The 55,528-nt window shown below is 62.2% G+C and carries 55 protein-coding genes (2 of these 55 only partly in view); 32 read left to right on the plus strand and 23 right to left on the minus strand.

Annotation, left to right across the window (positions count from 1 at the left end):
• The 6 genes from gpmI to HH303_RS14675 all read left to right on the plus strand — a co-directional run.
• Positions 1 to 1,225, plus strand: partial view of a 2,3-bisphosphoglycerate-independent phosphoglycerate mutase gene (gene gpmI, locus HH303_RS14650; protein ID WP_169626117.1) — the 3' portion only. It extends 350 nt beyond the left edge of the window; only the last 1,225 of its 1,575 coding nucleotides appear in the window; its start codon lies off the left edge, out of view; the stop codon is at positions 1,223 to 1,225.
• The gene (locus tag HH303_RS14655) at positions 1,212 to 2,576 is read left to right on the plus strand and encodes a murein hydrolase activator EnvC family protein (protein ID WP_169626118.1); all 1,365 of its coding nucleotides are present in this window, start codon (positions 1,212 to 1,214) and stop codon (positions 2,574 to 2,576) included. Before gpmI ends, HH303_RS14655 begins: the two co-directional genes overlap by 14 nt.
• A complete protein-coding gene (locus HH303_RS14660; protein ID WP_169626119.1) occupies positions 2,573 to 3,949 on the plus strand; it encodes a S41 family peptidase in 1,377 nt (458 codons plus the stop codon). Before HH303_RS14655 ends, HH303_RS14660 begins: the two co-directional genes overlap by 4 nt.
• A gap of 42 nt (positions 3,950 to 3,991) precedes the next feature.
• The gene (locus HH303_RS14665; protein ID WP_169626120.1) at positions 3,992 to 5,413 is read left to right on the plus strand and encodes a divergent polysaccharide deacetylase family protein; all 1,422 of its coding nucleotides are present in this window, start codon (positions 3,992 to 3,994) and stop codon (positions 5,411 to 5,413) included.
• 91 nt (positions 5,414 to 5,504) lie between these two features.
• Positions 5,505 to 6,059, plus strand: coding sequence for an RNA pyrophosphohydrolase (locus HH303_RS14670; protein ID WP_319637422.1), 555 nt, complete (start codon positions 5,505 to 5,507; stop codon positions 6,057 to 6,059).
• A gap of 26 nt (positions 6,060 to 6,085) precedes the next feature.
• Entirely contained in the window at positions 6,086 to 6,628 is a 543-nt protein-coding gene (locus HH303_RS14675; RefSeq protein ID WP_169626121.1) for an NADPH-dependent FMN reductase, read from the plus strand.
• On the opposite strand, the gene HH303_RS14680 is transcribed toward HH303_RS14675, so the two are convergent.
• The 7 genes from HH303_RS14680 to HH303_RS14710 form a co-directional block, all read right to left on the minus strand.
• Entirely contained in the window at positions 6,625 to 7,095 is a 471-nt protein-coding gene (locus tag HH303_RS14680) for a GNAT family N-acetyltransferase (protein ID WP_169626122.1), read from the minus strand. The two genes, HH303_RS14675 and HH303_RS14680, sit on opposite strands and share 4 nt — an antisense overlap.
• Complete coding sequence (locus tag HH303_RS14685; protein ID WP_169626123.1) at positions 7,095 to 7,562, minus strand: molybdenum cofactor biosynthesis protein MoaE; 468 nt, start codon at positions 7,560 to 7,562, stop codon at positions 7,095 to 7,097. The genes HH303_RS14680 and HH303_RS14685 overlap by 1 nt, the downstream gene beginning before the upstream one ends.
• A 4-nt stretch (positions 7,563 to 7,566) precedes the next feature.
• Positions 7,567 to 7,818, minus strand: coding sequence for a molybdopterin converting factor subunit 1 (gene moaD, locus HH303_RS14690; RefSeq protein WP_169626124.1), 252 nt, complete (start codon positions 7,816 to 7,818; stop codon positions 7,567 to 7,569).
• Positions 7,819 to 7,924: 106 nt separating this feature from the next.
• Positions 7,925 to 8,164, minus strand: coding sequence for a hypothetical protein (locus HH303_RS14695; RefSeq protein WP_169626125.1), 240 nt, complete (start codon positions 8,162 to 8,164; stop codon positions 7,925 to 7,927).
• Positions 8,165 to 8,170: 6 nt separating this feature from the next.
• Complete coding sequence (gene mobB / locus HH303_RS14700; protein WP_169626126.1) at positions 8,171 to 8,674, minus strand: molybdopterin-guanine dinucleotide biosynthesis protein B; 504 nt, start codon at positions 8,672 to 8,674, stop codon at positions 8,171 to 8,173.
• A 5-nt stretch (positions 8,675 to 8,679) separates the two neighbouring features.
• Positions 8,680 to 9,234, minus strand: coding sequence for a CDP-diacylglycerol--glycerol-3-phosphate 3-phosphatidyltransferase (gene pgsA / locus HH303_RS14705; RefSeq protein ID WP_169626127.1), 555 nt, complete (start codon positions 9,232 to 9,234; stop codon positions 8,680 to 8,682).
• A gap of 81 nt (positions 9,235 to 9,315) precedes the next feature.
• On the minus strand, positions 9,316 to 11,535 hold the full coding sequence (locus tag HH303_RS14710; protein ID WP_169626128.1) for a primosomal protein N': 2,220 nt from the start codon (positions 11,533 to 11,535) through the stop codon (positions 9,316 to 9,318).
• Between the two features lie 159 nt (positions 11,536 to 11,694).
• Here HH303_RS14710 and fsa point away from each other — a divergent pair, with 159 nt between their 5' ends.
• The 8 genes from fsa to ychF all read left to right on the plus strand — a co-directional run bounded on the left by fsa (position 11,695) and on the right by ychF (position 18,528).
• Entirely contained in the window at positions 11,695 to 12,348 is a 654-nt protein-coding gene (fsa, locus tag HH303_RS14715; protein ID WP_169626129.1) for a fructose-6-phosphate aldolase, read from the plus strand.
• 63 nt (positions 12,349 to 12,411) lie between these two features.
• Positions 12,412 to 13,125 (plus strand): DUF484 family protein, encoded by a 714-nt coding sequence (locus HH303_RS14720; protein WP_169626130.1) that lies wholly within the window; start codon positions 12,412 to 12,414, stop codon positions 13,123 to 13,125.
• A 29-nt stretch (positions 13,126 to 13,154) separates the two neighbouring features.
• Positions 13,155 to 14,114 carry a tyrosine recombinase XerC gene (locus HH303_RS14725; protein WP_169626131.1) on the plus strand — a complete coding sequence of 320 codons (960 nt, stop codon included), beginning with the start codon at positions 13,155 to 13,157 and terminating at the stop codon, positions 14,112 to 14,114.
• A 12-nt stretch (positions 14,115 to 14,126) separates the two neighbouring features.
• Positions 14,127 to 14,657 carry a PAS domain-containing protein gene (locus HH303_RS14730; protein ID WP_169626132.1) on the plus strand — a complete coding sequence of 177 codons (531 nt, stop codon included), beginning with the start codon at positions 14,127 to 14,129 and terminating at the stop codon, positions 14,655 to 14,657.
• Between the two features lie 240 nt (positions 14,658 to 14,897).
• Positions 14,898 to 15,833 (plus strand): ribose-phosphate pyrophosphokinase, encoded by a 936-nt coding sequence (locus HH303_RS14735; RefSeq protein ID WP_169626133.1) that lies wholly within the window; start codon positions 14,898 to 14,900, stop codon positions 15,831 to 15,833.
• A gap of 210 nt (positions 15,834 to 16,043) precedes the next feature.
• Positions 16,044 to 16,685, plus strand: coding sequence for a 50S ribosomal protein L25/general stress protein Ctc (locus HH303_RS14740; RefSeq protein ID WP_169626134.1), 642 nt, complete (start codon positions 16,044 to 16,046; stop codon positions 16,683 to 16,685).
• Between the two features lie 27 nt (positions 16,686 to 16,712).
• Positions 16,713 to 17,408: an aminoacyl-tRNA hydrolase gene (gene pth / locus HH303_RS14745; protein WP_169626135.1), complete on the plus strand. Its 696-nt coding sequence runs from the start codon at positions 16,713 to 16,715 to the stop codon at positions 17,406 to 17,408.
• Between the two features lie 19 nt (positions 17,409 to 17,427).
• Positions 17,428 to 18,528 carry a redox-regulated ATPase YchF gene (gene ychF, locus HH303_RS14750; protein ID WP_169626136.1) on the plus strand — a complete coding sequence of 367 codons (1,101 nt, stop codon included), beginning with the start codon at positions 17,428 to 17,430 and terminating at the stop codon, positions 18,526 to 18,528.
• 129 nt (positions 18,529 to 18,657) lie between these two features.
• Here the strand turns inward: ychF and HH303_RS14755 are convergent, their stop codons facing one another.
• Positions 18,658 to 19,881 (minus strand): UbiH/UbiF/VisC/COQ6 family ubiquinone biosynthesis hydroxylase, encoded by a 1,224-nt coding sequence (locus tag HH303_RS14755; protein WP_169626137.1) that lies wholly within the window; start codon positions 19,879 to 19,881, stop codon positions 18,658 to 18,660.
• Between the two features lie 386 nt (positions 19,882 to 20,267).
• On the opposite strand from HH303_RS14755, the gene HH303_RS14760 reads away from it, so the two are divergent.
• From HH303_RS14760 to HH303_RS14780, 5 genes are all read left to right on the plus strand, one after another.
• Complete coding sequence (locus HH303_RS14760) at positions 20,268 to 20,606, plus strand: P-II family nitrogen regulator (protein ID WP_169626138.1); 339 nt, start codon at positions 20,268 to 20,270, stop codon at positions 20,604 to 20,606.
• Between the two features lie 13 nt (positions 20,607 to 20,619).
• The gene (locus HH303_RS14765; protein ID WP_227421837.1) at positions 20,620 to 21,939 is read left to right on the plus strand and encodes an ammonium transporter family protein; all 1,320 of its coding nucleotides are present in this window, start codon (positions 20,620 to 20,622) and stop codon (positions 21,937 to 21,939) included.
• 248 nt (positions 21,940 to 22,187) lie between these two features.
• A complete protein-coding gene (locus tag HH303_RS14770; RefSeq protein WP_169626139.1) occupies positions 22,188 to 23,405 on the plus strand; it encodes an aminotransferase class I/II-fold pyridoxal phosphate-dependent enzyme in 1,218 nt (405 codons plus the stop codon).
• 16 nt (positions 23,406 to 23,421) lie between these two features.
• The gene (locus tag HH303_RS14775) at positions 23,422 to 25,812 is read left to right on the plus strand and encodes a DNA translocase FtsK (protein WP_169626140.1); all 2,391 of its coding nucleotides are present in this window, start codon (positions 23,422 to 23,424) and stop codon (positions 25,810 to 25,812) included.
• Positions 25,757 to 26,503, plus strand: coding sequence for a LolA family protein (locus tag HH303_RS14780; RefSeq protein WP_169626141.1), 747 nt, complete (start codon positions 25,757 to 25,759; stop codon positions 26,501 to 26,503). Before HH303_RS14775 ends, HH303_RS14780 begins: the two co-directional genes overlap by 56 nt.
• A 9-nt stretch (positions 26,504 to 26,512) precedes the next feature.
• On the opposite strand, the gene HH303_RS14785 is transcribed toward HH303_RS14780, so the two are convergent.
• Positions 26,513 to 27,295, minus strand: coding sequence for a DODA-type extradiol aromatic ring-opening family dioxygenase (locus HH303_RS14785; protein ID WP_169626142.1), 783 nt, complete (start codon positions 27,293 to 27,295; stop codon positions 26,513 to 26,515).
• A gap of 457 nt (positions 27,296 to 27,752) precedes the next feature.
• Between HH303_RS14785 and HH303_RS14790 the strand changes: the two genes are divergently transcribed.
• Positions 27,753 to 29,771, plus strand: coding sequence for an aminopeptidase P family protein (locus HH303_RS14790; RefSeq protein WP_169626143.1), 2,019 nt, complete (start codon positions 27,753 to 27,755; stop codon positions 29,769 to 29,771).
• A 9-nt stretch (positions 29,772 to 29,780) separates the two neighbouring features.
• Here HH303_RS14790 and HH303_RS14795 read toward each other — a convergent pair whose 3' ends face one another.
• Together HH303_RS14795 and HH303_RS14800 are read right to left on the minus strand one after the other, a co-directional pair.
• On the minus strand, positions 29,781 to 31,424 hold the full coding sequence (locus tag HH303_RS14795) for a choline dehydrogenase (protein ID WP_169626144.1): 1,644 nt from the start codon (positions 31,422 to 31,424) through the stop codon (positions 29,781 to 29,783).
• A 6-nt stretch (positions 31,425 to 31,430) separates the two neighbouring features.
• Complete coding sequence (locus HH303_RS14800; RefSeq protein WP_169626145.1) at positions 31,431 to 32,603, minus strand: aromatic ring-hydroxylating oxygenase subunit alpha; 1,173 nt, start codon at positions 32,601 to 32,603, stop codon at positions 31,431 to 31,433.
• Positions 32,604 to 32,712: 109 nt separating this feature from the next.
• Between HH303_RS14800 and HH303_RS14805 the strand changes: the two genes are divergently transcribed.
• Positions 32,713 to 33,657, plus strand: coding sequence for a GlxA family transcriptional regulator (locus HH303_RS14805; protein WP_169626146.1), 945 nt, complete (start codon positions 32,713 to 32,715; stop codon positions 33,655 to 33,657).
• Between the two features lie 7 nt (positions 33,658 to 33,664).
• On the opposite strand, the gene HH303_RS14810 is transcribed toward HH303_RS14805, so the two are convergent.
• From HH303_RS14810 to HH303_RS14820, 3 genes are all read right to left on the minus strand, one after another.
• On the minus strand, positions 33,665 to 33,850 hold the full coding sequence (locus tag HH303_RS14810; RefSeq protein ID WP_169626147.1) for a DUF6980 family protein: 186 nt from the start codon (positions 33,848 to 33,850) through the stop codon (positions 33,665 to 33,667).
• Positions 33,851 to 34,442: 592 nt separating this feature from the next.
• Positions 34,443 to 35,714 (minus strand): colicin E3/pyocin S6 family cytotoxin, encoded by a 1,272-nt coding sequence (locus HH303_RS14815; RefSeq protein ID WP_227421838.1) that lies wholly within the window; start codon positions 35,712 to 35,714, stop codon positions 34,443 to 34,445.
• A gap of 263 nt (positions 35,715 to 35,977) precedes the next feature.
• Positions 35,978 to 37,642, minus strand: a complete 1,665-nt coding sequence (locus HH303_RS14820; RefSeq protein ID WP_169626148.1) for an electron transfer flavoprotein-ubiquinone oxidoreductase — start codon at positions 37,640 to 37,642, stop codon at positions 35,978 to 35,980.
• 89 nt (positions 37,643 to 37,731) lie between these two features.
• On the opposite strand from HH303_RS14820, the gene HH303_RS14825 reads away from it, so the two are divergent.
• Positions 37,732 to 38,604 carry a uracil-DNA glycosylase gene (locus HH303_RS14825; protein WP_227421839.1) on the plus strand — a complete coding sequence of 291 codons (873 nt, stop codon included), beginning with the start codon at positions 37,732 to 37,734 and terminating at the stop codon, positions 38,602 to 38,604.
• Positions 38,605 to 38,669: 65 nt separating this feature from the next.
• On the opposite strand, the gene HH303_RS14830 is transcribed toward HH303_RS14825, so the two are convergent.
• Positions 38,670 to 40,241, minus strand: a complete 1,572-nt coding sequence (locus HH303_RS14830) for a BCCT family transporter (protein ID WP_169626149.1) — start codon at positions 40,239 to 40,241, stop codon at positions 38,670 to 38,672.
• Positions 40,242 to 40,685: 444 nt separating this feature from the next.
• Between HH303_RS14830 and HH303_RS14835 the strand changes: the two genes are divergently transcribed.
• Complete coding sequence (locus HH303_RS14835) at positions 40,686 to 42,134, plus strand: dihydrolipoyl dehydrogenase family protein (RefSeq protein WP_169626150.1); 1,449 nt, start codon at positions 40,686 to 40,688, stop codon at positions 42,132 to 42,134.
• Positions 42,135 to 42,140: 6 nt separating this feature from the next.
• On the opposite strand, the gene HH303_RS14840 is transcribed toward HH303_RS14835, so the two are convergent.
• Both HH303_RS14840 and HH303_RS14845 read right to left on the minus strand, forming a co-directional pair.
• Positions 42,141 to 42,749 carry a PAS domain-containing protein gene (locus tag HH303_RS14840; RefSeq protein WP_169626151.1) on the minus strand — a complete coding sequence of 203 codons (609 nt, stop codon included), beginning with the start codon at positions 42,747 to 42,749 and terminating at the stop codon, positions 42,141 to 42,143.
• 208 nt (positions 42,750 to 42,957) lie between these two features.
• On the minus strand, positions 42,958 to 43,899 hold the full coding sequence (locus tag HH303_RS14845) for an AraC family transcriptional regulator (protein WP_169626152.1): 942 nt from the start codon (positions 43,897 to 43,899) through the stop codon (positions 42,958 to 42,960).
• Positions 43,900 to 44,022: 123 nt separating this feature from the next.
• Between HH303_RS14845 and HH303_RS14850 the strand changes: the two genes are divergently transcribed.
• From HH303_RS14850 to HH303_RS14865, 4 genes are all read left to right on the plus strand, one after another.
• Positions 44,023 to 44,967 carry a quinone oxidoreductase family protein gene (locus HH303_RS14850; RefSeq protein WP_169626153.1) on the plus strand — a complete coding sequence of 315 codons (945 nt, stop codon included), beginning with the start codon at positions 44,023 to 44,025 and terminating at the stop codon, positions 44,965 to 44,967.
• A gap of 280 nt (positions 44,968 to 45,247) precedes the next feature.
• Positions 45,248 to 47,677, plus strand: coding sequence for a GcvT family protein (locus tag HH303_RS14855; RefSeq protein WP_169626154.1), 2,430 nt, complete (start codon positions 45,248 to 45,250; stop codon positions 47,675 to 47,677).
• A gap of 68 nt (positions 47,678 to 47,745) precedes the next feature.
• Complete coding sequence (locus HH303_RS14860; RefSeq protein WP_169626155.1) at positions 47,746 to 47,976, plus strand: type II toxin-antitoxin system CcdA family antitoxin; 231 nt, start codon at positions 47,746 to 47,748, stop codon at positions 47,974 to 47,976.
• A 15-nt stretch (positions 47,977 to 47,991) separates the two neighbouring features.
• Positions 47,992 to 48,291 (plus strand): CcdB family protein, encoded by a 300-nt coding sequence (locus HH303_RS14865; RefSeq protein ID WP_169626156.1) that lies wholly within the window; start codon positions 47,992 to 47,994, stop codon positions 48,289 to 48,291.
• A 2-nt stretch (positions 48,292 to 48,293) separates the two neighbouring features.
• Here HH303_RS14865 and HH303_RS14870 read toward each other — a convergent pair whose 3' ends face one another.
• The 3 genes from HH303_RS14870 to HH303_RS14880 are packed head-to-tail and all read right to left on the minus strand — an operon-like array spanning position 48,294 to position 49,789.
• Complete coding sequence (locus HH303_RS14870) at positions 48,294 to 48,743, minus strand: hypothetical protein (RefSeq protein ID WP_169626157.1); 450 nt, start codon at positions 48,741 to 48,743, stop codon at positions 48,294 to 48,296.
• Positions 48,744 to 48,746: 3 nt separating this feature from the next.
• Entirely contained in the window at positions 48,747 to 49,127 is a 381-nt protein-coding gene (locus HH303_RS14875) for a DUF6152 family protein (protein WP_169626158.1), read from the minus strand.
• A 56-nt stretch (positions 49,128 to 49,183) separates the two neighbouring features.
• On the minus strand, positions 49,184 to 49,789 hold the full coding sequence (locus HH303_RS14880) for an MOSC domain-containing protein (RefSeq protein WP_169626159.1): 606 nt from the start codon (positions 49,787 to 49,789) through the stop codon (positions 49,184 to 49,186).
• A 123-nt stretch (positions 49,790 to 49,912) separates the two neighbouring features.
• Between HH303_RS14880 and HH303_RS14885 the strand changes: the two genes are divergently transcribed.
• Together HH303_RS14885 and HH303_RS14890 are read left to right on the plus strand one after the other, a co-directional pair.
• Positions 49,913 to 50,380 (plus strand): YybH family protein, encoded by a 468-nt coding sequence (locus tag HH303_RS14885; protein WP_169626160.1) that lies wholly within the window; start codon positions 49,913 to 49,915, stop codon positions 50,378 to 50,380.
• A complete protein-coding gene (locus HH303_RS14890; protein ID WP_169626161.1) occupies positions 50,377 to 50,937 on the plus strand; it encodes a nucleotidyltransferase family protein in 561 nt (186 codons plus the stop codon). The genes HH303_RS14885 and HH303_RS14890 overlap by 4 nt, the downstream gene beginning before the upstream one ends.
• A gap of 1 nt (position 50,938) precedes the next feature.
• Here HH303_RS14890 and aroQ read toward each other — a convergent pair whose 3' ends face one another.
• The 3 genes from aroQ to HH303_RS14905 are packed head-to-tail and all read right to left on the minus strand — an operon-like array spanning position 50,939 to position 52,985.
• A complete protein-coding gene (gene aroQ, locus HH303_RS14895) occupies positions 50,939 to 51,418 on the minus strand; it encodes a type II 3-dehydroquinate dehydratase (protein WP_169626162.1) in 480 nt (159 codons plus the stop codon).
• A gap of 26 nt (positions 51,419 to 51,444) precedes the next feature.
• On the minus strand, positions 51,445 to 51,912 hold the full coding sequence (locus HH303_RS14900; protein WP_169626163.1) for a GNAT family N-acetyltransferase: 468 nt from the start codon (positions 51,910 to 51,912) through the stop codon (positions 51,445 to 51,447).
• Positions 51,913 to 51,920: 8 nt separating this feature from the next.
• A complete protein-coding gene (locus HH303_RS14905) occupies positions 51,921 to 52,985 on the minus strand; it encodes a threonine aldolase family protein (protein WP_169626164.1) in 1,065 nt (354 codons plus the stop codon).
• Positions 52,986 to 53,087: 102 nt separating this feature from the next.
• Between HH303_RS14905 and HH303_RS14910 the strand changes: the two genes are divergently transcribed.
• The 3 genes from HH303_RS14910 to HH303_RS14920 form a co-directional block, all read left to right on the plus strand.
• Complete coding sequence (locus HH303_RS14910) at positions 53,088 to 53,459, plus strand: VOC family protein (protein WP_169626165.1); 372 nt, start codon at positions 53,088 to 53,090, stop codon at positions 53,457 to 53,459.
• A gap of 84 nt (positions 53,460 to 53,543) precedes the next feature.
• Positions 53,544 to 54,209, plus strand: coding sequence for a ribulose-phosphate 3-epimerase (rpe, locus tag HH303_RS14915; protein WP_169626166.1), 666 nt, complete (start codon positions 53,544 to 53,546; stop codon positions 54,207 to 54,209).
• A 22-nt stretch (positions 54,210 to 54,231) separates the two neighbouring features.
• A protein-coding gene (locus HH303_RS14920; RefSeq protein WP_169626167.1) for a heparinase II/III family protein crosses the window boundary here: on the plus strand, positions 54,232 to 55,528 show its 5' portion. Its footprint extends 377 nt past the window's final position; the window shows 1,297 of its 1,674 coding nt (coding positions 1-1,297); its start codon is at positions 54,232 to 54,234; the stop codon falls past the right edge of the window.

A 55,528-nucleotide genomic window follows, 5' to 3' on the forward strand; every position in this document is an offset into this window, starting at 1 on the left:
CGGCGGCACCGCGCATCTGATGGGCTTGCTGTCCGATGGCGGCGTGCACAGCCACCTGCGGCATATGGCGGCGCTGGCCAATCGCCTTGTCGAATTGGGCGTGCCGGTCGCGGTGCATGGCTTCCTGGACGGTCGCGATACGCCGCCGCGCAGCGCCGACGGTTTCGTCGCCGATTTCGAGGCCGCCGCCCCGAAGGCCCCGATCGCGACCCTATGCGGACGCTATTGGGCGATGGATCGCGACAAGCGATGGGATCGCGTCAAAAAGGCCTATGACCTTCTGGTCGATGGGACGGGTGCGGCCATCGAAAGCGCGTCGGAAGCGGTCGCGGCATCCTATTCGGCAGATATCGGCGACGAATTCGTCGAACCGGCGGCGATCAACGGCTATGCCGGAATGAAGGACGGCGACGGGCTGCTGATGGCGAATTTCCGGGCCGACCGGGCGCGCGAAATCCTGTCCGCCCTGCTGGATCCCGGTTTCGACGGGTTCGACCGGGCGCGGCGTGTTTCCTTCGCGGATGCGCTGGGCATGGTCGAATATTCCCAGGCGCATAAGGCGTTCCTGGATTCGATTTTCCCGCCGGAAGATCTGGTCGATGTGTTGGGCGCCGTCGTGGCGGATGCGGGCCTGAAACAGTTGCGTATCGCGGAAACGGAAAAATACGCACATGTGACCTTCTTCCTGAACGGTGGGCGCGAGGATGTGTTCGACGGTGAGGACCGCATTCTCGTTCAGTCGCCGGATGTGAAGACCTACGACCTGCAGCCGGAAATGTCCGCGCCGGAAGTCACCGACAAGCTGGTCGCCGCGATTGAGGCCGGGACATACGACCTGATCGTCGTGAACTACGCCAATACGGACATGGTCGGTCATACCGGCGATTTCGACGCGGCGGTGCAGGCGGTGCAGGCGGTCGACGGTTGCCTGGGCCGGTTGGAACAAGCGCTGACAAAGGCCGGCGGTCGCATGCTGATCACGGCGGACCACGGCAATGCCGATATGATGGTCGATCCGTCCAGCGGCGGCATCCACACCGCCCATACCTTGAGCAAGGTGCCGCTGATCCTGGTCGGCGCGCAGGCAGGCGAGGTCGAGGGCCTGGGCAACGGGCGGCTTGCGGATATCGCGCCGACTTTGCTGGAATTGATGAAGCTGCCGCAACCGGCGGCGATGACAGGACACAGCCTGTTGCGCCGCGCGGCCCGCCATGCCGCTGAATAAAGCACGGTCCCATTTCTCTGAAATATTGCGGTCCTCGGTTGCCGGGGCCGCGCTCTCGGCAATTTTGTGTTTCAGCCTGCCCCTATGGGCGGCGAATGCCCCGGAAGACGAGGCAGCCCGCATCCAGAGCGAGATCGAGGCAGAGCAGCAGCGCAGCCGCGATCTGGAAGCCCAGGCGCAGACCCTGTCGCACGAATTGGAACAGTTGCGCCAGCAACTGGTTACCGCCGCCCAGGATACGCAGGAACGCGAAAACCTGATCGCGAATATCGAAGTCCAGATCATGGAACTTCAGGCGGAAACGGAACTGCGCCAGGAAACTCTGGCCGAACGCCACCGCCAGTTGACGGGTACGCTGGCCGCGCTGACCGGCTTGTCGGAGGACGCACCCCGCGCTTTTTTCCTGTATCCCGGTCCGCCGCTGGACGCCGTGCGCGGATCGATCCTGCTACAAGCCGCCGCCCCCGCTATCGGACGCAGGGCTGCCGTTCTGCGAGAAGATCTTGCGGCGTTGGACGCCGTGCGGTCCGACCTGAACGCCAAGCTGGCGCAATTGAGTTCCGCCGATCAGGCACTTGCCGGGGATCGAGAACATCTGCAACAGCTCTTGGAAAAGAAGAAGGCCCTATATCAGCGTACGGCGGCGGAATCGCAGGCGGCGAACGAACGCCTGAAACGATTGGGGGAGAAGGCGGAATCGCTGAAAGACCTGATGGCCGCGCTGGAACAGGAACGCATCTCGCGGGAAGCGGAGGAAGCCGAACGCCGGAAAGCGGAAGCGGCGGCACAGGCCGCAGCGGATGCGCAGGCCGAGGCGCAAGAGGCTCCGCCGGAACCTGACAATTCCGCGCAACTGGCCGCCCTGGCCGCGGTGCCGACGCAACGGCCCGAGGGGATCCGCGCCTTTCCGGATTCCGGCGCGATCACCGCGCCTGCCGTCGGTGTCCTGGTGCAGCAGTACGGCCAGGACACAGGGTATGGCCAAACCGCCAAGGGGATCGAGGTTGAAACCCGTGCCAATGCGACCGTTCTGGCGCCCTATGACGGGCATGTCGTCTTCGCCGGACCGTTCCGCGATCTAGGGCTTGTCTTGATCATCGAACATGACGGTGGATATCATACCGTTCTGGCCGGGTTCGCGCGGATCGACGTCGGTGTCGGACACTGGATTCTGGCCGGTGAGCCCATCGGGCAGATGCCGCAGACGCATTTGGTGGACGCGAATGCGTCCGGAAGTCAAAAAACGAGTAGCGGAGGCCGCCCGCGACTCTATATGGAATTGAGGCGCGGAGGCCAGCCGGTCAATCCGCTTCGATGGTTAACCGCCGGCAGCATTAGGATGAACGGATGATCGCGCATTTCTCGAAGACCCTGCTTCTTTCCCGATCCGCGTTGGGGGCGGCTGCAATCGCGGCCGGGTTGGGCCTCACCGCGCTTCCAGCCACGTCCTGGCTGACGGCGCCGGCCTTCGCCCAGGAAAATGACGGCGCCCCGGCGGCGGCGCCATCGGACGCCCCGCCGATGAACGAGCCGGACACGTTCGAGTTGCTCGATCTCTTCGGCGAAGTCTTCAACCGCGTGCGAGAGGAATATGTCGAGGAGATCAGCGATAAGCAGCTGATCGAAGCGGCGATTCGCGGGCTGGTCGGCAGCCTGGACCCGCATTCGACCTATCTGGACGAAGAAAGCTTCGACGCCATGCAAACCCACACGAAGGGGGAGTTCGGCGGTCTGGGCATCGAGGTCAGCCTGGATGAAAGCGGTCTGGTCAAGGTTGTGTCCCCCATCGACGATACCCCGGCGGCGAAGGCGGGTATCCTGGCGGGCGATCTTATTTCCCATCTGGACGGCGATCCGGTGAAGGGCATGACCCTGAACGATGCGGTCGAGCACATGCGCGGGCCGGTCGGGGCGGATATCACCCTGACGATCATCCGCGAAGGCGTGGCCGAACCCTTCGAGGTGGTTTTGACCCGCGATAAGATTCAAATCCAGTCCGTGCGTAGCCGCATGGAAGGCGATATCGGTTATATCCGCATCACCAGCTTCTCCGGCCAGACACAGTCCGGTCTGGAAAAGGCGATCGCGACCATTCAGGAAGAAGGCGGCGACGGGCTGCTGGGCTATATCCTCGACCTGCGCAACAATCCGGGTGGCCTGCTAAATCAGGGCGTTTCGGTGGCTGATACCTTCTTGCAGCACGGGGAAATCGTCTCAACGCGCGGCCGGAACACCGAAAACATCCAGCGCTTCCAGGCGACGCCGGGCGACCTGACGGACGGCATGCCATTGGTCGTGCTGATCAACGGCGGGTCCGCCAGCGCGTCGGAAATCGTCGCGGGCGCATTGCAGGATCAGCACCGTGCGATCATCCTGGGGACGCGCAGCTTCGGGAAAGGGTCGGTGCAGACGATCACGCCGCTGTCGCGCAACGGCGCGGCGCTGAAACTGACGACCCAACGATTCTATACGCCGTCGGGCAAGTCGATCCAGCAGTTGGGAATTTCGCCCGACATCGTCGTCGAACGGGCGCGGGTGGAAGTTCTGGAAGGCGGCTTCGGTCGCAGCGAGAAGGATCTTGCCGGATCGTTGAAGAACGAAAACGGCGAGGTCGAACAGGAAACCCTGTCCGGCACCGATACCCAGATCGAGGATTACCAACTGGCGCGCGCTCTCGACCTCGTGCGCGGAATCGGATTGTATAGGAGCCAGTCTCAAAATTAAGGGACGGTCCCCTTATTATAAAGGGGCGTCCGGAAACGACGCATGAAGATACCGCTTCCCAAGCCCGATCTCGCAGGCCTTGCCGCGAAGGTGAAAGGCATGCTGCCCGGACGGAAGGGCGGCAAGGCGGAAAAGCGCGTTGAGCCGGACGAGGATATTCCGGCCCATTTGCGTCCGACATTCTTCCAGCGCAACGCGCATCTGATGCCGGCCATCGGCACCTATGCCTTCGTCGCCGTCGTGGTGGCGGGGACGGCCGTCTATCTTCTGCTCAACGGCGACAAGATCGAAGAGGAGTTGAAGGCGGGGATTCCGAAGACCGAGGTCTCCCAATTCCAGTTCGTGGACCGTAGCGGCGAGAATGCGGAACCGGCGGCTGAACAAACGGCGGACCAGACGCCAGACCATTCGGCGGAAACGACCGCCGAAAGCGACCATGGCGATACACCCGCCATGGATGCCGCGCCGGAAACTCAGGACGCCCACGCGACCCAGCCGGAACACGCCCCGACCGCCGAAACGGCGGATGCGAATGCCGCGCCGGAAGCCGATGCCCATGGGACGGCGGAAACGGCGGATGCCGGGCACGGGATGGCCACGGATGAAGAACCGCTGCCGCCCGCAACGGATGGCGGGCCGGACGCCTATGCGGGGACTCTGGCCGCCTATCCCGATCCGGGCTTGGTGGAAAGCATCGAGACCGTGGGGGACGTGCCCGTCATCGGTCAGGATGGGCGGGAGCCATGGAAGGTCTATGCCCGCCCGTCCAGCAGTATCGAAACCCGGCCACGCATCGCGGTGGTCGTTACCAATCTGGGTTTGATGACCCGAACGACGGAAACGGCGCTCGCCATGCCGGGCCCGGTGTCTCTGTCCTTTTCTCCCTATTCCGGGAAGCTGGAAGACTGGATCAAGGAAGCGCGCGACGTCGGGCATGAGGTCCTGTTGGACCTGCCGATGGAACCGCGCGACTTCCCGCGCAGCGATGCGGGCCTGCTGTCGCTGATGACCGCGGCGGATACCGATCAGAACATCCTCAACCTCAACCGCGTGATGAGCGAGGGCAGCGGCTATATCGGCCTCGTCAACTATCAGGGCAGCGGTTTCACGGCCAGCCGCGCTTCGGTTCAGCCGATGATGCAGGCGCTGGCGAAGCGCGGGCTCGTCTATCTCGACTCCCTGGAAAACGCGACCAGTGTCGCGCCGGAGGAAGCGGCCCGGTTCAGCGTGCCCCACGCGACGGCGGATCTGCTGATCGATCAAAGCCTGTCGCGTGCCGCCATCCTGGCCCGGTTGTCGCAGGTAGAACTGCTGGCGAAGACCCGGAATTCAGCGATCGTCGTCGTTCAGCCGGTGCCGATGTTGTTGGATCGCGTCGATCGCTGGATGCGCGGGTTGGCGGATAAGGGAATGGTCCTGACCCCGCTTTCGGGCGTGATTTTGTCGCGCATCCGGGGTAGTTGAAGTAATGCGCTGATCCCAAGCGGTCCGATCCGGATGGCGACGGCGCCAGAAAAAGCTATGCCGGGAAAACCGGTCCAAGGGTTGGGAGCGTATGTCGAATTCGGGTCAGTCCGACGAAAAGAAAACAGTACCGACGCGCACCGGCGTCATGTCGATAACGGATTCGGTCGATCCCTATCGCGACGACCCGCGCCCTTACCGGCCCTGTGTCGGCCTGATGGTTTTCAATAAGGACGGCCTGGTCTTCGTCGGCAATCGCATCGACGTCCCCGGCGATCATTGGCAGATGCCCCAAGGCGGGATCGATCCGGGTGAAACGCCGGAACAGGCCGCCTGGCGCGAATTGCGCGAGGAAGTCGGCACCGACAAAGCGGAAATCCTCGGCGAAAGCCGGACATGGTATCCCTATGACCTGCCGCCCGGCCTGTCGCGGCGTATCTGGAAGGGCAAGTATCGCGGTCAGACGCAACGCTGGTTCGCCCTGCGCTTCCTCGGACAGGACACGGAAATCGACCTGACGCTCCACCAGCCGGAATTCAGCGAGTGGCGCTGGGTCAGCTTGACCGATCTGCCGGACATGATCGTACCCTTCAAACGGCCAATCTATGAACGGGTGATTGAGGAGTTTTCCGACCTCGTTTCGTAACGCGTCGGGACGGGAGGGAAATCGGCATGAACTTTCTCGCGGTTTCCGGCAGTACACGAAAGACTTCAACGAATACCGCATTGTTACGGGTGATGGCGAACAGTGCCGGGCCGGATCATAGGGTTACGGTATTCGACACGGTCGGCGACTTGCCCGTATTTTCCCCCGATTTGGAATCCGCTCCGTTGCCACGGTCGGTGCAGGACTTTGCCGAAATGGTTCGGCTGAGCGACGGTCTTATCCTTTCAAGTCCCGAATATGTGCGGTCGATCCCCGGCGGTCTGAAGAACGCGATCGATTGGCTGGTCTCACGGGATGAAATCATCGACAAGCCGATTGCGCTAATGCATGCCTCCCATCGTGGGGACGATATGTTGGACCAGCTCAGACTCGTGCTGTCGACGGTCACGACGCGGTTCACGGACGATCCGTTCCTGCGGGTCGGGCTTATGAAGAAAACACCCGGCGAAATCATGGAAATCATGAACGAGACGGAGAACCGTCAGGCCGTCACCGATTTCCTTCAACGATTTTCAGAATATTGCCGTCAGGCGAGGATGTCGCCTTAAAGTTCCAGCTTCAGGAACGGGCCGACGTGATGGAATCCGTGCCGCTCGTAGAAGCTGCGGGTTCTGGCCCATTGTTCGCCGTCGGGGGAATTGACCTCCAGCACCGTCCAGCCGCGCGTGCCGCCTATGGTGCGGGCTTCCTGGATGAGGCGGTCGCCGACCCCGGCGGATCGGGCATCGGGCACGACGTAAAGCTCCATGATGATCCCCAGCTTGCCCTCGGCATAGATCGCGACGGCTTCGGTCAGGGTCATGACACCGACCGGGCGGCGTTCTGAATCGAAGGCCAGGACGGCAGTGAAGCGATTGTCTTCTTCCAGCAATTCGCGGCAGACGTCGTGAATGCGTTCGGCATCCGGCGCGCCGTGCCACGCGCCGACCTCATGCAGCAGGCGGTGCACCATGATCGCGACCAGGTCGGCGTCGTTTTCGCCCGCGCGGACGATTTCCAGCGGTCCCGTTTCCATCAGACTTCGTTCTCCTCCCGCCAGCGATCGGCGGCATGCTCGTCGCTGTCCCGCGCCTCGACCCAGCGGGTTTCGCCGCCGGGCAGTTCCTCCGCTTTCCAGAACGGCGCTTTTGTCTTCAGCCAGTCCATCAGAAAATTGCAGGCGTCGAAGGCCGCCTGCCGATGGGCGCTGGCGGCGGCGACCATGACGATACGGTCGCCCGGTTCCATCCTACCATAGCGGTGGATGATCAGCGTCGCATCCAACGGCCACCGTCGATGCGCCTCTTCCTCGATTTCCTCCAGCATGCGTTCGGTCATGCCGGGATAATGTTCCAGGGTCATCGCGCCGACGCCGCTGCCGTCGTTCATGTCGCGGACCAGCCCGGTAAAACTGCACAATCCGCCGATGCCGGTATTGCCGTCGGTCAGCGCGGACAGTTCCGCACCGATGTCGAAATCTTCCTGTTGAACGCGGACGGTCATGGTCCTAGCCACCCGTCACCGGCGGGAAGAAGGCGACCTCGTCATTCGCGGCGATGGGCGTGTCGCGCGTGCCGAAGGCCTGATTGACAGCGATCTTCACCGCGCGCGCATCCTTGAAGGCGGCCTCGTATCCCGGGCCGCGCGTCTTCAACCAGTCGACAAGCTGCCCGGCGGTCTCCACGCCGGTCGGCGGGTCCACGGTTTCCTCCCCCATGCCGATCTTCTGCCGCAGCCAGGCGAAATACAGGACTTTCATTGCAACACCTCCACATCGACCGATGCCCGACTCCAGGCAAATGCAGCCTCTGTGTCTCGATATAGGGTATCCGACCCGATACTACCACCTGTCCGAAGGGGGCGGATCACAGATGCCGGCCGCGTTCCAGGATTTCCAAAGTGTATTCCCGATAGGTCATGCCCAATTCGCGGGCACGGCGGCACCGCATCCGGACGACTTCCGGCGGCGGGGTCTTCCAGGCCTTCTTCTGCGCCTTGCGCCAGCAGACGGCCTTCCAGGTATAGCGGGATTGCAGCGGCGGTCCGCCATTGTGGCCGATGCCGGGTGGGATGAGGCGGGGGTCGCGGAAATGATCGTCCGGCATCGGGACCTACCGTTCCCAGCCGATGAAGGACAGGACGAAATCCGCAACGGCGCCGATATCGTCGATGGGCAGCAGGGGGACGCGAACTCCGTCCAAGTTATCGGCATCCGTGGCGACGGCGACGACATTCGGGTCGTCCCTTGCCAAGAGCGGTTGGGCGACCGACGGGCGGAAGACTTCCAGCTTTTTGTGATCGCCGAATTTCCAACCTTCGACCAGGACGACATCGACCGGGGATAGCTTGGCGACCAATTCGTCCAGCGACGGTTCCGCCGCGCCTCGATGTTCGTGCATCAAGGCCCAACGCTGCGGCGAGGAGACAAGCACCTCCATCGCGCCCGCATGGCGGTGTTCGTAGGAATCCTTGCCGGGCGTATCGACGTCGAAATTGTGGTGAGCGTGTTTGACGGTGGAGACGCTGACGCCGCGATGCGTCAGTTCCGGAATCAGTTTGGTGACCAGCGTCGTTTTGCCGGCCCCGCTAAACCCCGCGATACCGAGAAGCTTCATCGCCGTCAGTCCGTCATATGCTTCAAACCGGCCCGCAGATAGTCGAACCCGGTGATGACGGTCAGAAATGCGGCGATCCAGATCAGAACCTCGCCGATCAGCGTGCTGGGAATCATGGCGGGACTTGCTTCCCCGACGATCAGGAAGCCGAGCGCCAGCATCTGGATCGTCGTCTTCCATTTGGCGAGGCTGGACACCGGCACGCCGACGCGCACTTCCGCCAGATATTCGCGCAGTCCCGATACGGTGATTTCGCGGATCAGGATGACGAGGCCGGGCAATACGGCATAACCGCGAAGGTCCCCGACCGCGACCAGCATCAGGATGACCGCCGAAACCAGCAGCTTGTCGGCGATCGGATCCAGGAAGCGGCCCAGCTTCGAAACCTGACCGGTGGCGCGCGCCAGATAGCCGTCGAAAAAGTCGGTAATACCTGCAATGGCGAATAGGCCGAATACCGTCCAATTCGTCCAATTGCCGTCGACATAGAACAGCACAACGATCGGCGCGATGGCGACGATCCGCAACAGGGTGAGGATATTCGGCAGGCTGAACAGCATTCTATGGTTTCCCGATCGGTGCCCGTATTCCTAGCCGCCTTCCCGATGCGGCGCAATGTAGGAGCGAAACTTTTCCGTAGGTTACATAAAGCTATAAGGATCGATGTCTATCTGCACCCGGACCGACGACGGCGGTTTTATCCGCGACATCCAGTCACTGAGAACGCGCTGGATGCTGATGGTTCGGTCGGCCTTCAACAACAAGCGGCGCCGATGGCGGCCGCGTAGAAGCGCAAGCGGCGGCGCGGCGGGACCCAGCACGCGTACATTGTCGAGGCGCGGGGCGCTGCGCGCCAGATCGCCCGCCGTGCGCTCGACATGGCCTTCGTCTTCGCCGGACACGATGATCGCTGCCAGCTTGCCGTAGGGCGGCCAGCCTAGATCGCGGCGCATATCGGCCTCCGCCGCGTAAAAACCGTCGCGGTCGCCGTCGGCAATCGCGCGCAGAACCGTCGCGTTGGGATTGGCGGTTTGCAGCAGGACGCGGCCCTTGTGTCCGGCGCGCCCGGCGCGGCCCGCGACTTGGCTCAACAATTGGAAGGTTCGTTCCGACGCGCGCAGGTCGCCGCCTGCGAGTCCCAGATCGGCGTCGACCACCCCGACAAGAGTCAGCAAGGGGAAGTGATAACCCTTCGCGACGATCTGGGTGCCGATGATCAAATTGACCTCACCGCTCGTCACCCGGTCGACGAAAGCGGCGGCCGCCAACGGGCCTTGCAGCGTATCCGACGTCACGACCTCGATCCGTGCCTCCGGCAGGATTGCCACCGCTTCCTCGAACAGGCGCTCCACGCCGGGACCGCAGGCGACGAGGCTGCCCTCGTCGCCGCAGGAGGGGCATTTCTCCGGCGTCTTCATGGAAAAGCCGCAGTGATGGCATTCCAGCCGCCGCCCGAATCGATGCTCCACCAGCCAGGCGTCGCAATCCGGGCATTCGATGCGATGTCCGCAGGTGCGGCACAGGGTCAGCGGTGCGTATCCCCGGCGGTTCAGGAACAAAAGCGCCTGTTCACCCTTTGCCAGCGTTTCCTCCAACGCGTCCTGCAGGGGCGGGGCGATCCAGCGTTGCCGGGGGGGCGGTGTCTTGCGCAGATCGACCAGGGAAACCTGCGGCAGTTCCGCTTCCCCATGCCGTTCGGGCAAATGGGCCAGCCGGTAGCGCTGCGCCTCCACATTGGCGAGGCTTTCCAGGCTGGGTGTCGCGGAGGCGAGGATGATCGGGCAGTCCGAAATCTGCGCCCGCAATACCGCCATGTCCCGCGCGTGATAGATCACGCCTTCTTCCTGCTTATAGGACCCGTCGTGTTCCTCGTCGACGACGATCAAGCCCAGATCGGGGAAGGGGAGGTGCAGGGCCGACCGTGCGCCGACCAGAATTTGCACGCGGCCTTCCGCCACCGCTTTCCAGGTACGGCGGCGCGTTCCGGGGGACAGGTCGGAATGCCATTCGGCGGGCAAGGTGCCGAAGCGTTCTTCGAACCGCTCCAGCCATTGCGCCGACAGGGCGATTTCGGGCAGCAGGACTAGAACTTTCTTTCCCGCCCCCAGGGCGGCGGCGACGGCTTCGAAATAGACTTCCGTCTTGCCGGAACCCGTGACGCCGTCCAGCAGGGTGACGGAAAATCCGCCCGCCAGGACGGCACGGGACATTTCTTCGGCGATGTTCTGCTGCGCGTCGGACAGGGCCGCGCGCGGGTGATCGGGGTCCGGCGTTTCGAAGAAAATCGAATCCGGCAGACGCATCGGCAGCAGCCCACCCGCATCGGCCAGACCCCGCACGACGCCGGAACTGACGCCCGCTTCCCGCGCCAGATCGGCGGCGGAGCGCGGCGGGTCTTCCTGCGCCAAGGCATAGACGCGGCGGCGGGCGCTGGTCCAGCGCAGATCCTTCGGGGCCGGATCGGCGGCGGTATAGACCGTGCGTTCGGATGCCGGTTCCAATGCCTTGGGCGAACTCATCGCCATGCGCAGAACCTGACCCGGCGGCGCCAGGGTATAGGCGGCCATTCGATCGACGAAGCGCCGCGAAGCTTCCGGCAGGGGCGGGACCGGTACCACACCGGCAACCGGACGCAGCTTGGATTCGGGCACACCATCCGGGTCGGGCTCGTCGTCCCAGACGATGCCGACGATTTGTCGTCCACCCAGCGGCACGGTCACGAAACTGCCGGGGCCGACGTCCATTCCTTCCGGAACGGCATAGTCGTAGGCACTGTCGAGCGGCAGCGGCAATAGCACCTTGACCCGACGGGCCGGAGGGAACAAAGACAGGGGCTGAGACGGCGATACGTCGGACGTCATTCCGACCTCCGTCCCGGGAATCCGGGGGAACGGAAAGTGACGGCCCGTATCGAAAGGCGGTGGACAGCCGCGAATCGGGGCAAAATCCCAAAATGCTTCCGATCCGGTCGCGACCCTTGGTTTAGGGGCGTCCGGCGGAAAGCCAGAAGCGAGGCAGGTATGAAGTTCTTCATCGACACGGCGGATATAAACGAGATTCGCGATCTGGCCTCAACCGGCCTGGTCGACGGTGTGACGACGAACCCGTCCCTGGTCGCCAAGAGCGGCCGGAATTTCCTGGAAGTCGTGGAGGAAATCTGCGGCGTCGTCGACGGCCCGGTTTCCGCCGAATGCGTGGCGACCGATTTCGAAACCATGTTGAAGGAAGGCCGCAAGCTTTCCAAGATCGCCGACAATATCGCGGTCAAGGTGCCGCTGACTCCGGCGGGGCTCAAGACCTGCAAGGCGCTCAGCGACGACGGCGTCATGGTCAACGTCACTCTCTGCTTCTCCGCCGCCCAGGCGCTGTTGGCTGCCAAGGCGGGCGCGACCTTCATTTCGCCCTTCGTCGGGCGTTTGGACGATATCGGTCAGGACGGTATGGACCTGATCGCCGATATCGTCACGATATATCAGAATTACGACTTCGCCACGGAAGTGCTGGTCGCGTCCATCCGTACCCCGATGCATGTCGTTCACGCGGCGAAGCTGGGTGCCGGTGTCGCGACGCTGCCGCCGGGCGTGCTGCGTCAGCTGTTCGGTCATCCGTTGACCGACAAGGGTTTGGCCGCGTTCCTGAAGGATTGGGAAGCGACGGGCCAGTCGATTCTCTAACAGGCTGATCCCGCCACCGTCGAGGGACGGTGCGGCGGACAGCCGTCGAAGGAGGGAATTCCGATGAAGACCTCACCAGGCAGTCAGACCGCCGCCGCGCCGTCCGTCGAAGAGAAGGACGTCGTCGCCTTTCTTAGGGACAATCCCTCCTTTCTGAACGAACATCCTGACCTTCTGTCCGAACTGGACCCGCCGAAACGCGAGGGCGGCAACGGGGTGTTCGATTTCCAGGACGCGATGATCCGTCGCCTGCGGTCTCGTGTCGAGGAAACGGCGGAAGTCGCCCGCGAGTTGATCGACAATAGTCGTGAAAACCTGAACAGTCAGGCCCGCGTCCATGATTGCGTCCTGCGGCTGTTGGAGGCGAAAAGCTTCGAACAGCTGATTTCCCTGGTGCAAACGGATGTCGCGGTAATCCTGGACCTGGATGTCGTGTCCCTGGCCGTGGAAACGGAAAAGGCGACGGACTTCCCGCTGCGCAGCGTCAATCTGGTGCCGCCCGGGACTGTCGACCGCCTGCTCGGCGGGAAGAACCAGGATATCATTCTGCGCGCGCATATTTCGGGCGACCCGGACCTGTTCGACGGGGCGGCCCCCCTGGTGCAGAGCGACGCGTTGGTGCGCCTGCACATCTCCCCCGCCTCGCCGCAGGCGCTATTGGCCTTCGGGCATCGCGATCCGGAAAAATTCCATCCCGGTCAGGCGACGGAACTGATCTGTTTCCTGTCCGCGGTTCTGGCACAGTTGGTCCGCATATGGCTGGACCTGCCGGAATAAGGCGACCCGAATGAGGCAGTCAGGGTGATATGACGGACGATCGCTTCGATCTTTCCCTTCACCCCACGGCCGGACAAGGCGACACGGCCCAGGCCTTTCGCGCGTTCCTGTCCTGGTTGACGGGGGAACGCCGGTACAGCCCGGTCACGGTGAACGCCTATCACCGGGATGTTTCTGGCTTCCTTCTCTATATGTCGGAACATCTGGGGCAGCCGCCCTCGCTATCCGATTTGTCGTCCCTGCAATTGATGGATTTTCGCTCCTGGCTGGCGAAGCTGACCAATGACGAGGTGCAAAGCGTCTCTCGGGCCAGAAAGCTGTCCGCCGTCCGGACCTTTTTCCGGTTCCTGCGCAAACGCGGGCTGGCGGAAAACGACCGGCTGCTGCTGGTCCGCACGCCGAAGGTGCCGCGCGGCGTGCCGAAGCCGCTGACCGTCGGGGATGCCGAAACCCTGATCGACGCGATCGGCGACATGGCGTCCGAACCCTGGGTCGGGAAGCGGGACACGGCACTGCTGACCTTGTTGTATGGCTGCGGTCTGCGTATCGCGGAGGCGTTGTCGCTGAACGAAAAGGACGTGCCGACCGGTGACGGCATGAAAATCCTGGGGAAGGGGAACAAGGAACGCTATGTGCCGGTGCTGCCTGTCGTGCGGGAAGCACTGGTGGATTATCTGGCGGACAGTCCCTTTTCCGGCGATCCGGACGCCCCCCTGTTTCGTGGGGTGCGTGGCGGGCGTCTGGGCGGCGATGTGGCACGTAAGGCGATTCGCGGCCTCCGCGTTGCTCTGGGTTTGCCGGATAGTGCCACGCCGCATGCCCTGCGGCACAGTTTCGCGACCCATCTGCTGGCCGAAGGCGGTGACCTTCGCGCGATCCAGGAATTGCTCGGTCACGCCTCCTTAAGCACTACTCAACGTTACACACAGGTCGACACGGCGCGCCTGATGGCGGAATATCGCAAGGCGCATCCGCGAATGCGGGGATAGAGGTCGTTCTGGATGATCCGTTGGAACAAGGTTGGTATCGGTTCGGGCACCGTCGAAGGGTCGGATGGCTGGTCCTATAGATTGTTCGCCCCGGATTGCGATCCCGCTGAATTTGGAGAGTTAGAGCCGATGGTCGCGCTGTGGCAGCGCGTCCGTGGCGGGGGTCGGTCCTATCCGCGCTGGAAAGACTTCGATTTCGCCGACTTTATCGGTTGGCACCGCTGGATACATCTGATGGAAGTCAGTTGGCCGGATGGGAAGTTCACCCTACGCCATCGGATATGGGGGAGTGGCCTTGCGGATATGAGCCGGATGGATCCGACGGGGCAGTTCGTTATCGAAGGCGTCGTCGGATTCGACGCGGAAGATATCCACTTTTTGCAGCGGATCGTTGAAAAACAGGTTCTCGGCTTCTGGACCGGCCCGTTTTTTTGGATGGATCGCGGCAATGTAAGGCAAGAAATTGCTGTTGCGCCGCTATCGAGCACCGGTGAAACCGTCGATCGCCTGATCAGCTTCACGCATCTGCCTGGTTATCGGTGATCCTCGACAAAGCGTGCCATTTTGCATCGCAGCATCACGGAGTCCGTTTACAGTCCGACCCCCCCTTGGTATATCCCACCCGCGTGGCCGTTCTGTCTCCGGCCCGACCGACCCAATGGGGAAATCGGTGCCGAATTTACGGGGGCAAGCGGGGGTTGTGATCGATAGCGGGGGAGGTCGCGCCCGGGGTCGTACCCGAAAGGCGCGGGTGAGCTCAGCGCATCAAGGATAGATCGTCTCATGAAGATTGTTGCCGGCAATTCCAACAAGCCGCTCGCCGAAGCCATCTCAGCCTGTATCAACGTACCCCTTACCAAAGCATCCATCCGACGGTTCTCCGACATGGAGATTTTCGTCGAAATTCTTGAAAATGTCCGGGGGGAGGATGTCTTCGTCATTCAGTCGACGAACTATCCGACCAACGACAATTTGATGGAGTTGCTGATCATGATGGACGCGCTGCGGCGCAGTTCCGCGCAGCGCATCACAGCGGTTATTCCCTATTATGGCTATGCCCGTCAGGACCGTCGGACCGGTCCTCGGACCCCGATTTCCGCGAAGCTGGTGGCCAATCTGATCGAGACGGCGGGCGCCAACCGCGTTTTGACCGTCGATCTGCATGCCGGTCAGATTCAGGGCTTTTTCGAGGCGCCGACGGACAACCTGTTCGCGCTGCCGGTCCTGCACAAGGACCTGAAGGAAACGCTGAAGGAAGAAGAAAAGCTGTTGGTCGTGTCGCCCGACGTGGGCGGCGTGGTGCGTGCCCGCGCCCTGGCCAAACGCCTGGACTGCGATCTGGCGATCATCGATAAGCGCCGGGAAAAAGCGGGCATTTCCGAAGTCATGAACATTATCGGCGATCCGAAGGACAAGGCCTGTATCCTGATCGACGATATCGTCGATTCGGCCGGGACGCTCTGTAACGCCGCGCAGGCGTTGAAGGACGCCGGGGCGAAGTCGGTTCGCGCCGTCGTCACCCACGGTGTGCTGTCCGGCGGCGCCGTCGCGCGTGTCGCGGCATCGCCCCTGGAAGAACTGGTCATTACCGATTCCATCCAGGCGACGGAGGCGGTCCGCGTCAGCCACAATGTCCGGCAGGTTACGATCGCGCCATTGCTGGCCGAAGCAATCCGGCGTATTTCCGAAGATCAATCGGTTTCCAGTCTGTTCGACTAACGCGGTTGCGACTGTCGCAAAACAGGGCGATTCCGTTTGCCCTGACAGCGATCCAAGTGTAGAAGAAGCCGCTTTTCGGACCCGAGCCCTTGCGGGCGGTCGGGCGAATGGCGCATCTGGTCCGTATCAGGACCCCAGCCGACACCCCTGGAGGTCGGTCGCCGGATCATGGGATCCGGTGAAATCATAGAGACTCGAAGGAGCTAAAAGATGGCTGAAGAAGCGATCTTCCACGCCAAGACTCGCGATCGGGCAGGTAAGGGGGCAGCCCGTGCCGTGCGTCGTGAAGGCCTCGTGCCGGGCGTTGTTTACGGTGACCACAAGGACCCCCAGACCATCGCGGTCGATCCGCGCGTGATCATGAAGCAGCTGGAGCAGGGTGTCCTGTTCAACACGATCTACACGATCGAAGTTGACGGCGGTCAGAACGAAAAGGCGCTGCCGCGCGACGTTCAGTTCCACCCGGTGACCGACGCCCCGTTGCACATCGACTTCATGCGTCTGACCAAGGGCTCCAAGGTACACGTCATGGTGCCGGTGCACTTCCTGAACGAAGACAAGTGCGAAGCGCTGAAGCAAGGCGGCATTTTGGCCGTCACCCGCGATGAAGTCGAACTCGTCGCCCCGGCCGACGCCATTCCGCACGAAGTCGTCTGCGATCTGACCGGCCTGTCGATTGGCGATACGATCCGTATCTCCATGGTTCAGCTGCCGGAGGGCGTGACCCCGGCGATTACGGACCGCGATTTCGTCGTGGCGAACATTGCCTCGCCGGTCGTTTCCGAAGCGGCCGATTCCGATGAGGATGACGCCGACGGCGAAGCCGAAGACGAAGGCGACGGCGAGGAGTAATCCTCGCTGCCTGAAAGGCGGTTGCTTATGCGTCTCGTTGTTGGGCTCGGCAATCCCGGACCGAAATACGAGCGCAACCGGCACAATGTCGGGTTTATGGCGGTGGACGAAATTGTCCGCCGCCATTCCTTTAGTGCCTGGCGCAGCCGCTTTCAGGGCCTGACCGCCGACGGCGACATCGGCGGCGAGAAAGTCCTGGTCCTGAAACCCGCGACCTATATGAACGAAAGCGGCCGGGCGGTCGGGGAGGCTTTGCGCTTCTTCAAGCTCGCCCCCAAGGATGTCGTCGTTCTGTATGACGAGTTGGACCTGCCGCCGACCAAGGTGCGGGTGAAGAAGGGCGGCGGCAACGGCGGTCACAATGGTTTGCGGTCCATCGACGCGCATATCGGGACCGACTATTGGCGCGTTCGGATCGGCATCGGCCATCCCGGCGACAAAACGAAGGTCACGGGTCACGTCCTGGGCGATTTCGCCAAGCAGGAATGGCCGGACTTTGAACGCCTGATCGAGGATATTTCGGATCGGGTCGATCTGCTGATCGCGGGGCGGGAATCGGACTTCATGTCCAAACTCTCCCAAAACAAGCAGCCGGCCCCGAAGAAGGAAAAGGCGGAGTCCGCGAAAGATCAGGCGGACCCCGCCCCTGCCAAAGAAGAAACGCCGCCGGATACCGGGCTCGCCGCGCAGTTGAAGCGTTGGATGTCCGGCGACAAGAACTGATTTCGAGGAGAGAGCCGCCATGGGCTTCAATTGTGGGATTGTCGGTCTGCCGAATGTCGGGAAGTCGACCCTGTTCAACGCGTTGACGGAAACCCAGGCGGCGCAGGCGGCGAATTTTCCGTTCTGCACGATCGAACCCAATGTCGGGCGCGTCGGCGTGCCGGATCCGCGCCTCGACAGGCTGGCGGAACTGGCCGGTTCGCAGAAGATCATTCCGACCCAGTTGGAATTCGTCGATATTGCCGGTCTGGTGAAGGGCGCGTCGAAGGGCGAAGGCCTGGGCAACCAGTTCCTGGGCAATATCCGCGAGGTGGATGCGATCTGCCACGTGCTGCGCTGCTTCGAAAACGGTGACATCACCCATGTCGAAGGCTCCGTCGATCCGCTGCGCGATGCGGAAACGGTGGAAACCGAATTGATGCTGTCCGACATGGAAAGCCTGGAACGCCGCATTCAGCCGCTGCAGAAGAAAGCCAATTCCGGCGACAAGGAAGCGAAGGCGGAGGTCGATTTGATGACCCGCGCGCTGGACTTGCTGCGGGACGGGAAACCGGCCCGTATGGCCGAAATCGCGAAGGACGAGGAAGTTCGCTTCCATCGCCTGAACCTGATCACGGCGAAGCCGGTTCTCTATGTCTGTAATGTCGAGGAAGATTCGGCGGGCACCGGCAATGCGCAGTCGGAACGGGTCTTCGAAAAGGCCAAGGCCGAAGGCGCCCAGGCCGTCGTCATCTCCGCCGCCATCGAAGCGGAAGTCGCCCAGTTGGACTCCGACGAAGAACGCGCGGAATTTCTCGATTCCCTGGGCCTGGAAGAAACCGGCCTGACCCGCGTTATCCGTGCTGGCTATTCTTTGTTGAAGCAGATCACCTTCTTCACCGTCGGGCCGAAGGAAGCCCGCGCCTGGACCGTGTTCCAGGGCGCGAAGGCCCCCCAGGCGGCGGGCGTCATCCATACGGATTTCGAACGTGGTTTCATCGCGGCGGAAACCGTCGCCTTTGACGATTACGTCGCCTGCGGTGGGGAGTCGGGCGCGAAGGAGGCCGGGAAGCTGCGTCTCGAAGGCCGCGACTATCTGGTCAAGGACGGCGACGTCTTCCACTTCCGCTTCAACGTCTGATCCCGGCAGCCCCTCACCCCGACCCTCTCCCAGGGGAGAGGGGTAGCAAAGGGGTGACCTCTCAGGAGTAAGGGGAAGGCGCGAGGAGAAACTCCCTCTCCCCCAGAGGAGAGGGTTGGAGTGAGGGGGCTAAAGCGCCTCGCCCCGTGTCATGCGGGGCAGGGTGCCGACCGTTCCCATTGCGTGACGCATCAGGAATTTCTTCAGCGGCGGCAGTTTGTTGACGGCGGCGAGCCCGATGTCGCGGGCCATCCGCACCGGCGGGATATCGTTGTTGAACAGCCGCAGCAGCCCGTCCGTCACGGCGGCCAGCAGCACATTGTCGAAACGCCGCCATTTCTCATACTGACGCAGGACCGACGCGGAGCCGATATCGAGACCGAGGCGGTGCGCGTCGACGATCGCTTCCGCTAGGGCGGCGACGTCGCGCAGGCCCATATTCAAACCCTGTCCCGCGATCGGATGCATCGCATGCGCCGCGTCGCCGACCAGGGCGAAGCGCGTATCGGTGTAGCGTTCGGCCTGTTGCAGGCTGAGCGGATAGGAGAAACGCGGCCCGGCGAGGTCGACCTCTCCCAACCAGTCGCCGAAGCGCTGTTTCAGTTCCGACAAGAACTGCGCATCGTCCAACGCCATGAACCGCCTTGCCGCGTCGCGGGTTTCCGACCAGACGATGTTGCTGCGGTTTCCGGTCATGGGCAGCATCGCGAACGGCCCGCCCGGCAGGAACAGTTCCACTGCGACGCCCTGATGGTCGCGCTCGTGGCGGACCGTGGCGACAATGGAGGTCTGGTCGTAGTCCCACCCGCTGATCTTGATCCCCGCTTCTTCCCGCCGGGTTGAGAATTTCCCGTCCGCGGCGATGGCAAGCGTCGCCGCGATCGTTCGTCCGTCGTCCAGATGGGCGGTCGCCATGTCGGGGTCCCGGTCCAGCCGCATAACGGATGCCGGGGCGAATTGCGTCAGGCCGTCGGTTTCGGCGGCGGCTTTCTGCAGCGCTTGCCGCGTAACCCGGTTTTCGATGATCCAACCGAAGGGCTCATCCCCCAGATCCGTGTGATCGTAGTGCAGGAACAAGGGCGATACGCCGCGAAGCGGGTGTCCGTCGACGACGCGGATGTCCCAGATCGGCGAGACTTCCCCGTCCATATGCTTCCAGACGCCCGCTTGTTCGAGAATACGTTTGGAGCCGAGCGCGATGGCCGATGCTCGCCCGTCATAGGCGAGGTCAAGAACCGCCTCCGGCGTTTCACGGTCGACCACGGCAACGGTCAGCCCGGACCGAGCCAGGGCCACTGCAAGGCTCAACCCCACCATGCCACCACCGGCGAAAACGACATCAAACCGCGTCATGAAAAATACCCTCTTTAGCCATGCCCGAAGCTTCGCGCCGCGGCCCGGTCAAGTCCAGCCCGAAGCGCGTCGATTGCGTGATTAAAAATTATGCAACAATCGGAAATGGCTAAAAAATAGACAATTTTGTTTGTGCGGCGCAACAGTTCTCAAAGATGATCTTTTTTTAACTATCTGAAAAGCAACGATTTTCATGAAAACGTCAAATTGGCACGCATCTTGTTATATCGGAGGGTGAACCTTGTGCGCTGCAGCAATGCGCGCTGCTGTGACGGCGGCCAAGCGGTGCGGGAGGGGGAGTTACATGCAAACGAGGGTTTCCCCCTTTGTGTGACACGGAATCTGGGACGTCACGACGGGGAATTCACGATGAATGGGGAAAAGCGATGAAATTGATCATGGCCATCATCAAGCCCTTCAAGCTGGACGATGTGCGTGAGGCTTTGACGGCCTTGGGCGTTCAGGGGCTGACGGCGACCGAAGTTAAAGGTTTCGGACGTCAAAAAGGGCAGACCGAAGTTTATCGCGGGGCCGAATACTCCGTGAGCTTCCTGCCGAAGGTCAAAATTGAAGTTGTTGTGCCCGCCGATATGGCGGCCAGCACGGTCGAAGCGATCCAGAAGGCCGGCAACACCGGACGGATTGGCGACGGCAAGATTTTCGTTCTCGACGTCGCGCAGGCCATGCGAATTCGCACCGGCGAAACCGACGCTGACGCGCTATAAGGAGGTGGATTCAATGAGCGTATCGATGATCAAACGCGTCGCGCTTGTCGGTGGGGTTGTTGCCGCCGCGACGCTGGCGGCCGGGCCCGCCATGGCGGAAGTTCCGCTGGAGACCGGCTATATCTTCAACACTCTGTCCTTCCTGCTGCACGGCTTCCTGGTCATGTGGATGGCCGCAGGTTTCGCCATGCTGGAAGCGGGCCTCGTCCGCTCCAAGAACACGGCGACCCAATGCCTGAAGAACATTGCCATCTATTCCATCGCCGGTCTGATGTTCTACATCGTCGGCTACAACCTGATGTATCTCGACGTTTCCGGCTGGATCGGCACGTTCTCCATCTGGGATGCGGGCGAAATTCCGGCCGCTGACGCGCTGGAAGGCGGCGAATATTCCGCCGGTTCCGACTGGTTCTTCCAGATGGTCTTCGTTGCGACCACCGCCTCCATCGTGTCCGGCACGGTTGCCGAACGCGTGAAGCTGTGGCCGTTCTTCCTGTTCACGGTGATCCTGACCGCCATCCTCTACCCGATCCAGGGCTCCTGGAGCTGGGGCGGCGGCTGGCTCAGCGAAGCGGGCTTCCTGGACTTCGCCGGGTCGAGCATCGTTCACTCTGCCGGTGGTTGGGCCGCGCTGGCCGGTGCCATCGTCATCGGTGCGCGTAAGGGCAAATACGGCGCCGACGGCTCCATTCACCCGATGCCGGGTTCCAACCTGCCGCTCGCGACGCTGGGTACCTTCGTCCTGTGGCTCGGCTGGTTCGGCTTCAACGGCGGCTCGCAGCTCGCCATGGGCACGATGGAAGACGTCTCCGCGATCGGCACGATCTACATCAACACCAACCTGGCCGCGGCTGCCGGTGTCGTCGTCGCGATGATCCTGACGCAGATCCTCTACAAGAAGATCGACCTGACCATGGCGCTGAACGGCGCGCTGGCGGGTCTCGTCTCGATCACCGCCGAACCGCTGGCTCCGTCCCCGATGCTCGCCATCTTCGTCGGCGCTGTCGGTGCGGTCCTGGTTGTGATCGTCGTGCCGCTGCTGGACAAGCTGAAAGTTGACGACGTTGTCGGCGCCATTCCGGTCCACTTGGTCTGCGGCATCTGGGGTACGATCGCCGTCGTCCTCTCGAACAGTGACGCGACCTTCGTCGGCCAGCTGACTGGCATCATCGGCATCGGCGTCTTCATGTTCGTCACCAGCCTGATCGTCTGGTTCGTGATGAAGGTGACCATCGGTGTCCGTGCCTCCGAGGAAGACGAAATGATCGGCCTCGATAAAGCGGACCTGGGTATGGAAGCCTATCCGGACTTCGGGGTCACTTCCTCGAAGTAAGACACGACAGTAATTTCAATCCCGCGACTTACCCCGGAGGGTCTCCCCTCCGGGGTCTTTTTTTTGGGCGCGTCGTGGCGGCTTTCTCGGGCGGGTCAGTGGAAGATGTTTGCGCGATTGGATCGCACCCCATATTTAGTATAGACTACGTTATAGGCGTATCCGTGCATTCAAGGCTTCTATACTTGGTGAAGAATTGGCGGTTTTCCGGGGGCCGAACGGAATGGCCCGCGAGAATCGGAGAAGGTATGACCGTTTCCCGTCTGGATCTTTTGAAGAACAATCCCTATCGGCGCCTGGCGGAACTGCTGGGCGACGCGGAACCGGGCAAGGAGCCCCTGTTCCTACAGGTCGGGGAACCGCAGGACGCGGTGCCGGACATCGTGGCCCGCGAAGTCGCGGCCAATGCGGCGCTGTTCGGTAAGTATCCACCCCCGAACGGATCGCCCGGCTATCAGGATGCGGTCGCGCGATGGCTGGAGCGACGCTATGGCCTGAACGTTGGATCGGTGGATGCGGGGCGTCAGGTGCTCGCGCTGTGCGGGACCCGGGAAGGTCTGTTTCAGGCGGCGCTGGTCGCGATTCTGCGCAAGCGGGAAAGGCTGAATCCGTCGGAGACGCCCGCCGTGCTGCTGCCCAATCCCATGTATCATGTTTATTTCGGCGGCGCCGTCGTGGGGGAGGCGGACCCGATCCTGGTCAACGCGGATGCCGAGACGGGCTTCGTCCCGGATTTCGCGGGATTGCCGACGGAGGTTCTGGACCGAGCGGCGATCTGTTATTTCTGCACCCCGGGCAACCCGACCGGTGCAGTGGCGAAGCGTGCGGATATCACGCGCATGCTGGCGCTTGCCCGAAAACACGATTTCGTCCTGGCCGTGGATGAATGCTATTCCGAAATCTGGTTCGATACCCCGCCCGCGGGCGGTTTCGACGCGGCGGTCGATCTGGGGGGCGATACCTCGCATTTGCTGGTGCTGAATTCGCTGTCGAAGCGGTCGGGATCGCCCGGTCTGCGTTGCGGATTCGTCGCGGGTGATCCGGCGCTGATCGAATCTTTCGCGATGCTGCGCAGCTATGGCGGGGCGCAGGTTCCGGGGCCGTTGATGGCGGCGGGGGAAGCCCTGTGGCGCGATGAAGCGCATGTGGAGGAAAACCGGCGGCACTATTCGCAACTGGTGGCGATCGCGGATCGGCATCTGGCGGGCGTTCCCGGCTATGTCCGGCCGGAAGCCGGTTTTTTCCTGTGGCTGGACACGACGAAGACCATTGGGGATGGGGAAACGGCGGCGAAGCGGTTATGGTCGGAAGTGGGCGTGAAGGCCCTGCCCGGACGCTATATGGCACGCCCCGATCCGGAAACCGGCGGCACGCCGGGAGACGCCTATATCCGACTGGCGCTGGTCCACGATCCGGCGCGTGTCGAGGAGGCGATGTCGCGTGTCGCTTCCGTACTGAAAGACTGACGACAGGACCGAAATCATGGCGGCGAAGACGCAGGAAAAATCGGCCTTTCTTCCGGCCGGAACGACCGACTATTTGAAGCGACGCGGCGTCGAAGCGTCGGGCATCGCGCTGATCGTCGTGGCGCTGGCCTATTTCGCGGCCCTGGTATCGTACAATGCGGCCGATCCGTCGCCGAACTATGCCAGTGATCGCCTGCCGACGAATCTGTTGGGCCTGCCGGGCGCCTTCGTGTCCGATGTCGCTCTGCAGAGCCTGGGGCTCGCGGCCTATATGGGCGTACCGCTGCTGGCCGGATGGGGGTGGCGGTTACTGGTCGACCGTACCTTGCCGCGTGCCTGGATCCGCTTGGCGCTGACGCCGGTTCTGATCCTGTTGGCCGCCATGACGCTTGCCGGGTTCGCGACGCCGAACGGCTGGGCGCTGGCGGTCGGAATGGGTGGCGTCCTGGGCGATATGGTGATGAACGGCCTGACGGAACTGCTGGTCCGCTTCAACGCCCCGCCGGTGGAACGCAGTTGGATTTCCCTCGCGGCGATCCTGCCGACCATAGGGATCGCACTATATGGCTTCGGGATCACGCTGTCGGAATGGCGTCAGGTGGCGCAGCGCAGTTGGACGGGGACGCTTGCGACTTTCGGCCTGCTTCGCAAGGTCGACAGGGTCGGCCCGGTGGTGAAAGACCTGTTGACGCGCGGGGAAGGGCGGATCGAACCGACCCTGAAACCGGCCGTGAGAAAGGCGTTGCCGGCCCGCAAGGCGCCGGTCGCAGCCCGTCCGCAGCGCGACGACCGGGTGGAAACGCCGGAATCGACCAAGCCGTCCAAACGGGCGGAGGCGCAACGGCAGATCACGCTGGACCTGCCGCCCCAGGATGGCGAATTCCACCTGCCGCCGCTGGATATCCTAGTGGACCGCCAACCGGACCCGGACGACCAGACGCAGAACAGCGAGGGATTGGAACAGAACGCCCGCATGCTGGAAGGCGTGTTGGAGGATTTCGGCGTGAAGGGCGAAATCGTGAAGGTCCGCCCGGGCCCGGTCGTGACCCTGTACGAATTGGAACCCGCGCCGGGCACGAAGACCAGTCGCGTGATCGGCCTCGCCGACGATATCGCGCGGTCGATGTCCGCCGTGTCGGTGCGTATCGCGACGGTTCCGGGCCGCAGCGTCATCGGCATCGAATTGCCGAACGCGCGGCGGGAGATGGTCGGCTTCCGCGAATTGGTGGCATCCGAAACCTATGACCGGTCCAAGGCGAAGCTGCCGCTGATCCTGGGGAAGGATATCGGCGGAACGCCGGAAGTCGTGGATTTGGCGACCATGCCGCACTTGCTGATCGCCGGGACGACCGGGTCGGGCAAATCGGTCGGCATGAACACGATGATCCTGTCACTGCTCTACAAGATGTCGCCGGATCAGTGCCGTTTCATCATGGTCGACCCGAAGATGCTGGAATTGTCGATCTATGACGGGATTCCGCATCTGCTGGCCCCGGTCGTGACCGATCCGAAAAAGGCCGTGGTCGCCCTGAAATGGGCGGTGCGGGAAATGGAAGACCGCTACCGCGCTATGTCCAAATTGGGCGTGCGGAATATCGAAGGCTACAACAAGCGCGTCGCGGAGGCGGAACGGAAGGGCGAGGTCATCACCCGCCGCGTCCAGACCGGTTTCGATCCGGATACCAGCAAGCCGATTTTCGAGGACGAACCGCTCGACCTCACGCCGCTACCCTATATCGTCATCATGGTCGACGAGATGGCGGATTTGATGCTGGTCGCGGGCAAGGATATCGAGGCGACGATCCAGCGTCTGGCGCAGATGGCGCGCGCCGCCGGTCTCCACTTGATCATGGCGACGCAACGTCCGTCGGTCGACGTCATTACCGGCACGATCAAGGCGAACTTCCCGACGCGAATTTCCTTCCAGGTCACGTCCAAGATCGACAGCCGCACCATCCTGGGCGAACAGGGGGCGGAACAGCTGTTGGGCCGCGGGGATATGTTGCACATGGCCGGCGGCGGTCGGATCACGCGCGTGCACGGCCCCTTCGTCGACGATACCGAGGTCGAAGCCGTTTGCCAGTATTTGAAGGCACAAGGCGCACCGGCCTATGTTGACAGCGTGACGGACGAGGACGATATGTCAGGCGGTTTCGATACCGATGTCAGCGGCGCGTCGTCGATGGGCGGTGGAGAAGGCGGAAGCGGTGAAGACGCTCTCTACGACCAGGCGGTTGCCCTGGTCGCGCGGGAGGGTAAATGTTCCACCAGCTTCGTGCAGCGTCATCTCCAGATCGGGTACAACCGCGCGGCGCGCATCGTCGAGCGGATGGAAAAGGAAGGTGTTGTCAGTGCTGCGAACCATGTCGGAAAACGCGAAGTCCTGGTCGGCGATCATTCGGCCTAGGCTGTTCGTAAGCGCCCTTCTTTCCGCTCTTTTGTTGATCGTCGGGACCGTATCGGCCCCGAGCCCAACCTTGGCCCAGCAATCGAATTCCTGGACCGATCCCAATGCGCCGCTTGTCGGCACCGACCGGCAGCCCCTGGGGCCGTCGGAACAGGCGATCCTGTTCAACGAAATCGAATCCTATTTCGACGGTATCGATACGCTGCGGTCCAAGTTCCTGCAGTTCAACATGGACAACAGCGTCTATTCCGGGACCCTGACGATGGATCGGCCCGGTAAGATGCGGATCGAATATGACGATCCGATCCCCTATCTGATCGTTTCGGATGGGGATTTCTACATCTTCGTCGACAAGGAATTGAAGGAAGTCAGCTATATCCCACTGGGCTTGACCCCTGCGAATATGCTGCTGCGGAAACCGATGAAGCTGCAGGAAGATCTGACCGTCGTCGATGCGGCACGCGATCAAGGGATGCTGTTCATCACCGTGGCGCAGAATGAAGCGCCCGATGCGGGCACGTTGACGCTGACCTTTCAGGAAGATCCGCTGACCCTGCGGCAGTGGACCGTGATCGACGCACAGGGCCTGATTACGCGGGTTGTTCTGGAAAATGTCGAAACGGGAATCCCGCTGGACCGCGATCAGTTCTTCTTCGCGGACCCTTGGATTGGGAAGCGTCAGAACAACTGACGCGTATTCCTATCCGAAAGAATAGGCGTCCATGGCGAGGATCGAATACATGACCTCGTCATGCAGGCGTTTCGCCTTATTCAACCCGCCCGCGCCCATGGCGACGAAGATCGGCAGGAAATGTTCGTCCGTCGGATGATTGCGTTTCCCCTCGGGTGCGGTGTCGAAATCTTCCAGCGCGACCAAATCGTTCTTCGCGATCGCATCGGCCACCCATTTCTGGAAGGTCAGAACCCAGTCCTTCGGATCGACGGAACCGTGCAAATAGGCGGGCCTGAATTCACGCAGGTTATGCGTCAGACTGCCTGACGCGAAGATCAGAATTCCTTCGTCCCGTAGCGATCCCAGCGCTTCACCGATTGCATGGTGGTAGGCCGCGCCGCGGTGGGGCTGGATCGACAGTTGGATGACGGGAATATCCGCATCGGGATACATCAACTCCAGCGGTACCCAGGCGCCATGGTCCAGGCCGCGCGTGCCGTCCAGGGCCGCGTCCTTGAGCCCGGCGTCTTGCAGGATATCGACGACGCGCTGCGCCAGATCCGGTGCCCCCGGCGGTTCGTAGCGCATGGCATAGAGTTCCGGCGGAAAGCCGTAGAAGTCGTGGATCGTCGTTTGCCGCGCCAGGGACGACACGCGCGGCGCGCTGGTTTCCCAATGGGCTGAAATCGCCAGGATCGCCTTCGGGCGGGACAGGTCGGCGGGCAGCGCCTTCAGAAAGTCGCGGGTCGGGCAATCCGTCATGCCCAGCGTCGGGGCACCGTGAGACACGAAGAGAGCAGGTAACGTCATCGCTATTGACCTTCGAAAGGCGGTGATTGTTTCATTACTGAATATGGTTGAACGAAAAGTTTTTGAATAGATACGTTCGAGGAAACAGTCTGAGACTGAAAGATAAACGCCGCTGTCGGAGGCCGAAATGGGGCGTTGAAAATGAAAGCGCCCCGTCTCGGGGGAGGGGGAGAGACGAGGCGCCGGCCTTTCGAGAAGGCACTGGAAGCGTCGCCGTTCGTTGGGGGAGGAGGAGGGCGCCGCTTCCTATTGAGGGGTATATGGTCCCTCACACCCGAAATGTAGAGTGAACAATTCGCAGCCCCGATATGAATCTGGCGCATAGCTCCGCCCCTTGGAATCGAAAGGCGGTGGAACGGCCCTTGCCAAGCTCCCTTGCCAAGGCCCCTTGCCAAGGCGGTGCGCGGTTCATAGCTTCGTCATGTTACAGTCCACCAGTCGTTTCGAGGATATATCCATGACCAGTTCCGCTCTGTCCGACCTCAAGGCCTTATTGCTGGATGCCGATATCCGGCGGGAAGACGCCGAACTGGAATCCCTGCTGCGCGGCGCGGCGGCGGCCCCGGACGATGCCCGGGACCGTTGGACGGAATTGCTGGCGCCCTCCGCCGATCCTGGATTGCGGGACCGCTTAATCAATGCGGGTCGCCGTTTCATGGATGGGTTGGGCGACAGTTTCACCGACGGCCCGGCCCCGGCCTCGCGATTGGAGGCCTTGCGCGAAGAAATGCGCCGGCAAGGTTTGGACGGGCTGGTCATCCCGCGCACCGACGAGTATCAGGGCGAATATATCCCGCAGAAATCGGAACGTGTCCTGTGGCTGACCGGGTTTTCCGGATCGGCGGGGACGGTGGTCGTCGGCCTGGACAAGGCCGCGATTTTTGTCGACGGACGTTATACGCTTCAGGTTCGCGATCAGGTGAATATCGACCTGTTCGAACCGCGCCATCTGATCGAACAACCGGCAACCGACTGGATCGCGGAAACCTTCAAGACCGGCGACCGGATCGGCTTCGATCCCTGGCTGCATACCCAACATGGCGCGGGGCATTTGAACATCGCCGCTCAAAAGGCGGGGGCGGTTCTGATCCGGGTGGAAAACAACCCGGTCGATGCGGTTTGGGCCGATCGTCCCGCCGCGCCGGTCGCCCCGGTCGTGCCGCAGGAAATGCGTTTCGCCGGGGAAAGCGCGGAAGACAAACGGGCGCGGTTGGGCAAGGCCCTGACCGATAAGGGGATCGACGCCGCCGCGATCACGGCGACGGATTCCATCGCCTGGCTGTTGAATATGCGCGGGGCCGATGTGCCGAATTGCCCCCTGCCGTTGAGCTTCGCCCTGCTGAATGCCGATGCGACTGTGGACTGGTTCATCGACGATCGGAAATTGACGCCGGACGCCCGCGCGGCGCTGGGCAACGGCATCGTCGTGCGCCCGGAATCGGAATTTGCGGACGCCCTTGCCGATTTGGGGCGACAGGGGAAGGTGGTACAAGCCGATCCGGCGACCGCGCCCTGTCTGGTTTTCGACCGCTTGTCGCAATACGGGGCGAAGACGGTGGAAGCCGCCGATCCCTGCCTGTTGCCTAAGGCCTGCAAGAACGACGTTGAAATTGAGGGGACCCGTACCGCGCATAAACGGGACGGCGCGGCCCTGTCCCGGTTCCTGCATTGGCTGTCCGTCGAAGCGCCGAAGGGTGGACAGACTGAATTGAGCGTCATCGACCGGCTGGCCAAATTCCGGGCGGAAGGCGAGCATTTCCGGGGGTTCAGCTTCGACACGATCGCCGGTGCCGGGCCGAACGGCGCGGTCATCCATTATCGCGCCGTGGAACGCACGAACCGTAAGGTCGAAACAGGACAATTGCTGCTTGTCGACAGCGGCGGTCAGTATCTGGACGGGACGACCGATGTCACCCGCACCATGGCCGTCGGCACCCCGGCGCGCGAAATGATGGAACGGTTTACCCTGGTCCTGAAGGGGCATATCGCCATCGCGACCGCCCGCTTTCCGGTCGGCGTAACGGGCAGCCAGTTGGACACATTGGCGCGTCTGCCCCTGTGGCAGGCGGGGCTGGATTTCGACCACGGCACCGGCCATGGCGTCGGCAGCTATCTGAACGTCCATGAAGGGCCGCAACGCATCGCCAAGGCCTTCAATGCCGTGGCGCTGAAGCCGGGCATGATCCTGTCGAACGAGCCCGGCTATTATAAGGCGGGCGAATACGGCATTCGGATCGAAAATCTGGTCGTGGTGCGGGCGGTCGAAAGCGCCCCCGACGGTGCGGAACGGGATCTGCTGGAATTCGAAACGATCACGCTGGCCCCGATCGACCGGACGCTGATCGTCGTGGATATGCTGACCGGGCCGGAACGGGAATGGCTGAACGCCTATCACGTCCGCGTCCGCGACGCGATCCTGCCGCAATTGGACGGCGAGGCCTCAGACTGGCTCCGTCAAGCGACGGAGCCAGTCTGACGAACATGGTTATCCGTAGTTCCAGACGGGCAAGTCCATCCTGGGAAGCGGCGCGCGGTCGAGGATCGCGTCGCTCAGCTTGAAGGCCATCATCATGGTGGGGCAGTTGGTATTGCTGTTCACCACCACCGGCATCAGCGATGCATCGACGACGCGCAGTCCCTCGACGCCATAGACGCGACCTTTCGGGTCGCACACCGCCATCGGATCGGTATCCGCGCCCATCTTGCAGGTGCCGGACAGATGCCATTGCGTGTCGACATGCTCCCTCAGGACTTTTTCCAATTCCGCGCGTGTCGAAACGGACGGGCCGGGGAAGACTTCCGTCGGACCCAGTGCCTGAATGGCGGGTTGGCTGGCGATTTTCCGGACCTGTTCGATCCCGCTCAGCATCGCGTTGCGGTCCCGCTCGTCCTTTAGATAGTTCACTAGGATATGCGGCTGCCGCGTCGGGTCGGCGCTGTCCAGGAAGATGCGGCCCCGGCTGTGCGCGCGCATCAGCCCGACATGCATCTGGAAGGAATGCCGCTTCATCGGCGTGACCGTCCCGATCTCCGTCGCGATCGGCATGATGCTCACTTGGATATCCGGATAGTCGATTTCCGGGCTGGACCGGATACAGGCGACGCCGTCGAACTGGTTCGACGCACCGGCCCCCTTGCGTGCCGTGAACCAGCGCAAGCCGGTGACCAGTTTCCCCAGACCATGCGCGTCTCCCAGAATGGAGACGGGCGCGTCGCACAGATACTTCACCACGAAATCGGGGTGTTCGTTCAGGTTTTCCCCGACGCCGGGCCGGTCCGCGACCAGATCGATGCCCTGTTCCCGCAACTGATCCGCCGGGCCGACACCGGACAGCAACAGCAGATGCGGCGACCCGACCGCGCCGGCGGACAGGATCACTTCCTTCTTCGCGGCGACGGTCTTTTCGACGCCTTTTTGCCGGAACCGAATGCCGGTCGCCCGCTTGCCCTCAAAGGTAACGCGTTCGACCAGACAGCCGGTTTCGATTTTCAGATTCGGTCGACTGCGGGCCGGGTCGATGAAGGCGCGCACGGCGCTCCACCGTTTTCCGTCATGGACGGTGCTGTCCAGGCGGCCGAAGCCTTCCTGACGATGACCGCAGATATCGTCCGTGACCGGATAGCCCGCTTGTTCCCCGGCCTTGAAGAAGGCCTGAAAGATCGGATTGTCCGCCGCCGGACGATGGACCTTCAACGGGCCGCCGCCGCCACGATAGTCGTCCGCTCCGCCGTCGTAGCTTTCCAACTGTTTGAAATAGGGCAGCACGTCGCCATAGGCCCAGCCTTCGCAGCCGTTCTGCCGCCAGCCGTCGTAATCCCCGGCATGACCGCGAATGCAGACCATGCCGTTGATCGACGAGGATCCGCCCAAAACCTTGCCCCGGTCGTGTTTCAGCACACGCCCGCCCAATTCCGGTTCCGGATCGCCCTTGAAGGCCCAGTTATAGTCGGTCTTTTCCAGGTTATGGGCCATGGCCGCCGGCATGGCGAGGTTCCAGGCCCCATCTTCCGGTCCCGCTTCGATCAGCAGGACCTTCTTGGTGCCGTCCTCGGTCAGCCGGTTTGCCAGAACGCAACCGGCCGACCCCGCGCCGACGACGATATAGTCGGGCTCAAAATCCGATGCCATATCGCCTTATTCCGCCGCCATGCGTTTCGGATCGGGCGTTTTGCCGTTGATCGCGTCGAAGATCAGCTTGTGATAGTGATGCAGCAGATGCTCGCTGTTCGGACCGCGCTCCGCGTCGATCAGATAGCGCCCCTGGTCGAAGCCGAAGGAATGCAGGCCGCGCTGGACCAACAGGTTCAGCCAGATGTCTTCCGGGCCCAATTGTTCGTTGAACCACTTGATCGACGCCTTGCTCAACTCGCCCTGCTCACGGTCTTTCGGTGCATAATGTCCGAAGCGCAGCAGCGTCTTTTCCGGGCCGATGGGGATGGAATTGAACGTGCCGATGACATCCGCATAGGGGAAGACGTAAATCGTCGTCAGCGGCCATAGCTGGATGTTGTAGAACCAGTCCGACTGATAATTCTGTCCCGCGACCGGATGGCCGAAGGCGCTGTCGACCTTGATCGGCGGGCCTTTGAAATCCCACCAATTGCCGTTCGCCGTCAGCGTATAGCCGTCGAAATCGATCAGCGACGCCAGTTCCTTGTGGACCGGACCGGACAGCTTGAAGTGATACCCCTCGATCGCGTTGTCGGTGATGACCTTCCAGTTCGCGTCGACCTCGTATTCGACTTCCTCGACGAATTCGACATTGTCCAGGTCGGGCATATGCGGGCGCATCGCTTCCACGGCACCGGCGAATTCCTGTTCAACCGGGGCGGCGCTGGCGTCAAAGGTGATGTACCAGAACCCACCATAGATTTCGACACGGACCTGTTTCAGCCCGTATTTGGACCCGTCGAACCCTTCCAGGCATTCGCTGCGCGGCGCCGCGCGCAGGCTGCCGTCGAGCTTGTAGGCCCAGGCGTGATAGGGACAGACGATGGTGCGGCGGATATTGCCCCGGCGCGCCTCGATCAACTGCGTGCCGCGATGCTGACAGACATTGTGCATGGCGCGGACCTTGCCGTCCTCGCCCCGGATCAGCAGGACGCTCTGCCCCATCATGTCGTATTTTACGAAATCGCCGGTCTTCGGGATCTCGCTGTCGTGACAGACACAGTGCCAGCCCTTGAAAAAAATCTCTTCGGTTTCGCGCCGGAAGATATCGGCGTCGTAGTAGTAGCGCGACGGCAGGGTCAGCGCCATTTCCGGCCGACCGTTGCTATCCCAATCCAGTGTCTTTTCCGTGTGCATTCTCTTCTCCCGAACGATGTGTACGGACCCATCTTTGACACAGACACTAGTCGAAGCGCTCCGACCGACTTATATCGGTTGGACACCGTTTTGACGTTTAGGGGTAAAAATGTCGTCGTCTGCTGTCTTTATCCTGTATGAAGGGTTCTGTCTGACCAGCCTGACCACGGTTATGGATGCGTTCTGGGTCGCCAATTGGCTGACCGGGAAACAGCTCTACGAGATGCAGACCTATTCGGCGTCCGGCGGGCCGGTGCGCGGCTTCTCCGGGATATCGGTGGACACATTGCCGCTGTCGGACCTGAACCCGCGTAGCGTCCAACACGTTTTCGCGGTCAGCAGTTTCGAACCCTATAACCTTGCCCGATCCGATATCGCCGCCGTGCTGCGCTCCGCCTATCGTTATGGTGCGTCGGTGCACGGGATCGAAACCGGGGCCGTCGCGCTGGCCCATGCCGGTTTGTTGGACGGACGGGAAGCCGCCGTCCATTGGGTGAACCGCGAAGGGTTTGAGGAAGCCTATCCCGATGTCGAACTCAGCGAGGCGCCCGTCGCCGGGCCGGATCGCTGTAAGACCTGCGCCGGGGGGACGTCGGCGATGGATCTGGCACTGGAGTTGATCGAACTGGAACAGGGACAGCGATTGGCGGCGGAGGTGCGACGTCACCTGTTCCACCCGCGCGTGCCCATGGGGTCCCCCCAACGCGGCGATCCGGTGGTGGAGGCCGCGCGCAAAATCATGCGGGAGTCCCTGACGGAGCCTGTATCCATCGTCGAAATCGCGGAACGGGTTGGGACGACGCCCCGCACGCTGGCCCGGCGGTTCGAAACCCTGGGCGAAACGCCGCGCGGCCATTACCTGACCCTGCGCCTGACCCGCGCCCAGAATCTGTTACAGCAGACCGATTTGGCCGTGGGCGAAATCGCCGCGGAAACGGGCTTCGACAGTCTGCCCGCCTTCTCCCGCGCCTACCGCTCCTTCTTCGGCCTGCCGCCCAGCCGCGACCGCCGTCAAACCGTCACCGCCACTCCGCCGCGCGTGTTGGGCGGGTGACGTGGCGCTAAAGCCCGTTGTTCTTCCACCAACGGTCGGACAGGAAGTCTTCCGGCAAGTCCTCGTCATTCGGGTCGTATCCGGCCTCTGCGATGCGACGCTGCCATTCGGCTTTCAGGCTGGACGGCAGCTTGGTGCCGCAGAAGGGACAATAATCGATCTTACGCATGCGGATCGGCTGGATCTCCATCATCCGGTCTACCGGTAGCCGTCTAATGCCATGTTCTCGCGTCCAGGGGATGTAAGTCATCGGCCAGCCGATATCTTTGTGTATTTCGAACATTCCCGCGCAGAAATGCGTCGGAACCTGATCGTCCGGCGGACGCCAAACGCCAGGCGGAGGGTCTCTATGATAATAGTCTCGGTAATCGACGTAGGGCTTTTCTTGAGGTCGTTTGTCGTGCCGATTCCAGTTGTGTTTGTTTAGTTTAGGCCGTCGTCGGATATCGATGTTACGTTTTATCCACCAATTTTCATTTCCTACAAGTTCGATCGGATAGGTCATCAAAAGGTCATCCGGCGTCAAAACGGAGGGAGTAAAAGTACACCCATACTCCCTGGCCGCGACCCGGCTTCTAGTATGTGCCAGAGAGCCGGGTAACAAACGACCGGACCACGGACAGTAGTCTATGATATACATGGTTGCCGAGATCAGGCCCTTGTTGGGGCCAAACCTGTGAACACTCCCCGATACGGTATAGTCAACACGAAACAGGAAGTAGTCACGGGTTGCCGGAAGGTACATTAGGCACGTTTCCGGGTCCTCGACCGCTGCAATCAACGCACTATGCTGGTCGCACAGGCGAGCCGCTGCCGATTTCGGAGCTTTTCTCCGGGATATCGTATTTGGGTACACGGGGTTTCTGCCATTCTCCGGTGATGCCGTTCATCTCACCGATATGTTTTCCATTCCTGTCGTAAACTTCAATTTGACCATGCATGCCGTCCCACTGATAGATGCGTACGTTCTTTCCGGTCAACCCATTGGTGCGAGCAGGTTTGCCGTTTAGGACTTTATGATTTCTTAGGTTCTTCCAAATAAAGCTTTCGGAACGTTCAATTTTTTCGATTTCCCGCTTTTCCAATTGGTCGAGATAGAGCTTACCGGAAGACTTCATGTAGGTATCGTATTCGAGCCGGGTCTTCCGGTCGAAATTCAGGTTGGGGTCCTGTGCGGGCGGGTCGCCTTTGAATCCCGGCCGGGTCGGTGTCTTTCCGCCATGCACGATATGGCCGCCGCGGTCCTCCGGTTTCAGCTCATACAGGTTTTCGTCGCCTTTATTGTAATCGCGGAATGGAATGTCCGGGATTTCCGGCAGGTTGGGCGGCGGCTCTTCGTCCGGTGAACCGGGGGACGCGTTTTCTCCGTCCTTCTTATTCTTGTCTTCCGATCGATTGTTATCGGGTTGCGCCGGAACGGTCGGCATCGGGGCGGTCGGTTCAGATTTGGATGGGGGTGTCGGCCATAGAAGCCAGGGGATTGCTTCGAACGGGCTGGGTGCCATGTCGTCATGGGCGACCTGGGTATCGGAAGGCTTACCGCGCTTACTTCCCGATTCAGAGGGTTTCGCTCGCGGTTCCGCCAAACCGGCGGATTGCATATGGGATTCGAGGGTCGGGACATCGACGGAGGGTTCGACGCCGCGGTTGAAGCTGCCGGGGACATAGGGGCCGGGATAGGCGACCTGCCATCCCTTGCGGATCGCGTCGCGCAGTCGATTGCCCGCATCGCCCGGCTTGCGATAATCGTCCAGCATCATCCAGCTTTTCAGATAGCCGTCCACGGCATCGCGTCCGTGTCCTGTCGTGGGACGGTCGGGATTCAGCTTTGGGCGCGGATCTTTGTTGGGGACGGTGCTGAAAACTGCGGGGGCGATTGGCGGTGTGGCCGTTTCCGGCGGTTCCGTGACGAAGCCGGACTGCCGCTGGGTATCTTGTTCTTCTTGATAGCGTCGCAGGCCTTCCAACAGGCTGCCCTTCCGGCGGGCGTGTGGCTTGGACGGCTCATAGGGATCGTTGTTGAATATATGTATCCGTTTTGTTCTTTTTTTCGGCATTAATCGCGGTGCCTATGAAGAGCGGTACGACTGGCGGCAGGGTTGATAATTGGCAGGGCACCCCGCCGTTTAGCGTCTTATATCAAGAAATGGGATAAATGTCAATAGAAGAGAACAAAAAGGGTTAAAATGGGGTGTATCAGCGAAATCCTGCACGTCGCTTTGGACCCTGGCCTACGCCAGGGTGACGAGGGGTGGGATCGCAATTAAAAAGGGCGGCTCGGATTGCTCCGGCCGCCCTCGTCGTGTTTTGTGCTACCCGATTACATATTCGGGTAGGTCGGGCCTTCACCACCCTGGGGGACGACCCAGTTGATGTTCTGGGTCGGGTCCTTGATGTCGCAGGTCTTACAGTGGACGCAGTTCTGCGCGTTGATCTGCAGGCGCGGATTCGACCCGTCCTCTTCCCGGACGATTTCATAGACGCCCGCCGGGCAGTAGCGCTGCGCCGGTTCGTCATAGAGCGCGAGGTTGACGTCGACCGGCACCGACGCGTCTTTCAGCGTCAGGTGGCAGGGCTGGTCTTCCTCGTGGTTCGTGCCGGAGAAGGAGACGTTCGTCAGGCGGTCGAAGCTGATGACCCCGTCCGGCTTCGGATAGTCGATCTTCGGGCAGGACGCGGCGGGCTTCAGGCTTTCGTTGTCCTTGCCGTGATGCTTCAGCGTCCAGGGCGCCTTGCCGCGGAACAAATAGGTATCGATGCCGGAATAGGCCAGCGCCGCCCAGAACCCCCATTTGAAGGACGGGCGGATGTTGCGCACGCCGTAGAGTTCGTCCCAGACCCAGCTCTTCTTCATATTGTCTTCATAGGCGGTGATTTCGCGCGGGGCCTCGGCCCCAGATTCGTTTGCTGCCGTCAGCGCCTCGAACAGGGCTTCGGCGGCGACCATGCCGGACTTCATCGCGGTATGGGTGCCCTTGATCTTCGGCACGTTCAGGAACCCGGCCTCGCAGCCGACCATGCAGCCGCCCGGGAAGGTCAGCTTCGGGATCGATTGATAGCCGCCTTCGTTCAGCGCCCGCGCGCCATAGGCGATGCGCTTGCCGCCTTCCAGGACCTTCTTGATGTCCGGGTGATGCTTGAAACGCTGGAATTCCATATAGGGGAACAGGTTCGGGTTTTCGTAGTCCAGGCCGATGACATAGCCGATGGAAACCAGATTGCCTTCCAGGTGATATAGGAAGGACCCGCCATAGGTTTTCGAATCCATCGGCCAACCGGTCGTGTGCACGATCTTGCCGGGTTCCGATTTCGACGGGTCGATTTCCCACAATTCCTTCATGCCCAGGCCATAGGTCTGCGGCTGAGCATCTTTGCGCAGGTCGAACTTCTCCATCAGCATCTTGCCGAGGTGACCGCGGCAGCCTTCGGAAAAGACCGTCTGCTTCGCGTGCAATTCCATGCCGACCTGGAACATCGGACCTTCGCTGCCGTCTTTCAGGCGGCCCATATCGCCGGTCGCGACACCTTTCACGCTGCCGTCCTCATGATACAGGATTTCGGCGGCGGCGAAGCCGGGATAGATCTCGACGCCCATGGCCTCCGCCTGTTCGCCGAGCCAGCGACAGAGGTTGCCGAGTGAGATGATGTAATTGCCGTGATTGTTCATCTGCGGCGGGGTCGGCAGTTTGAAGGAGCCGGTTTCCGTCAGATACAGGAAATGGTCTTCCTTGGCCGGGGTGTCCAGCGGCGCGCCCTTGTCCTTCCAATCGGGGATCAGTTCGTTCAGGGCGCGCGGTTCCAGCACCGCGCCGGACAGGATATGGGCGCCGATTTCAGCACCCTTTTCGATCACACAGACCGCGATTTCCTTGCCGGTTTCCTGTTCCAACTGCTTCAGTCGGATCGCGGTCGACAGGCCGGACGGCCCCGCGCCGACGATCACGACGTCGTATTCCATGCTTTCCCGTTCGACCGCTTCGGACATATCCCGATCCCTCTTCTCGACCTGTGTTGGGGCCAAACCTATGCTTGGCGGAGTGGATTTCGCCGGGCACAATAGCGAAAGACCTCAAAATGACAATGATGGTTGGCGACTTCGACGTGCTCGAAAACGACGTAAGAGACCTTGTGGCGGCCCTGGAATGGCAGCTTTTCATGGGGGCGGACGAAACCATCGCCGATTCCCCCGTCGATCGCTATGCCGCCACGGAAGAACGCCGTCGTCAGCGTCAGACCGCGTCGCCCGTCCAGCAACAATCCGCCCCGCCGCCATCGGCGCCCCAGAATACGGCCCCGCCGCGCCCGGCGATGCAGGCGGCACATGCCCCGCTGGGCACGGCGGAGGCCGAAGCCCAGGGGCGCAGTGCCGCGGCGGATTGCAAGAGCCTGGACGATCTGCGCGCGGCGCTGGAAGCCTTCGACGGCTGCGACCTGAAAAAGACCGCGACGCAACTGGTCTTCGGCGACGGCAATCCGGAGGCCGATATCATGGTGATCGGCGAAGCGCCGGGCGGCGACGAGGATCGGCAAGGCAAACCCTTCGTCGGTGTGTCCGGGCAGCTCTTGGACAAGATGCTGTCCCATATCGGGCTGGATCGGGAGCGGTTCTATATCACCAACACGGTCTATTGGCGCCCGCCCGGCAACCGGAAGCCGAATGACGGCGAATTCGCCGTCTGCCGCCCCTTCGTCGACAAGCATATTGAATTGGTGAATCCGAAGCTGCTGCTGCTGGTCGGCGACAAATCCGTGCGCGGCCTTGCCGGGGCGGCCACCGGCATCACGCGCAGCCGGGGCCGCTGGTACGATGTGACCGTCGCGGGCAAGACGATCCCGGCGCTCGCCACCTTCCACCCCGCCTATCTTCTCCGCACCCCGTCCGCCAAGCGGCAGGCGTGGCAGGACATGCTGACCTTCCAGCGCCGGATGCGGGAAGCGGGTCTGTAAGCTTCCGCAAAAGAAAAGCCCCCGCTGTGAAGCGGGGGCAGGTATTGCAACAGTGGTATCCGGCGTCAGGCGACTTCGGATACGTATTTTTTCTCATGCGCGAGGCCCAGGAACAGGCACAGGCACATCATGATCAGGACGAGCGTGAAGGGCAGGCCCACCGTGATCGCCATGGCCTGCAGTGCCGTCAGGGCATCCGCCCCGCCGCCGAACAGCAGAACCGCGGCGATGACGCCTTCCAGCACGGCCCAGAAGACCCGCTGCACCACCGGCGCGTCGACCTTGCCGCCGGAGGTGATCGAATCGATCACCAGCGAGCCGGAGTCGGACGAGGTGATGAAGAAGACCAGCACCAGGATGATCCCGACGAAGGAGGTGATCCCCGTCAGCGGCAGGTTTTCCAGCATCTGGAACATGGCCAGTTCGACCTTGTCCAAGCCGCCGGCCAGCGCACCGACGCCGTTTTCGATCTGATCCAGGGCGGAGCCGCCGAAGACGCTCATCCACACCAGGGTGACGAGGGTCGGGATCAGCAGCACGGCGATGATGAATTCGCGCACCGTCCGGCCCTTGGACACGCGGGCGATGAACATGCCGACGAACGGCGACCAGGAAATCCACCAGGCCCAGTAGAACACGGTCCAGCCCTGCATCCAGGCTTCGTCATCACGGCCGAACCAGGTGCTCAGGTCGACGATATTCGCGACATAGGAGCCTGCCGTCGTGCCCATCGTGGTGAAGATGGCCGCCGTCGGCCCGGCGATCAGCACGAAGAACAGCAGAATGCCCGCGATCCCCATATTGATGTTGCTGAGGACCTTCACCCCGCCGTCCAGGCCGCGCACGACGGAAATCAGGGCGACGGCCGTAACGCCGATAATAATCGCCAATTGCGTGCCGATCCCGCCGTCGATACCGAACAGGAAATGCAATCCGCCCGCCGCTTGCTGCGCCCCGAAGCCCAGCGAGGTGGCCAGACCGAAGATCGTGGCGATCACTGCGACCGTGTCGATGACATGTCCGACGAAGCCCCAGGAATGATCCCCGATCAACGGATAGAAGGCGGACCGGATCGTCAGCGGCAACCCCTTGTTATAGGAGAAGAAGGCCAGCGACAGGCCGACGACCGCGTAGATCGCCCAGGGATGCAGGCCCCAATGGAACATGGTGGCGCCCATTGCCATTTCCGCCGCTTCCGGCGTGTTGGCCGCAACGCCCAACGGCGTTTCGTACCAGCCGGTGTAATAGGCGGTCGGTTCGGCGACGCTCCAGAACATCAGGCCGATGCCCATGCCGGCCGCGAACAACATCGCGAACCAGGACATATAGCTGAATTCCGGTTTCGCATCGTCGCCGCCCAGGCGGATTTTGCCATGCGGCAGGAAGATCAGGATCAGGCAGAAAATCACGAAGATGTTGCCGCCGATCATGAACAGCCAATCGAAGGCGGCGATCGCCGACCATTTTGCGCCGTCGAACATTTCTTTCGCGGCATGCGGCCAAACCAGCACGCCGATGACGAAGGCTAGAACCAGTCCACTGGCAATCCAGAAGACCGGATGATGGACATCCATCCCCCACTTCTGAAGGTTGTCCTGACCGACTTCATATTCGGTCTCATAGAGGTTTTCACTCATTGAAGAGTCTCCCGTTCTCTTGTGGTTCGTCGCGGACACCGGGGAGTCTTGTTTGCGTCGTTCATTGTTGACGGCGCCGCGAAGTCGACCGGAAGGGATGAAGAAATGGTCGCGATATCCCCCCGATATCGATGCTGTGGTACGCAGGAATCGCGTATTTCCAAACGATCCCCACCACAGGCGAAACACTATTACTTCAGAGATTCGCGACTAATTCAATGCTGGGCGTCATGAAATACGGTTTGCGCGACATGCGCCGGTGCGGAACTGAAATTCTATATTACATATTAAAGGAAGAATGTGATCGGGGGAGAGGTATTATTTTGCAGATGCGAAATAACGCCATCGTGAGCGGGATTGTGTCGATTCAGGCGGCGAAAAGCGCCATGTTTGCCGGGACGGATATGGGGCAAGACATGGGGGGGCAAGACATGGGGCGACGGCATGGCCGAAACGCGGGCTGAAAAGACAACCGGCATTCTGGAAACCGATATCTGCGTCATCGGCGCGGGATCGGGTGGGTTGAGCGTTGCCGCGGGCGCGTCGCAAATGGGCGCGCGGGTCGTGCTGATTGAGCGGGCGGCGATGGGCGGCGATTGCCTGAATGTCGGCTGCGTTCCGTCCAAGGCCCTCTTGGCCGCCGCCCATGCCGCCCAGGCGCAGCGCGATGCCGCGAAATTCGGCATTGCCGCCCTGGAGCCGCAGGTCGACTGGATCGCCCTGCATGCCCATGTGAAGGGCGTCATCGAGGAAATCGCCCCGATGGACTCGATCGCCCGGTTTGAAGGGCTGGGCGTCACGGTCCTGCGGGAGACCGCCAAATTCACCGGCCCGTCGGAGGTGCAGGCGGGCGAGACCGTGATCCGGGCGAAATATTTCGTCATCGCGACCGGCTCCCGCCCGGCCGTGCCGCCGATTTCGGGATTGGATGCCGTCCCCTATCTGACGAACGAAACGATCTTCGATGTCATGGGGTCGATCGGCCATCTGATCGTCGTCGGCGGCGGGCCGATCGGGATGGAACTGGCGCAGGCGCACCGGCGGTTGGGCGTGCAAGTGACGGTGATCGAGCAGGCGTCCATCCTGCCCAAGGACGACCCGGAAGCCGTTGCCGTTGTGCGCGACAGGGTGATCGCGGAAGGCATCGACCTGCGGGAAGGGGCGGCGCTGACATCCGTTGCCGCGACGGCGGCGGGCGTGGAGGCGACCTTGTCCGATGGGATCGTGACCGGCACGCATATTCTGATCGCCACGGGCCGTCAGCCTGTCACGGAGGGTCTGGACCTGGAGGCGGCGGGCGTCGCTTTCGACCGGACGGGCGTCACGGTCGACAAGCACCTGCGTACCGCCAATCGCCGCATCTTCGCCATCGGCGATGTCACCGGCGGATATCAATTCACGCATATGGCCGGATACGATGCCGGGATCGTCATCCGGCAGGCTTTGTTCAAAATGTTTTGGGCGAAGGTCGATCATAAGGCGGTGCCCTGGGTCACCTATACCGACCCCGAACTGGCCCAGGTCGGCATGACGGAGGCGGAGGCCGCGAAACGATACGGTCCTGGCAAGTTCCAAATTCTGCGCTGGGGCTTCGCCGAAAACGACCGCGCCCGCGCCGACCGGCAAATCGACGGCTTCGTGAAGGTGATCCTGGACGGAAAGGGCCGCACCGTCGGCGCGACCCTGGTCGGTGCCCATGCGGGTGAATTGCTGCTGCCCTGGAGTCAGGCGGTACAGGAAGGCCGGAAGATGAGCGCCCTCGCGGGCCTGATCGCCCCCTATCCGACCTATAGCGAAATCACCAAACGCGTCGCGGGCAGCGCCTTCATCCCGAAATTGTTTTCGGAAAGAACGCGGAAACTGGTTCGGTTCCTGCTGCGGTGGGGCCGCTAGGCGCGGTCAATCCGTCGCCGAAATGGCGGCGGACGGAATGTGCCAGATATCGACATCCGGGGAGGACTCCCATTCCAGGCGGTCCTGCCAACGGCAAATCGTATAGCCGCAAAAGCCGGTGACCGTGGCGCCGTCGTCGGACAGCGGCAGGACGATGCGTTCCCCGATCCCCAACCGGTCCGCCGCCTGATAGACGGCGCCGGACATATACAGGATATCTCCCCTCTCTCCGACCGGGTCCCAGCGTCGGCGGATCGCGGCCACGCTGGGCGCGGGCATGCCGTCGCCCAGACGCACGCCGCGGATGGAGGCGCGACCGTTGAAGCGCCGGAAAACCTCCACCACTTCCTCCCCCGCAATCCGATAGATGAAATCCTTGGTGGTGGGATCGTAGTCCCCGACGAATATACGGGACAGCGCCCAGGGTATATCGATCGGGTCTAGGTCCGCGCGGGCGGGCATGCGGCGACCGTGACACAGACCGATCCAATAATCGGTGAAGCGGCGCACCTTGGATTCCTGAATCCGATCCAGAACCGTCGCGTCGCCAAGGTGATAGCGGCCCGGGTCGGTCTCGTCACCGTTGGGTGTCTTGGCTGCGTGTTCGGAAGTCATAAATCGTCTCGCGGATGGACCGTCATTTGCGGTGACACTAGCGGGCTTTCGTAGAAACGGGAACGCCACACAGGGGATTGCAAGGCCCGAAAATGCCGTTTTGTTAAGGCGCGCGCCCATAGGTAGTCATGACAGTCTATCCCCAGCCCAAGTTCTATTTAGGCGATGCCAGTGTATGGATATCCAGCGGCGGCGATGCTTCCTTGTCCTATTGAAAATTCGACTCGGAGTTTCGGTCAGATGTGCATTCACGGGCATATCTGCGCGGGGAACATCCCATCGTGCGCTTGAACGCCGTGTTGAATGCATGTTCGGACGTATATCCAACCGACAACGCGATGCGTGTGATCGTTTCGCGGCTTTGGATCAGTCTTTCGGCGGCCAACATCATTCGCCAGCGGGTAAGATAACCGATTGGTGCTTCGCCAACCGTTTCCCGGAACCGCTGTGCGAAGGACGATCGAGACATGCCTGCTTCCTGCGCCAATTCCCGTAATGTCCACGGAAATGACGGATTTGAGTGTATCGCGGCGATCGCGCCGCTCATTTGCGGGTCGGTCAGGGCCGCAAACCAGCCGACATCGTTATGCGATCCTTCCGACAGATAAATGCGAAGCGCATGAACCAACATCATGTGCGAAAGATGCTGTGCGACCAGCGAGGATCCCGGCTTTGCCTCCCGCAGCTCCTCCATCATGAGTTCGATGGCTCCTCTCAGCTTCGCCTGGTCCTTTGTTGCTTTCACCCGGATGATCGGGGGTAGGGTTCGCAGCAGGGCCTCGGCGTGGCGTCCGTTTACCTCGAACCTGCTGCCCGCAAGAAATACATCGCCGCCGCCGTTATAGGTGACGACTTGGCCGTTGTTATTGGGGGCGAGTACGTCGCTTACCCGTTTCGGCGGGGTGTCGAGATCGCTGGCAATCGTCACCAGCCGGCCGCTGGGAAGGATGAAACAGTCGCCCGCGCTGAGCCGAAGCGGATGGTCGTCGCCGTCGACGGACAGCCAACACGCGCCGCTTATGACGGCATAGCATTTTATCCGCCCGGCCAGATCGTCGAGCGCCAATGACCATGGGGCTCCCGCGTCGAAGCCTGCGGTTATGTAGCTGCGCGGCTTCAGCAATGAGAGAATGTCTGACAACGGATCCATCGATATTCCGGACGATCACGAAAGAATTCTATTTTTTCACGCATAGATCATCCAGATCGCTTCGTCTATTTCTTTTGTCATCCAGACAGATTGGAATGCTTGGTCTATCCAGAGGAGTGAGAAATGAAAGCTGCTATCGTCAACGCATTCGGTGCCCCACCCGATTTTGGAGATTTCCGAGAACCGCGGGCGGGAGAAGGCGAGACGATCGTAACGGTGGCCGCGGCCCCGTTAAGTCCGATCGTTAAGGCCCTGGCGGCGGGCAAACATTATACGAGCGCCGCGACGGCCGGGTTCGTTCCCGGCGTGGACGGCGTCGGTGTCGATGAAAATGGGCGCCGGGTCTATTTCCTCTTTCCGAAAGCGCCTTTCGGCTCCATGGCGGAGAAATCACTCGTGTCCAGCGGCATGCTCGTGCCGGTGCCCGACGCCTTGCCCGACGATCTGGCGGCGGCGGTTGCCACGGCGGGCCTTGCCTCTTGGGTCGCGCTCACCCGGCGGGCGAAACTACAGAAAGGCGAAACGGTGCTGATCACCGGGGCAAACGGCGCGGCGGGCCGAACCGGGATACAGATCGCGCAACATCTTGGTGCGGGAAGAACCATCGCCGTGGCTCGCACCAAGACCAAGCTGCAAGGCCTGGGCGCGGATGTCGGGATAGCCTTGGACGATGATGGAGACAGCGCATTGCGCGCAGAATTCGACAGGGGTGTCGATATTGTCCTGGATTTCGTCTGGGGCACGCCCGCCGTCCGTATCCTGAAGGCCGCTGCCGGAAGCCGAGGTTCCGCAATGGGTGAGCCGCGCCTGCGGTATATTCAACTCGGAACCGTGGCGGGCGACGAGATACCCTTGCGTGGCGATTTGTTGCGCGGCTCCGGCCTCGAACTCATGGGAAGCGGGATCGGCAGCGTCGCCATCAAAGACTTGTTAGCCGGTGCGGGCGAGTTGTTGGCGGCTGCACCGTTGGCCGGCTTCTCCCCACCGTTCAAGAGCGTCCCGCTCGATAAGGTGGCCGAGGCCTGGAATGGCAGCCCGGATATCCGGTATATCGTTCAACCGACTTGAATCGGCCGCCGACGGTCACGCCCATCCAGTGACGAACGGGAAAAACGAAGCCCCGCCTTCCTTTACGGACGGCGGGGCTTTGGCCGTCTGCACCCGACTGTTCCAACAAAAGGCGACCGTACCGTTCGGGCCCCGCAGTCGGTCTATGCCCGATGCCGCTTACCGGACAGTAGGCGACGGTTTCGGTTCTTTTCATTCGTCTTGAACCGATGCAGGGTGTTTGTCTGAACAAATACGTTCGGGATCCATTGTCAGGCCTGTCGGGGGAGGGGAGATTTCCATGAAGTCGCATGTTCGGGTTGCCGTGATCGGGGGCGGGGTTGTCGGCTGTTCGGTGTTGTATCACCTGACCAAGCTGGGCTGGACCGACATCATGCTGATCGAACGGTCGGAATTGACCTCCGGTTCCACGTGGCATGCGGCGGGCGGCTTCCATACCCTGAACGCCGATACGAATATGGCCGCGCTACAGGGCTACACGATCCGGCTGTATCGGGAGTTGGAGGAAATCACCGGCCAGAATTGCGGGTTGCACCATGTCGGCGGCGTGACGATCGCGACGACGCCGGACCGCCTGGACTATCTGAAGGCGGAACGGGCGAAGCACCGCTATATGGGCCTGGATACGGAAATCGTCGGGCCGGAGGAAATCAAGAAACTGTCCCCCATCACCAATGTCGATGGGGTGCTGGGCGGTCTGTACGATCCGTTGGACGGGCATCTGGACCCGTCGGGCACGACGCATGCCTATGCCAAGGCGGCGCGGATGGCGGGGGCGGAAATCGTCCTGCGCAACCGGGTGCTGGAAACCAACCCGCGCGCCGACGGCTCCTGGGAGATCGTGACCGAACAAGGCACGGTGATCGCGGAGCATGTGGTGAATGCAGGTGGCCTCTGGGCGCGCGAGGTCGGCGCCATGGCGGGCGTCTTCCTGCCGCTGCATCCGATGGAACACCAATACCTCGTCACCGACGATATTCCGGAGGTCTATAACCATCCGACGGAACTGCCCCATGTCATGGACCCGGCGGGCGAAACCTATCTGCGTCAGGAAGGCCGTGGCCTCGTCATCGGCATTTACGAACAGGATTGCGACCCCTGGGCCGTAGACGGCACGCCCTGGGATTTCGGGCATGAACTGCTGAACGACAATCTGGACCGCATTGCGGAACCGCTGGACGCGGCGTTCAAGCGCTATCCGGTTTTGGGCCGGGCGGGGATCAAGACCGTCATCAACGGCCCGTTCACCTTCGCCCCCGACGGCAACCCGCTGGTCGGGCCGGTGCCGGGCCTGCGCAATTACTGGTCCGCCTGCGCCGTCATGGCCGGGTTCAGCCAGGGCGGCGGCGTCGGCCTGACGCTGGCCGAATGGATGGTGGAGGGCGAACCGTCCCGCGACGTCATGGCGATGGATGTCGCCCGCTTCGGCGATTACTGCACGCGCCCCTATACCCGCATGAAGGTGACGGAAAACTATCAGCGCCGCTTTTCCATCTCCTATCCCAACGAGGAACTGCCGGTCGGCCGTCCGCTGCAAACGACGCCCGCCTATGGCCTTTGGAAGGCGGAACGCGCCGTCTTCGGCTCCGGCTATGGCATGGAGCATGTGAACTATTTCGCGCCGGAAGGCGAACCGCTTTACGAGACCCCGACCTTCCGCCGCTCCAACGCCTTCGCCGCCGTGGCGGAGGAATGCCGGACGGTGCGGGAGGCTGTCGGCATCAACGAAATCCACAATTTCGGCAAGTATCGGGTGACCGGCCCCGGCGCGGTGGACTGGCTGAACCGCATCATGGCGAACCGCGTGCCGAAACAGGGCAAGATCGCCCTGACCCCGATGCTGTCGCCCAAGGGCAAGATCATCGGCGATTTCACCATGGCCCGGTTGGGGGAAGACGATGTCCTCCTGACCGCCAGCTTCTCCGCCCAGGCCTTCCATATGCGCTGGTTCCTGATGCATCTGCCGGAGGATGGGTCCGTCACGCTCAGAAACGTCTCGCAGGACCGCCTCGGCTTCCAGATCGCCGGGCCGAACAGCCGCGAGCTGCTGGCCCGCGTGTCCGGTGCCGACGTGTCGAAACAGGCGATGCCCTTCCTCAGCTCCACCCCGCTGGATATCGGTCATATCCCGGCACTGGTGAACCGCGTCACCTATACCGGGGACCTTGGTTACGAAATCTATGTCGACCGCAGCCATCAGGTCGCCCTGTATGAAATGCTGACCGGCGCGGCGGACGGTCTCGGCCTGAAAGGGTTTGGCATGCGCGCGATGATGAGCCTGCGCCTGGAAAAGCCCTTCGGCTCCTGGATGCGCGAATTCCGCCCGGATTTCACCGCCGCCGAAACCGGGCTGGACCGCTTCGTCGCCTTCCAGAAGGAAGACTTCATCGGCCGCGACGCCGCCCTGAAAGACCGCGACAACCCGCCGGAACGCGGCCTTGCCTGCTTCGTGGTGGAGGCGGGGGACGGTCTCGACGTCGCCGATTGCGTCGCGGACGAACCGATCTCCCAGGACGGCAAAATCGTCGGCTTCGTCACGTCGGGCGGCTACGCCCATTACAGCAAGAAGTCGGTGGCGCTGGGCATGATCCCCAAATCCCTGATCCAGGACGGCGCGGACTTCGTCATCGAAATCCTCGGCGAACCCAAAAAGGCCACCCTGATCACCGAAAGCCTGTTCGACCCGCAGGCGGAACGCATGCGGGGGTAGGGTCGACCGTCATTGCAACTGCCCGAATTTATGCGCATATTATCTGCGCATAAATTCGGGAGTCTTCAATGGGTGCCGTCCAAAAGAAATCGGCCAATCTCTCTTTGGACCCGGCCTTGGTCCGTGAAGCCAAGGCGCTCTCCATAAACTTGTCTCAAGCGGCGGAGGCCGGTCTGCGGGCGGCCGTCGCGGAAGCGAAATCCGAGCGCTGGCGCGCCGAAAATGCCCAGGCGATCGACGGCTACAACCGCTGGATTGAGGATAACGGTCTTCCGCTGGATAAATTCCGGCAGTTCTAGCGGCGGGGCCCCGGTTTGGCGCAATACGATATCTATCGGATGCCCGGCGGCGCCGGTTATCTCCTCAATGTCCAATCGGACCTGCTGGAGGGCATGGCGACGCGGGTCGTTGTCCCGTTGATGCCGCGCGACACCGCCCCACCGGCGGCGGATCGCCTGAATCCGGTTTTTACGATTGGCGGTGAAGACCTTGTCCTTGTGACACAAAACCTGGCGGCGGTTCCCCTATCCATTTTGGGCAAAGCGATCGGCGGTCTAGACGCCGAAGCCGATGCGGTCCGAAATGCGCTGGACATGGTTTTCGTGGGCTTCTGAAACTATCCGACAAACGCGATCAACCGTCCGCACACTAGCGCCGCAGGCCAGCATATCAGCGATATCGTCGCGTGCATCCGGGGGCGGCGCGTGGGGCTTTCGCGGCTGCCGTATAGGGCGGCGGCGGTGCCGATGGCGATCAGGGCGAGTTTGATTTGGAAGACCCTTAGGGCCGCATAACCGTCTGCGTCGACGCTGAACATCATTGCGCCGGTGACGATGGCGAGGAACAGGCCAAAGGCGGCGCAGGGGCGCAGCAAGCGGGTCAGCGCGTCTTCGCGCAGCAGGCCGTTCAAAACCCCGAACAGGCGCAGGTTCAGCGGCACGATGCCGCCGATCAACAGGGCGATGCCCAGGATATGGGTGGCATTCACCAGGGCATAACCCCAGCGCGCGGTTTTTAGATACTGCGCGAGGCTTGATGCCTCTACCGCCGCGAAGACGGGGTCCACTGGTCAGTCCCGGCCAGGATAGAGGTCGTAGGTCTTTCCGTCGATGACGATCCGTTCGGCCTTCATCAGCCGTTGGTTCACATCGGCGGACGGTTCGCCGATGATGGTCAGTTCCGCGCCGGGGGCCATGTCGGCATCGATCAGGCCTGCGCGTTCGTTGCGCCAGGGTTGGCCGACCTCCACCATCCAGGTCTCGCCCTCGACATTCATGGTCAAGACGCCGTGGGGGTTGCCCAATTCGGCCTTCGTGACGACACCGGTCAGTTCGATGTTACCGCCGGTGGTCCAGCGCCAGCCGTGATGGGCGAGGGCGTCCGAAACGGTGGCCACCAGCAGACTGGCGGATAGAACCGCCGCCGAGAGTGAGGGAACCAGCTTGAACATGCTAACGCTCCTTCCGTCGGGTCATGGGGAAGGAGGTAGGTCCAGCTGGTTGTCCGTCAACGGTGAGGATACCCCGCCTGTCCCGGTACATGCACCGCAACCGTATCACCAGCCTTCACCGTTCCCGGACGCTCCACCCAGGCGGTGAAGCCGCGCAGGTGTTTGGCCTTGGTGACGAATTTCGATCCTTTGCCGGGGTGGTGTTCATCGATCACGCGGGCGGGGTAGATGCAGGGCATGTTTTCCAGGTCGACGACGAGGGTCAGGCCGCTGGAGAACTGCAACCGGCTGGACGGCGGCAGCAGGGTCAGGTGGGGGATGCCGGACAGCATTAGATTTGCGCCCAGCCAGGCGGGCGGCAGGGTGTCGATGCCCAGCTTGTCGGCGATGATCGCCAGTTCTTCCTGGGACACGACGGTGATCTGGCGCGTGTTGCGGATTTCCGTGCCTTCGGGATAGAGGTCCTTCACCCGCACGCAGCTGGGCCGGGTCAGGCCCGCATGGGTGTCGCCCGGTAGGCCTTCCAGGGAGACGAAGACCTCTCCGGTCTCGCCCGGCGCGTTTACCGTCGCATCCTCGCTGACGATGGAGGCAGCGCTGTCCCGACAGAACAGGATTTCCGCCACCACGCCCGTCAGGTCCGTCTTTTCCAATACCGCCATTGTCGTCCCCGTTTCATCGTCCGTCGAATAGGTTTAGCTAGAGGTAGCGGTATCCGTATCTTGCGGCAATCGGGGATGCGGCGTTTACCGGTGAGCCCGTTAGCAGCCGAAGGAGACAGGACAATGACGGACCATCCCTTGAAACAGGTGATCGCGGCGGCGGACCGGGCGATTTCGGCGCGAGACTTCGACGCCGTTCTGGAATTCTATGCCGAGGATGCGGTGCTGGTCGTGAAGCCGGGCATGATGGCGCGCGGCAAGGCGCAAATTCGGGAGGCGTTTATCGCCATCGACGCCTATTTCGGCGGCGACCTGACGGTGACTCAGGGCGACATGCAGGTGGTCGAGGGGGCGGGTACGGCGCTGGTCATCATGGAAACCCATCTGGATTTTCCGGGCGAGGGCGGGTTGCGCATTCAGGAAACGCGGCACGCGACCTATGTCTTCCGCAAGGACGCGGCGGCGGATATGGATGGGGCGGACGGCGACGGCGCGGGCGAGGAAGGTGCGGGCGAGGAAGGTGCGGGTCAGGGGCGCTGGCTGTGCACGGTCGACAATTCCTATGGGACCGAATTGCTCGACCCGGCATGACGGCGGCGCGGTTTCTCAACTTCATTCATCGCAATCCGGTCAATGCGGCGATTCTGGAACGGTTGGGGGACTTGCCGTTCGATACTTGGCTGACCTCCGGGGCGTTGGCGCAGACGATTTGGAACATCGCGGCGGGATGGGACGCGGCGGCGCATATCGGCGATTACGACCTGATGTATCTGGACCGGGACACGTCCTGGGAGGTGGAGGACGCCGTTATCCGGCAAACGGCGCAGCTGTTCGCCGATCTGCCGGTGACGGTGCAGATCCGCAATCAGGCGCGGGTGCCGATCTGGTACGAGGCGAAATACGGCCTGCGCTATCCGCCGGTGCGCAAGGCACAGCACGCCGTCCTGCGTTTCCCGACGAAGACCAGTGCGATTGCGGTGACGCGGGATGCGGATGGATCGGACAGGCTCTATGCGCCGTTCGGCGTCGGCTATGCGCTGGACGGGAAGATCAGGCCGAACCGGCGGCTGGACATCCCCGGCGTCTATCGGGAAAAGGCGGCGAAGTGGCGGGCGATCTGGCCCTTCCTGGATGTGGCCGACTGGTAGGTCAGACCGGCAAGGTCGCCAATCCGTCCGGCAGCCCGACCGGTAGCGGACCCAGTTTCCGCAGTGCCGCCAGCATGGCCAGGCTGTATCCGAACGGCCCCATGCCGCAGATCACGCCGCTGGCGACCGTCGACATGATCGAATGGCGGTGCAGTTCGTCGCGGGCATGGATGTTGGAGATATGAACTTCCACGATCGGCCCGTCGAAGGTCTTCAGGGCGTCCAGCAGCGGGATGGAATGGAAGGACAGGCCCGCCGGATTGATGACGATGGCGTCGCTGGATTTCCGGGCCGCGTGAATCCAGTTGATCAATTCCCCTTCGAAATTCGATTGGAAGAAATCGATGTCGACCCCCAGTGTGGCGGCGAGGGCACGGCAGCCTTTTTCGACCTCCGGCAGGGTCGTCGCACCATAGATTTCCGGCTCGCGTTCCCCCAACAGGTTCAGGTTGGGGCCGTTCAGGACGGTGATATGGGGCATCTGCGTTTCCTTCGCTGCGGGCGGTTTTATGTCAGTTCCATGTGGACGATATCGATGCGCGGTCCATTGTCACCATGGATGAAGTGGCCCTTGGAAACGGCGCGAAATCCGTGATGGGCGTAGAATGCCTCGGCATTCAGCGTCGCCTCGAGGTGAATGGGGCCGTCCCAATCCCGCCGCGCGGTGTCGATCCCGATATCCAAAAGTTTGCGGCCTAAGCCCTTGCCCGCCGCCTCGGGTCTCAGGAACAGGCGTGTTACCTCCCCCGGAATTGCGGCAACGAAGCCTAATACGTCCCCGCCGTCGGTCACGGCCACGAAGGCGCCTCCCGTGTCGATGATCGCGTCATAGGATTGCGCGGTCCGGTTATCCATCCACCTATCGATGATGTCGGCGGGGTAATGATCCCTGGCCAATGCGTAAACGGAAGCGCGCGTTACGGCCAACAGTGCCGCCCCTTCGCCCGGGCGCGCGGGTCTGATCGCCGTGTTCATGCCGTCCCCTATTTCGACAGAGCCGCGCGCATGGCGGCGACGGCGTCTTCCACCCCGGCGCGGGTCACGTCCAGATGGGTGACGGCGCGCATCATGGTCGGGCCGAAGGCGCCGATGCGGATGCCCTGTTCCATCAATTCGCCCGCTAGGGCGACGGCATTCATCTTTGCCGCCTCCGTGACATGGAACAGGACGATATTCGTCTGCACCGTCGCTGGGTCCAGGTCGATGCCGGGCAGGTCCGCGATCCCGTCCGCGAAGAGCTTCGCATTGGCATTGTCGTCTGCCAGCCGGTCCAGGTTGTTGTCGAAGGCATAGAGACCGGCGGCGGCCAGATAGCCGGACTGTCGCAGCGCGCCGCCCATGCGCTGCTTGATCCGCCAGGCCTCCGCGATGAAGTCTTTCGACCCGGCCAGCACCGCCCCGACCGGGCAGCCCAGCCCCTTGGACAGGTCCAGCCAGACGCTGTCCGCCGCCCGGGCGAAGCGCGCGGCGGAAACATTGGTCGCCGCGACCGCATTCATCAGCCGTGCCCCGTCGATATGCAGCGCGAGACCGCGTTCCTGCGCCAGTTCCCCCAAGGCGTCGATGCGGTCCACGGCCCAGACGGTGCCGCCGCCCAGATTGGCGGTTTGTTCGACCTCCAATAACGTGACACGCGGGGCATAGCGATTGCCCGGCGCGGGCAGGGCGGCGCAGGCTTGGTCCACGGTATATACGCCGCGATCCCCGTCGAGGGGCAGTATATTTGCCCCCGCCGTCGCCCCCGCGCCGCCGCCTTCGAACCCGATGATGTGGGATGTCTTGTCCGCCAGCACCGCATCGCCGGGACGGCAGTGGATTTGAATGGCGATCTGGTTGCACAAGGTGCCGGACGGCAGAAACAGGGCCGCTTCCTTCCCCAACAGCGCGGCGGCGCGGTTTTCCAACGCCAGCGTCGTCGGGTCTTCCAATGCCTGCTCGTCGCCGACTTCGGCCTGCGACATGGCCTGGATCATGGCCGGCGAGGGCCGGGTCTTGGTGTCGCTGAACAGGTCGATGCGGATTTTGCTGTGTTGCGTGCTGCCGGCCATGACGGTTCCCCCATACTTTCAGAACGGGGATCGTTGAGCCGCGGGCCATCCTATGTCAAATACAACGCGCGGCGACCCGAATACCGGTTAAGGGAAAGACATATGCTCGGTACCATCGATACGATCCGACTGTTCGTGTTCGACCTGAAGAAGTCGATCCCGTTCTATACCGACGTTCTGGGCAACGAACCCGCCTTTCAGGACGAAGACTGCGCGATCTTTCAATCCGGCACGGTGAAGCTGATGCTGGAACGGGTTCTGCCGGACGATGCGGATGAGGAAGAAATGGTCGGTCGATTCACCGGCATTTCCTTCGCCGTTCAGGATATCCGAAAGGCCTTCGCCGAATTGCAGGCGCGGAAGGTTCAGTTCGACGGCCGCCCAGAAATCCAGCCCTGGGGCGGGGCGCTGGCGCATTTCTTCGATCCCGACGGAAATGTCCTGACCCTGGTCCAATATCCGACACCGGATTGACAGCGGTATTTCGGCAGGCAGGTTGCGAATCGCCGAATCCGGGACTAGGTAAGGGAACACGTAAATTTCCTGAAAGTCCGGTCCGTGGCCCAGAAAGACATCCGTATCGCGCCGTCCATCCTGTCCGCCGATTTTGCCGAATTGGGCGCGGAAGTGCGGGCGATCGACGCTGCGGGCGCGGATTTCATCCATATCGACGTGATGGACGGCCATTTCGTCCCCAATATCACCATCGGCCCGGGGGTTGTGAAGGCGCTCCGCCCCCATTCCAAAAAGGTCTTCGACGTGCATCTGATGATCGCGCCGGTCGATCCCTATCTGGAAGATTTCGCGGCGGCGGGGGCGGATATCTTGTCTGTCCATCCGGAAGCCGGGCCGCATCTGCACCGCACGCTTCAGACTATCCGTGGCTTGGGAAAGAAGGCGGGCGTCGTCCTGAATCCGGCGACGCCGGTGACGGCGGTGGAACCGGTCATGGATCTGGTCGACCTGATCTTGGTCATGTCGGTGAACCCCGGCTTCGGCGGGCAGAGCTTCATCGAGACGCAATTGGAAAAGATCGCGACCCTGCGCGGGATGATCGACGCGACGGGCCGGGACATCGATTTGGAAGTCGACGGCGGCATCAATTTCGAAACGGCGCCGAAGGCCATCGCTGCGGGCGCGGACGTCCTTGTAGCGGGGACCGCGACCTTTACCGGCGGGCCGTCGGCCTATGCCGCGAATATGACCCGGCTGCGGGGTGCGTGACGGTGGGGAACGGTAACTGACCATGCCCACCGCATCGGTCTCGTCCGGTTTTGTTCCGAACAACCCCATGGGGACGGAATTGCGCTATCGCTTTGCCAGATTGGCCCGGTTCCTGGGCTTTTACGGGTCGCTGATCGGCGGGCCCAGGCCCGGTGCGCCCATGCGGACGGCAAGCGACCCCTGGCCCGGCGACCCGGCGATCGGGCGGTCGATTATCTCCGGCAGATTGGTGTTCGACGGGGTTACCCTGACGGCCGCCGACAATCCCTGGACGGTGGACGGCGCGTCGCAGGTCTGGTTGCGCGCGGCGCACAGTTTCGAATGGCTGCGCGATCTGGCCGCCGCAGGGGGCGAAGATGCTGAACAAACTGCCCAATCGCTGCTGGCCGCCTGGTTGGCCGCCGATGCCGTCCGGAAGCCGGCCAGCGATCCGATCGCCTGGTCGGCGGGGGTGACCGGCCGACGCGTCCGGGCCTGGCTGTACCATTGGCGCTTGCTGACGGACGGTGCGAGTTTCGATTTGAAGAACCGTTTGATGGATGCCCTGGGACGGCATATCCGGCATCTGGGTTTCGTCGCAGGGATCGAAGGCGCCGGGCGGGATCGGCTCAGCGGATTGATCGGGCTGGTGCAGGGCAGCCTGATGTTGACGGCGTTTGAATCTCGGCTGCCGAAAGCGGTCGCGGCGCTGGAACGCGAATTGTCCTTTTCGATCCTGCCGGACGGGTGCCACGCGACGCGCAGCCCGCGCATGCAGTTTGAGGCGATGCGCGACACCGTCGGCCTGCGTGATTTGTTTCAGGAACTGCATCAGGAAGTGCCCCTGGGGCTGGTCACGGCCATCGACCGTATGGCCCCGGTGCTGCGGTTCTTCCGGCATGGCGACGGGAAGCTTGCCTTGTTTCATGACAGCCGCGAAGGCGACGCGGAAGAAATCGACAGCCTTCTTGGGCAGGCGGATGCGCGGGGTCGCGCCCCGATCCGCTGCCCGCATGGCGGTTTCGAACGGTTGATCGCCGGAAAACTGAACGTCCTGATCGATGCCGGGGCACCGCCGAACGCGCCTTACGATTCCCTGGCGCATGCCGCGCCGCTGGCGATGGAGGTCAGCTACGGCACGGAACGCCTGATCGTGAATTGCGGGGCGTCGCGCGTGGCGGAAGGCGATTGGGCCCGTGCCCAGCGCAGCACGGCGGCCCATTCGACCCTGGGTGTGGAAGACACGAATGCCGACGAGATCGGACCGGACGGGCGCATCGGTCGCCGCCGGGCCAGCACGGTCGTGGAACGGAACGAAGCGGACGGCGCCGTCTGGATCG

Source organism: Pacificispira spongiicola (assembly GCF_012926505.1).
GTDB classification, from domain to species: Bacteria; Pseudomonadota; Alphaproteobacteria; order UBA8366; family Aestuariispiraceae; genus Pacificispira; species Pacificispira spongiicola.

Excerpts from the sequence above, each read along its gene's own strand:
- HH303_RS14805 (WP_169626146.1), top strand. The coding sequence starts at position 32,713 with ATGTCGTCGTCTGCTGTCTTTATCCTGTATGAAGGGTTCTGTCTGACC.
- HH303_RS14800 (WP_169626145.1), bottom strand. The coding sequence starts at position 32,603 with ATGCACACGGAAAAGACACTGGATTGGGATAGCAACGGTCGGCCGGAA.
- HH303_RS14740 (WP_169626134.1), top strand. The coding sequence starts at position 16,044 with ATGGCTGAAGAAGCGATCTTCCACGCCAAGACTCGCGATCGGGCAGGT.
- HH303_RS14775 (WP_169626140.1), top strand. The coding sequence starts at position 23,422 with ATGGCGGCGAAGACGCAGGAAAAATCGGCCTTTCTTCCGGCCGGAACG.
- ychF (WP_169626136.1), top strand. The coding sequence starts at position 17,428 with ATGGGCTTCAATTGTGGGATTGTCGGTCTGCCGAATGTCGGGAAGTCG.
- HH303_RS14900 (WP_169626163.1), bottom strand. The coding sequence starts at position 51,912 with ATGAACACGGCGATCAGACCCGCGCGCCCGGGCGAAGGGGCGGCACTG.
- HH303_RS14765 (WP_227421837.1), top strand. The coding sequence starts at position 20,620 with ATGAGCGTATCGATGATCAAACGCGTCGCGCTTGTCGGTGGGGTTGTT.
- HH303_RS14670 (WP_319637422.1), top strand. The coding sequence starts at position 5,505 with ATGTCGAATTCGGGTCAGTCCGACGAAAAGAAAACAGTACCGACGCGC.
- HH303_RS14840 (WP_169626151.1), bottom strand. The coding sequence starts at position 42,749 with ATGACTTCCGAACACGCAGCCAAGACACCCAACGGTGACGAGACCGAC.
- HH303_RS14725 (WP_169626131.1), top strand. The coding sequence starts at position 13,155 with ATGACGGACGATCGCTTCGATCTTTCCCTTCACCCCACGGCCGGACAA.
- HH303_RS14680 (WP_169626122.1), bottom strand. The coding sequence starts at position 7,095 with ATGGAAACGGGACCGCTGGAAATCGTCCGCGCGGGCGAAAACGACGCC.
- HH303_RS14875 (WP_169626158.1), bottom strand. The coding sequence starts at position 49,127 with ATGTTCAAGCTGGTTCCCTCACTCTCGGCGGCGGTTCTATCCGCCAGT.
- HH303_RS14665 (WP_169626120.1), top strand. The coding sequence starts at position 3,992 with ATGAAGATACCGCTTCCCAAGCCCGATCTCGCAGGCCTTGCCGCGAAG.
- HH303_RS14890 (WP_169626161.1), top strand. The coding sequence starts at position 50,377 with ATGACGGCGGCGCGGTTTCTCAACTTCATTCATCGCAATCCGGTCAAT.
- HH303_RS14795 (WP_169626144.1), bottom strand. The coding sequence starts at position 31,424 with ATGGCATCGGATTTTGAGCCCGACTATATCGTCGTCGGCGCGGGGTCG.
- HH303_RS14855 (WP_169626154.1), top strand. The coding sequence starts at position 45,248 with ATGAAGTCGCATGTTCGGGTTGCCGTGATCGGGGGCGGGGTTGTCGGC.
- HH303_RS14655 (WP_169626118.1), top strand. The coding sequence starts at position 1,212 with ATGCCGCTGAATAAAGCACGGTCCCATTTCTCTGAAATATTGCGGTCC.
- HH303_RS14660 (WP_169626119.1), top strand. The coding sequence starts at position 2,573 with ATGATCGCGCATTTCTCGAAGACCCTGCTTCTTTCCCGATCCGCGTTG.
- fsa (WP_169626129.1), top strand. The coding sequence starts at position 11,695 with ATGAAGTTCTTCATCGACACGGCGGATATAAACGAGATTCGCGATCTG.
- HH303_RS14755 (WP_169626137.1), bottom strand. The coding sequence starts at position 19,881 with ATGACGCGGTTTGATGTCGTTTTCGCCGGTGGTGGCATGGTGGGGTTG.
- HH303_RS14720 (WP_169626130.1), top strand. The coding sequence starts at position 12,412 with ATGAAGACCTCACCAGGCAGTCAGACCGCCGCCGCGCCGTCCGTCGAA.
- HH303_RS14880 (WP_169626159.1), bottom strand. The coding sequence starts at position 49,789 with ATGGCGGTATTGGAAAAGACGGACCTGACGGGCGTGGTGGCGGAAATC.
- pgsA (WP_169626127.1), bottom strand. The coding sequence starts at position 9,234 with ATGCTGTTCAGCCTGCCGAATATCCTCACCCTGTTGCGGATCGTCGCC.
- HH303_RS14785 (WP_169626142.1), bottom strand. The coding sequence starts at position 27,295 with ATGACGTTACCTGCTCTCTTCGTGTCTCACGGTGCCCCGACGCTGGGC.
- HH303_RS14760 (WP_169626138.1), top strand. The coding sequence starts at position 20,268 with ATGAAATTGATCATGGCCATCATCAAGCCCTTCAAGCTGGACGATGTG.
- HH303_RS14790 (WP_169626143.1), top strand. The coding sequence starts at position 27,753 with ATGACCAGTTCCGCTCTGTCCGACCTCAAGGCCTTATTGCTGGATGCC.
- HH303_RS14820 (WP_169626148.1), bottom strand. The coding sequence starts at position 37,642 with ATGTCCGAAGCGGTCGAACGGGAAAGCATGGAATACGACGTCGTGATC.
- HH303_RS14860 (WP_169626155.1), top strand. The coding sequence starts at position 47,746 with ATGGGTGCCGTCCAAAAGAAATCGGCCAATCTCTCTTTGGACCCGGCC.
- HH303_RS14830 (WP_169626149.1), bottom strand. The coding sequence starts at position 40,241 with ATGAGTGAAAACCTCTATGAGACCGAATATGAAGTCGGTCAGGACAAC.
- HH303_RS14675 (WP_169626121.1), top strand. The coding sequence starts at position 6,086 with ATGAACTTTCTCGCGGTTTCCGGCAGTACACGAAAGACTTCAACGAAT.
- HH303_RS14770 (WP_169626139.1), top strand. The coding sequence starts at position 22,188 with ATGACCGTTTCCCGTCTGGATCTTTTGAAGAACAATCCCTATCGGCGC.
- HH303_RS14815 (WP_227421838.1), bottom strand. The coding sequence starts at position 35,714 with ATGCCGAAAAAAAGAACAAAACGGATACATATATTCAACAACGATCCC.
- HH303_RS14850 (WP_169626153.1), top strand. The coding sequence starts at position 44,023 with ATGAAAGCTGCTATCGTCAACGCATTCGGTGCCCCACCCGATTTTGGA.
- aroQ (WP_169626162.1), bottom strand. The coding sequence starts at position 51,418 with ATGCCCCATATCACCGTCCTGAACGGCCCCAACCTGAACCTGTTGGGG.
- HH303_RS14810 (WP_169626147.1), bottom strand. The coding sequence starts at position 33,850 with ATGATGGAGATCCAGCCGATCCGCATGCGTAAGATCGATTATTGTCCC.
- HH303_RS14695 (WP_169626125.1), bottom strand. The coding sequence starts at position 8,164 with ATGCCGGACGATCATTTCCGCGACCCCCGCCTCATCCCACCCGGCATC.
- pth (WP_169626135.1), top strand. The coding sequence starts at position 16,713 with ATGCGTCTCGTTGTTGGGCTCGGCAATCCCGGACCGAAATACGAGCGC.
- HH303_RS14710 (WP_169626128.1), bottom strand. The coding sequence starts at position 11,535 with ATGACGTCCGACGTATCGCCGTCTCAGCCCCTGTCTTTGTTCCCTCCG.
- HH303_RS14905 (WP_169626164.1), bottom strand. The coding sequence starts at position 52,985 with ATGGCCGGCAGCACGCAACACAGCAAAATCCGCATCGACCTGTTCAGC.
- HH303_RS14845 (WP_169626152.1), bottom strand. The coding sequence starts at position 43,899 with ATGGATCCGTTGTCAGACATTCTCTCATTGCTGAAGCCGCGCAGCTAC.
- HH303_RS14825 (WP_227421839.1), top strand. The coding sequence starts at position 37,732 with ATGACAATGATGGTTGGCGACTTCGACGTGCTCGAAAACGACGTAAGA.
- HH303_RS14735 (WP_169626133.1), top strand. The coding sequence starts at position 14,898 with ATGAAGATTGTTGCCGGCAATTCCAACAAGCCGCTCGCCGAAGCCATC.
- moaD (WP_169626124.1), bottom strand. The coding sequence starts at position 7,818 with ATGAAAGTCCTGTATTTCGCCTGGCTGCGGCAGAAGATCGGCATGGGG.
- mobB (WP_169626126.1), bottom strand. The coding sequence starts at position 8,674 with ATGAAGCTTCTCGGTATCGCGGGGTTTAGCGGGGCCGGCAAAACGACG.
- HH303_RS14685 (WP_169626123.1), bottom strand. The coding sequence starts at position 7,562 with ATGACCGTCCGCGTTCAACAGGAAGATTTCGACATCGGTGCGGAACTG.
- HH303_RS14835 (WP_169626150.1), top strand. The coding sequence starts at position 40,686 with ATGGCCGAAACGCGGGCTGAAAAGACAACCGGCATTCTGGAAACCGAT.
- HH303_RS14730 (WP_169626132.1), top strand. The coding sequence starts at position 14,127 with ATGATCCGTTGGAACAAGGTTGGTATCGGTTCGGGCACCGTCGAAGGG.
- HH303_RS14885 (WP_169626160.1), top strand. The coding sequence starts at position 49,913 with ATGACGGACCATCCCTTGAAACAGGTGATCGCGGCGGCGGACCGGGCG.
- HH303_RS14910 (WP_169626165.1), top strand. The coding sequence starts at position 53,088 with ATGCTCGGTACCATCGATACGATCCGACTGTTCGTGTTCGACCTGAAG.